48 protein-coding genes and 1 pseudogene (2 of these 49 only partly in view) are annotated in these 57671 nt (G+C 47.4%); 32 read left to right on the top strand and 17 right to left on the bottom strand.

Going from position 1 to position 57671, the window contains the following annotated elements; all coding sequences use genetic code 11:
- Window positions 1–420, bottom strand: the 5' portion of a protein-coding gene (locus BOQ04_RS05660) for a VTT domain-containing protein (RefSeq protein WP_076023861.1). Its footprint begins 231 nt before the window's first position; 420 of the gene's 651 nt are visible here — the first part of the coding sequence; it begins with the start codon at window positions 418–420; its stop codon lies beyond the left edge, outside the window.
- A gap of 84 nt (window positions 421–504) precedes the next feature.
- On the opposite strand from BOQ04_RS05660, the gene miaA reads away from it, so the two are divergent.
- Entirely contained in the window at window positions 505–1518 is a 1014-nt protein-coding gene (miaA, locus tag BOQ04_RS05655; protein ID WP_076023774.1) for a tRNA (adenosine(37)-N6)-dimethylallyltransferase MiaA, read from the top strand.
- Here the strand turns inward: miaA and purM are convergent.
- Window positions 1511–2563 carry a phosphoribosylformylglycinamidine cyclo-ligase gene (gene purM, locus BOQ04_RS05650; RefSeq protein WP_076023773.1) on the bottom strand — a complete coding sequence of 351 codons (1053 nt, stop codon included), beginning with the start codon at window positions 2561–2563 and terminating at the stop codon, window positions 1511–1513. The two genes, miaA and purM, sit on opposite strands and share 8 nt — an antisense overlap.
- Window positions 2564–2635: 72 nt before the next feature.
- Here purM and BOQ04_RS05645 point away from each other — a divergent pair, with 72 nt between their 5' ends.
- From BOQ04_RS05645 to panB, 6 genes and pseudogenes are all read left to right on the top strand, one after another.
- Complete coding sequence (locus BOQ04_RS05645) at window positions 2636–3625, top strand: AI-2E family transporter (protein ID WP_076023772.1); 990 nt, start codon at window positions 2636–2638, stop codon at window positions 3623–3625.
- Window positions 3626–3637: 12 nt separating this feature from the next.
- Window positions 3638–4396, top strand: a complete 759-nt coding sequence (gene hda, locus BOQ04_RS05640; protein ID WP_083657522.1) for a DnaA regulatory inactivator Hda — start codon at window positions 3638–3640, stop codon at window positions 4394–4396.
- A 4-nt stretch (window positions 4397–4400) separates the two neighbouring features.
- Entirely contained in the window at window positions 4401–5081 is a 681-nt protein-coding gene (locus BOQ04_RS05635) for a histidinol-phosphatase (protein WP_076023771.1), read from the top strand.
- Window positions 5078–6479 (top strand): annotated as a pseudogene (gene pcnB, locus BOQ04_RS05630) (polynucleotide adenylyltransferase PcnB). The gene BOQ04_RS05635 and the pseudogene pcnB overlap by 4 nt, the downstream one beginning before the upstream one ends.
- 53 nt (window positions 6480–6532) lie before the next feature.
- Complete coding sequence (gene folK / locus BOQ04_RS05625; protein ID WP_076023770.1) at window positions 6533–7060, top strand: 2-amino-4-hydroxy-6-hydroxymethyldihydropteridine diphosphokinase; 528 nt, start codon at window positions 6533–6535, stop codon at window positions 7058–7060.
- A gap of 18 nt (window positions 7061–7078) precedes the next feature.
- On the top strand, window positions 7079–7894 hold the full coding sequence (panB, locus tag BOQ04_RS05620) for a 3-methyl-2-oxobutanoate hydroxymethyltransferase (protein WP_076023769.1): 816 nt from the start codon (window positions 7079–7081) through the stop codon (window positions 7892–7894).
- A 16-nt stretch (window positions 7895–7910) separates the two neighbouring features.
- Here panB and dnaJ read toward each other — a convergent pair whose 3' ends face one another.
- From dnaJ to hrcA, 5 genes are all read right to left on the bottom strand, one after another.
- Entirely contained in the window at window positions 7911–9035 is a 1125-nt protein-coding gene (gene dnaJ, locus BOQ04_RS05615; RefSeq protein WP_076023768.1) for a molecular chaperone DnaJ, read from the bottom strand.
- Window positions 9036–9125: 90 nt separating this feature from the next.
- Complete coding sequence (gene dnaK, locus BOQ04_RS05610; RefSeq protein WP_076023767.1) at window positions 9126–11054, bottom strand: molecular chaperone DnaK; 1929 nt, start codon at window positions 11052–11054, stop codon at window positions 9126–9128.
- Between the two features lie 177 nt (window positions 11055–11231).
- A complete protein-coding gene (grpE, locus tag BOQ04_RS05605) occupies window positions 11232–11786 on the bottom strand; it encodes a nucleotide exchange factor GrpE (protein WP_076023766.1) in 555 nt (184 codons plus the stop codon).
- Window positions 11787–11876: 90 nt separating this feature from the next.
- The gene (gene hemH / locus BOQ04_RS05600) at window positions 11877–12971 is read right to left on the bottom strand and encodes a ferrochelatase (RefSeq protein ID WP_076023765.1); all 1095 of its coding nucleotides are present in this window, start codon (window positions 12969–12971) and stop codon (window positions 11877–11879) included.
- 34 nt (window positions 12972–13005) lie between these two features.
- Window positions 13006–14016, bottom strand: coding sequence for a heat-inducible transcriptional repressor HrcA (gene hrcA, locus BOQ04_RS05595; RefSeq protein WP_076023764.1), 1011 nt, complete (start codon window positions 14014–14016; stop codon window positions 13006–13008).
- Between the two features lie 37 nt (window positions 14017–14053).
- Here hrcA and BOQ04_RS05590 point away from each other — a divergent pair, with 37 nt between their 5' ends.
- Both BOQ04_RS05590 and recN read left to right on the top strand, forming a co-directional pair.
- Window positions 14054–14959, top strand: a complete 906-nt coding sequence (locus BOQ04_RS05590) for an NAD kinase (protein WP_076023859.1) — start codon at window positions 14054–14056, stop codon at window positions 14957–14959.
- Window positions 14960–14985: 26 nt separating this feature from the next.
- Window positions 14986–16656, top strand: coding sequence for a DNA repair protein RecN (gene recN, locus BOQ04_RS05585; protein WP_076023763.1), 1671 nt, complete (start codon window positions 14986–14988; stop codon window positions 16654–16656).
- A gap of 12 nt (window positions 16657–16668) precedes the next feature.
- Here recN and glnE read toward each other — a convergent pair whose 3' ends face one another.
- Both glnE and BOQ04_RS10920 read right to left on the bottom strand, forming a co-directional pair.
- Complete coding sequence (gene glnE, locus BOQ04_RS05580) at window positions 16669–18624, bottom strand: bifunctional [glutamate--ammonia ligase]-adenylyl-L-tyrosine phosphorylase/[glutamate--ammonia-ligase] adenylyltransferase (RefSeq protein ID WP_233126658.1); 1956 nt, start codon at window positions 18622–18624, stop codon at window positions 16669–16671.
- Window positions 18557–19480, bottom strand: a complete 924-nt coding sequence (locus BOQ04_RS10920; RefSeq protein ID WP_233126656.1) for a GlnE family protein — start codon at window positions 19478–19480, stop codon at window positions 18557–18559. Before BOQ04_RS10920 ends, glnE begins: the two co-directional genes overlap by 68 nt.
- Window positions 19481–19557: 77 nt before the next feature.
- Here BOQ04_RS10920 and BOQ04_RS05575 point away from each other — a divergent pair, with 77 nt between their 5' ends.
- The 4 genes from BOQ04_RS05575 to BOQ04_RS05560 are packed head-to-tail and all read left to right on the top strand — an operon-like array spanning window position 19558 to window position 27227.
- Window positions 19558–23736 carry a YhdP family protein gene (locus BOQ04_RS05575; RefSeq protein ID WP_076023762.1) on the top strand — a complete coding sequence of 1393 codons (4179 nt, stop codon included), beginning with the start codon at window positions 19558–19560 and terminating at the stop codon, window positions 23734–23736.
- Entirely contained in the window at window positions 23737–24570 is an 834-nt protein-coding gene (locus BOQ04_RS05570; protein WP_076023761.1) for a carbon-nitrogen hydrolase family protein, read from the top strand.
- Between the two features lie 26 nt (window positions 24571–24596).
- A complete protein-coding gene (gene tldD / locus BOQ04_RS05565) occupies window positions 24597–26087 on the top strand; it encodes a metalloprotease TldD (RefSeq protein ID WP_083657521.1) in 1491 nt (496 codons plus the stop codon).
- Between the two features lie 18 nt (window positions 26088–26105).
- The gene (locus BOQ04_RS05560) at window positions 26106–27227 is read left to right on the top strand and encodes a 3-deoxy-7-phosphoheptulonate synthase (protein WP_076023760.1); all 1122 of its coding nucleotides are present in this window, start codon (window positions 26106–26108) and stop codon (window positions 27225–27227) included.
- A gap of 52 nt (window positions 27228–27279) precedes the next feature.
- Here BOQ04_RS05560 and BOQ04_RS05555 read toward each other — a convergent pair whose 3' ends face one another.
- A complete protein-coding gene (locus BOQ04_RS05555) occupies window positions 27280–27849 on the bottom strand; it encodes a cob(I)yrinic acid a,c-diamide adenosyltransferase (RefSeq protein ID WP_076023759.1) in 570 nt (189 codons plus the stop codon).
- Window positions 27850–27890: 41 nt separating this feature from the next.
- On the opposite strand from BOQ04_RS05555, the gene BOQ04_RS05550 reads away from it, so the two are divergent.
- The 5 genes from BOQ04_RS05550 to proC are packed head-to-tail and all read left to right on the top strand — an operon-like array spanning window position 27891 to window position 33409.
- Window positions 27891–29381, top strand: coding sequence for an FAD-linked oxidase C-terminal domain-containing protein (locus BOQ04_RS05550; protein ID WP_076023857.1), 1491 nt, complete (start codon window positions 27891–27893; stop codon window positions 29379–29381).
- Window positions 29381–30541: a glycolate oxidase subunit GlcE gene (glcE, locus tag BOQ04_RS05545; RefSeq protein ID WP_233126654.1), complete on the top strand. Its 1161-nt coding sequence runs from the start codon at window positions 29381–29383 to the stop codon at window positions 30539–30541. The genes BOQ04_RS05550 and glcE overlap by 1 nt, the downstream gene beginning before the upstream one ends.
- An 8-nt stretch (window positions 30542–30549) precedes the next feature.
- The gene (glcF, locus tag BOQ04_RS05540) at window positions 30550–31830 is read left to right on the top strand and encodes a glycolate oxidase subunit GlcF (protein ID WP_076023758.1); all 1281 of its coding nucleotides are present in this window, start codon (window positions 30550–30552) and stop codon (window positions 31828–31830) included.
- Complete coding sequence (locus BOQ04_RS05535) at window positions 31827–32552, top strand: YggS family pyridoxal phosphate-dependent enzyme (RefSeq protein WP_076023757.1); 726 nt, start codon at window positions 31827–31829, stop codon at window positions 32550–32552. The genes glcF and BOQ04_RS05535 overlap by 4 nt, the downstream gene beginning before the upstream one ends.
- Window positions 32549–33409 carry a pyrroline-5-carboxylate reductase gene (gene proC / locus BOQ04_RS05530; RefSeq protein ID WP_076023756.1) on the top strand — a complete coding sequence of 287 codons (861 nt, stop codon included), beginning with the start codon at window positions 32549–32551 and terminating at the stop codon, window positions 33407–33409. Before BOQ04_RS05535 ends, proC begins: the two co-directional genes overlap by 4 nt.
- Here the strand turns inward: proC and ubiA are convergent.
- Window positions 33395–34252 (bottom strand): 4-hydroxybenzoate octaprenyltransferase, encoded by an 858-nt coding sequence (gene ubiA, locus BOQ04_RS05525; protein ID WP_076023755.1) that lies wholly within the window; start codon window positions 34250–34252, stop codon window positions 33395–33397. The two genes, proC and ubiA, sit on opposite strands and share 15 nt — an antisense overlap.
- Window positions 34253–34262: 10 nt before the next feature.
- Entirely contained in the window at window positions 34263–36338 is a 2076-nt protein-coding gene (gene recG, locus BOQ04_RS05520) for an ATP-dependent DNA helicase RecG (RefSeq protein WP_076023754.1), read from the bottom strand.
- A gap of 30 nt (window positions 36339–36368) precedes the next feature.
- Between recG and queA the strand changes: the two genes are divergently transcribed.
- The 5 genes from queA to secF all read left to right on the top strand — a co-directional run bounded on the left by queA (window position 36369) and on the right by secF (window position 41879).
- Window positions 36369–37415: a tRNA preQ1(34) S-adenosylmethionine ribosyltransferase-isomerase QueA gene (gene queA / locus BOQ04_RS05515; protein ID WP_076023753.1), complete on the top strand. Its 1047-nt coding sequence runs from the start codon at window positions 36369–36371 to the stop codon at window positions 37413–37415.
- Entirely contained in the window at window positions 37412–38569 is a 1158-nt protein-coding gene (gene tgt / locus BOQ04_RS05510; RefSeq protein ID WP_076023752.1) for a tRNA guanosine(34) transglycosylase Tgt, read from the top strand. Before queA ends, tgt begins: the two co-directional genes overlap by 4 nt.
- Before the next feature lie 120 nt (window positions 38570–38689).
- Window positions 38690–39016: a preprotein translocase subunit YajC gene (yajC, locus tag BOQ04_RS05505; protein ID WP_076023751.1), complete on the top strand. Its 327-nt coding sequence runs from the start codon at window positions 38690–38692 to the stop codon at window positions 39014–39016.
- Window positions 39017–39041: 25 nt separating this feature from the next.
- On the top strand, window positions 39042–40901 hold the full coding sequence (gene secD, locus BOQ04_RS05500) for a protein translocase subunit SecD (protein ID WP_076023750.1): 1860 nt from the start codon (window positions 39042–39044) through the stop codon (window positions 40899–40901).
- A 3-nt stretch (window positions 40902–40904) separates the two neighbouring features.
- Window positions 40905–41879 (top strand): protein translocase subunit SecF, encoded by a 975-nt coding sequence (gene secF / locus BOQ04_RS05495; protein WP_076023749.1) that lies wholly within the window; start codon window positions 40905–40907, stop codon window positions 41877–41879.
- 11 nt (window positions 41880–41890) lie between these two features.
- Here secF and BOQ04_RS05490 read toward each other — a convergent pair whose 3' ends face one another.
- Window positions 41891–43225, bottom strand: coding sequence for a 3-deoxy-D-manno-octulosonic acid transferase (locus tag BOQ04_RS05490; RefSeq protein WP_076023855.1), 1335 nt, complete (start codon window positions 43223–43225; stop codon window positions 41891–41893).
- 38 nt (window positions 43226–43263) lie between these two features.
- Window positions 43264–44643 carry an adenylosuccinate lyase gene (gene purB / locus BOQ04_RS05485; protein ID WP_076023748.1) on the bottom strand — a complete coding sequence of 460 codons (1380 nt, stop codon included), beginning with the start codon at window positions 44641–44643 and terminating at the stop codon, window positions 43264–43266.
- A 93-nt stretch (window positions 44644–44736) separates the two neighbouring features.
- Between purB and BOQ04_RS05480 the strand changes: the two genes are divergently transcribed.
- Window positions 44737–45351, top strand: a complete 615-nt coding sequence (locus tag BOQ04_RS05480) for a glutathione S-transferase (protein ID WP_076023747.1) — start codon at window positions 44737–44739, stop codon at window positions 45349–45351.
- A gap of 19 nt (window positions 45352–45370) precedes the next feature.
- On the opposite strand, the gene mnmA is transcribed toward BOQ04_RS05480, so the two are convergent.
- Window positions 45371–46486: a tRNA 2-thiouridine(34) synthase MnmA gene (gene mnmA / locus BOQ04_RS05475; protein WP_076023854.1), complete on the bottom strand. Its 1116-nt coding sequence runs from the start codon at window positions 46484–46486 to the stop codon at window positions 45371–45373.
- Between the two features lie 175 nt (window positions 46487–46661).
- Between mnmA and BOQ04_RS05470 the strand changes: the two genes are divergently transcribed.
- The 4 genes from BOQ04_RS05470 (at window position 46662) to BOQ04_RS05455 (ending at window position 50460) form a co-directional block, all read left to right on the top strand.
- On the top strand, window positions 46662–47792 hold the full coding sequence (locus BOQ04_RS05470) for a Re/Si-specific NAD(P)(+) transhydrogenase subunit alpha (RefSeq protein ID WP_076023746.1): 1131 nt from the start codon (window positions 46662–46664) through the stop codon (window positions 47790–47792).
- 28 nt (window positions 47793–47820) lie between these two features.
- Window positions 47821–48159: a proton-translocating transhydrogenase family protein gene (locus BOQ04_RS05465; RefSeq protein ID WP_076023745.1), complete on the top strand. Its 339-nt coding sequence runs from the start codon at window positions 47821–47823 to the stop codon at window positions 48157–48159.
- A 33-nt stretch (window positions 48160–48192) separates the two neighbouring features.
- Window positions 48193–49560, top strand: a complete 1368-nt coding sequence (locus BOQ04_RS05460) for an NAD(P)(+) transhydrogenase (Re/Si-specific) subunit beta (RefSeq protein ID WP_076023744.1) — start codon at window positions 48193–48195, stop codon at window positions 49558–49560.
- A gap of 108 nt (window positions 49561–49668) precedes the next feature.
- A complete protein-coding gene (locus BOQ04_RS05455; RefSeq protein ID WP_076023743.1) occupies window positions 49669–50460 on the top strand; it encodes a hypothetical protein in 792 nt (263 codons plus the stop codon).
- A 77-nt stretch (window positions 50461–50537) separates the two neighbouring features.
- Here the strand turns inward: BOQ04_RS05455 and groL are convergent, their stop codons facing one another.
- On the bottom strand, window positions 50538–52190 hold the full coding sequence (groL, locus tag BOQ04_RS05450; protein WP_076023742.1) for a chaperonin GroEL: 1653 nt from the start codon (window positions 52188–52190) through the stop codon (window positions 50538–50540).
- A 28-nt stretch (window positions 52191–52218) separates the two neighbouring features.
- Entirely contained in the window at window positions 52219–52509 is a 291-nt protein-coding gene (locus tag BOQ04_RS05445) for a co-chaperone GroES (protein WP_076023741.1), read from the bottom strand.
- A 317-nt stretch (window positions 52510–52826) separates the two neighbouring features.
- On the opposite strand from BOQ04_RS05445, the gene BOQ04_RS05440 reads away from it, so the two are divergent.
- The 4 genes in view from BOQ04_RS05440 to dacB are tightly spaced (at most 29 nt apart) and all read left to right on the top strand, a layout consistent with a single transcriptional unit that may run on beyond the window.
- Window positions 52827–53654 carry a diguanylate phosphodiesterase gene (locus BOQ04_RS05440; protein ID WP_076023740.1) on the top strand — a complete coding sequence of 276 codons (828 nt, stop codon included), beginning with the start codon at window positions 52827–52829 and terminating at the stop codon, window positions 53652–53654.
- Complete coding sequence (locus tag BOQ04_RS05435; RefSeq protein WP_076023739.1) at window positions 53654–54277, top strand: response regulator transcription factor; 624 nt, start codon at window positions 53654–53656, stop codon at window positions 54275–54277. Before BOQ04_RS05440 ends, BOQ04_RS05435 begins: the two co-directional genes overlap by 1 nt.
- A gap of 2 nt (window positions 54278–54279) precedes the next feature.
- Window positions 54280–56451: a response regulator gene (locus BOQ04_RS05430; protein ID WP_083657519.1), complete on the top strand. Its 2172-nt coding sequence runs from the start codon at window positions 54280–54282 to the stop codon at window positions 56449–56451.
- Window positions 56452–56480: 29 nt separating this feature from the next.
- Window positions 56481–57671, top strand: partial view of a D-alanyl-D-alanine carboxypeptidase/D-alanyl-D-alanine endopeptidase gene (dacB, locus tag BOQ04_RS05425; RefSeq protein WP_198929285.1) — the 5' portion only. It continues 351 nt past the right edge of the window; 1191 of the gene's 1542 nt are visible here — the first part of the coding sequence; it begins with the start codon at window positions 56481–56483; its stop codon lies beyond the right edge, outside the window.

The following is a 57671-nucleotide window of genomic DNA, read 5'->3' as shown; positions in this document are numbered from 1 at the left end:
TGCAAAGGTGCGAATAATAGGCAGAAAACGCGCCAAGATAATTGTTTTGCCGCCGTGCTTCTCATAAAACGAATGGGTTTTACGCAGGGCATTTTGATCAATCCAAGCAGATTGACTACTGAACACGCGATGACCTATCCAGCGTCCAATGAAATAATTTACTGTGTTACCGGCAACCGCTGCGAGCAATAAACCAAGACAGAGGACGCCAATATCAAAATGCCCAGTGGCACAGTAAGCGCCAGCAATGAACAACAGTGAGTCACCGGGCAAAAAGGGGGCTACCACCAGGCCAGTTTCAGCAAAGACAATGGCAAATAAGAGGCCATAAGCCCAGAAGCCGTATTGCGCAATGATCACATCCAAATGCTTATCGATATGCAGCAATAAATCACTTATTTGTAAAAGGGTATCAACCAACACGCACTCCGCTTATGAATTTGAAGAGCATATTAACAGGCTCTTGGCTTGGGATAATTGGTTTTAAGTTCCTATAATGGGGGTATGCAAACTGAACCCAACATTCAGCCTGAGCATGCTTCTAATCCCCTTAAAACATTATGTATTGTGGGTCCTACGGGCGCAGGCAAAACCCATCTCGCGATGTCACTGGCGCAATACGCCAGTTCAATTGGCCAAACAATTGAATTAATCAGTATGGACTCGGCCCTTGTCTATCGAGGTCTTGATATTGGAAGTGCTAAACCCACCAAAGCTGAGCAAGCCTTGGTGATGCACCATTTAATTGACATCATTGAACCAAACGAGGTTTACTCGGCAGCACGTTTTGCTACAGATGCCAAGAGGCTCTGTACTGAGATTCGTATGCGCGGGCATATCCCCGTGGTAGTTGGCGGGACGATGCTCTATTGGCGAGCATGGGCTCATGGGCTCTCTGCATTACCGCCAGCCAATTCAGAGATACGTGCATATTTAGATGAACGTGGCAAGCAAATCGGCTGGCCTGCGATGCATGCAGATCTAGCTGCCATCGACCCGCTTACTGCAGCCAGACTCAAACCAAACGACTCCCAACGAGTTCAGCGTGCGCTTGAGGTGTATGAGCTAACAGGTAAAACTATGTCATCTTTATTGGCGGATTCACCAAGTGAAGACGGCAGAGCAGGTTCAGATATCCCAGAATGGATTACGCTAGTTTCCTTAGAGCCAAGCGATCGCACCCGCTTACATCAAAATCTAGAAAAGCGCTTTGACGAGATGCTGAGCAGTGGCTTGCTTGAGGAAGTGAAAAAACTGCACGCTCATCCCAAGCTTCATCCTGACTTGCCAGCGATTCGCTCTGTAGGCTATCGCCAAGTATGGTCTTACCTAGATCAGGAAATTGGCTGGGAAGAAATGCGCTACAAAGCCTTGGCCGCCACTCGTCAACTTGGTAAGCGGCAACTCACCTGGCTGCGTGCCATGAGCGGCAGAAATACATTTGATCCCTTCAACCCAACGGAGTTAGAGGAAGCAGTATTATTCTGCCAACAAAGTATTAGGGATCAGATTAAATAACAATGGTTTGAGGGGCATCCTGAGGACGCTCAACCACATCGCCTACGGTCCAAGCCTTGAGGCCCTGCGCATTTAATGAGGCAATGGCCTGCTCTGCCTGCTCAGGCGAGACAATCACCACCATGCCAATACCGCAATTAAATACACGAACCATCTCTGCATCAGCAACCCCACCCTTCATCTGCAACCAACGGAAGAGTTCTGGCATCTGCCAGCTATCACGGTGCAATACCGCTTGGACATTCTGAGGAAGTACCCGAGGAACGTTGTCCACCAAGCCGCCACCGGTGATGTGGGCCATACCCTTCACATCAATTTCTGCAATCAATTTAAGCAAGGGCTTCACATAAATTTCTGTAGGTGCCATCACCACGTCACCCAAAGGACGACCGCCTAGATCATCACTTGGCTTTGCGCCAGCCCGCTCAATAATTTTGCGCACCAATGAATAACCATTTGAGTGTGCGCCGCTAGAGGCGATCGCCAACACCACATCACCCGGAACAATGCTTGCACCGGTAATGATTTTGGATTTTTCTACTGCGCCGACAGCAAAACCAGCTAAATCGTATTCACCTGGGGGGTACATGCCGGGCATTTCAGCAGTTTCACCACCAATCAAAGCGCAGCCAGATAATTCACAGCCATGGGCAATCCCAGCCACCACCGTCGCCGCGGTATCTACTGTTAATTTACCGCAGGCAAAGTAATCCAAGAAAAAGAGTGGTTCAGCACCTTGTACCAAAATATCGTTCACGCTCATGGCCACTAAATCTTGGCCAATGGTTTCATGGCGATTCCACTCAAAAGCCAATCTCAGCTTAGTGCCAACGCCATCGGTTCCGGATACCAATACAGGCTCTTTATAGCGCTTAGGAACCTCAAATAAGGCCCCAAAGCCGCCAATACCCGCCAGAACGCCCTCGCGCATGGTTTTCTTGGCTAGGGGCTTAATGCGATCAACCAGATCATCACCCGCGTCGATATCGACGCCAGCGTCGCGGTAGGAAAGGCCTTTAGAGGATGATGCGTTTGATGATGTCATGGCAAATTTAGAGAATTAGTAAAAACGGTACTTGATCGGTAGAATCATTGAATTCTAGAGGATTCATACAAGATGGCTGAAATTTTTACCCCTTTTCTTGCTGCATTTATCCTGGCTTATGCTTTGAGGCCAGTTTGCCTATGGCTTGAGAGGCGCCACTTGCCCCGAGCTCTTGCTGCCATATTCTCGATGATTATTGGCTTGGGAGTCATTTTTTTGGTTCTTGGCCTATTTATTGGGCTACTGAAGACAGAAATTCCCCTGATTAAAGAACAATTACCGGGTTGGATCCAAAATACCCAAACTTGGCTCGGCCCAAAACTCAGTCAATTTCATATTGATGTGGACTGGGGTAACTTAAAAACTACCCTTACCGAGAGAATTACCGAGCACATTAGCGAGAATGCTGACACACTGATGGGGACCACCCTTGAGACGGTTTTAGTATCTGGCAGCTCTGTAATTGCTGGTTTTGCTAACGCCATCCTCATTTTGTTTGTCATGTTTTATCTGCTTATTAACTGGACTCATTTTTTCGGACTCCTCAAAACATTAGTGCCCACTAGAGCCCAAGATACGGTTCATCATTTAGCCAAGCATACCGATGGGTTGCTCTCCCAATACCTCAGGGGGGAGATTATTGTGATCACCGTCATGTCAGTGTTTTATAGCATTGGCCTAAGCATCGTGGGCATCAAAGGCGCTGTAGCAATTGGCGTCTTTACCGCGCTAATGGTTGTCATTCCTTATGTAGGCATCACACTCGGGGTTACGCTTGCCTTAATTTCAGCACTTCTGCAATTTGGCCCTAGCACCCAAGTGTTGGGCACAATCATTGTGTTTAGTTTGGGTCAATTCTTAGAGGGATTCTTCTTAACTCCACGTTTAGTTGGTGAGCGCATTGGCCTTCATCCTGTGGCAGTACTTTTTGCCCTTCTCTTGTTTGGTAAATTATTTGGTTTCTTTGGCGTCTTATTGGCCTTACCAATTAGCGCAGTCAGCCTGGTACTCATCAAGTATTTTTGGGCGCGATATACCCAAAGCACCTGGTATCAAAAATAATTTTTAGCTGTAATGCTCAATACTTTGCTGCCACGTCAGTTTGCCCTTGATCTCACTAGCCCGCCACAGGCCAGTCTGGACCACTTCCTACCGGGACAAGATGGCGCCCTTTTGTCCACCTTGCGTGAAATTGTGGCCAATTGGGAAAAGAGAAAGTCCCTCACAGCGCAATCAAACGCCTTGAATCAAAGGTGGATCTATTGGTGGGGCCCAGAAGGCTCGGGTCGAACTCACCTACTGAGCGCGCTTGGGTATGCCGCTGAAAAAATGGGCTTAAGGCATTTTTCGCTTGGGCCACATGAGCCCATCTCTTGGATACGCCTTGAAGAAGAGCTACCAAGCTTTGTACTGAGTGACACGCCCTCGGTAATTAGTGTGGATGATGTTGATCGCCTAGATGAGCGTTGCGTTGGCGCCTTATTCCGCATTCTCAATGAAGTACAAGCGAGCAAAGCTATTCACATCTTTATGGCCGGTAATGCAGCCCCCAGCTCCCTTAAACTCCGAGAAGATCTGCGTACGCGTCTGGGATGGGGCTTGATTTTCCAAACCACCTTGCTCAATGATGATGAGAAAATACTTGCTTTACAACAGGCGGCCCTAGAAAGGGGTTTAGTCTTATCGCCCGATGTACTGCCCTGGCTTTTAAACCGCTTTTATCGAGATATGCCTAATTTAATGGCTTTAATCGACGCCTTAGATGCGTACTCACTAGAAACAAAACGTGCTGTAACCTTGCCACTTGTTCGCGAGCTTTTGCAGCCAAAATAAATTAATGACCCAATTAGCACTTTTCGACTTAGATCACACCCTTCTGCCTTGCGATAGCGATTATGAGTGGGGGCAATTTTTGGCCCGCATTGGTGTGGTTGATAGCAAATACTACGCCCAACAAAATGAGCGCTTCTATCAAGACTACAAAGAAGGCAAGCTCGATATACAAGAATTTCTGCGTTTCGCCTTAAAGCCTTTGGCTGAGCATTCTCGCGAACAACTCAAACAATGGCATGATGCATTTATGCAAGAAGTGATCAACGGTCAATTGCGCCAACAAGCGCTTGACCTCGTCAAAAAACATCAAGATGCCGGCGATCTTTGCTGCGTGATCACTGCAACCAATAGTTTTGTGACGCGCCCGATTGTGCAGGCATTTGGCATTGAGCATCTCATTGCAACTGAACCGGCCACTCTTGACAATAATCCATTGGCTAATTTCACAGGCGAAGTAAGAGGCGAACCAAGCTTTCGTGAAGGAAAAATTATTCGCCTGAATGACTGGCTAGAAAAACAAAATCTCAATCTAGATCACTTGCCTTGTAGTTATTTTTATTCAGACTCGATGAATGATTTGCCTCTCTTAGAAAAAGTGAGTCATCCAGTCGCCACCAATCCAGATGACCGCTTGCGCCAAGAAGCTACCAAGCGTAACTGGCCCATCCTTGAATTGTTTGCATGATCACTAAATTTATCAAACGCATTTTGCGCCGCGACCCCATGGAACGACCTACTGCGGTCAATCGCAGCGGTGCCCCTAAGCGCATTCCAAAAAAATCACATCGCATTGATCCGCACTTACTTTCTAAAAATGCGGTTAAGGTCACACATACACTGCAACAAGCAGGCTATGAGGCATTTATCGTAGGTGGAGCGGTTCGAGATCTCGCGCTGGGTATCAGCCCAAAAGATTTTGACGTAGCCACCAATGCAACCCCTGAGCAAGTTCAAAAATTATTCCGCAAAGCCCGTCTGATTGGGCGCCGCTTTCAAATTGTGCACGTCACCTTTTTTGGCAAAGGTCACCCTGAAATTATTGAAGTTTCGACATTCAGAGCTTTACTCGAAAATGCCGGCGATCATGTCGCTGAAAGTGGTCGCATACTGAGCGATAACGTCTGGGGCTCACAAGGTGAAGATGCTAACCGTCGCGATTTCAGCATCAATGCCATGTATTACGATCCGCAAACAGAGACCATACTGGATTATCACGGCGGTATGGCTGACATGCAGAAGAAAACCCTGCGGATGATCGGTGATCCAGCTAAACGCTACCGCGAAGATCCTATCCGTATGTTGCGGGCTATTCGTTTTGCCGCCAAAACTGGTTTTACCTTGGATCCACAAACCGGCGCTCCGATAGCTAAATTAGGAAAGCTCTTACATGACGTTCCCGCTGCCCGTCTCTTTGATGAAATTCTGAAACTACTGATGTCTGGTTATGCCTGGGCAGCAATACAAGGCCTTCGCAATGCAGGACTTCATCATGGCCTACTCCCACTGCTCGATACCATTCTCGATCAAACCACTGATTCCAAAGAAGCCAATGAATTTGTGCGTCTTGCTCTCAGCAATACCGATCATCGCATTCAATCCGGAAAAACGGTGTCGGCAGGTTTTTTATTTGCCACATTGCTATGGCCTGATTTATTAAAAAACTGGAAAAAGAATATTGCCAATGGTGTTTCGGTCATTCCTGCGCTACATGATGCAATGGACGAGACGATTGCCACCCAAAGTAGCGGCATGACTATCCAGCGGCGCTTTGAAAGCGATATGCGCGAAATCTGGTCAATGCAGCCCCGCTTTGAGAAACGGGTTGGGCGCTACCCATATCGTCTGATTGAATCCCCTCGCTTCAGAGCGGCATACGATTTTCTGCTACTGCGCTGTGCATCCGGTGAAAAAAAATGCCAGTCTTGGCCAGTGGTGGACTGACTTTATTGCAGCTGACCCTGCTGGCCAAGAGGCCTTGATGGCAGCCGTGAAAAATGAATCGGTCAATACTGCGCCTGCTGCTAAAAGACGGCGCCGGAGAAAACCCAAGGTCAACGCACCGAGCGAAACAACACCGAGCTAAGCAAACTTATCAGAACTTGAGTAAAGTAGACTCATCTTCAATATGGAACTTGTATGGCAAGAGCATTTATCGGATTTGGTGGCAATATTGGCGACACTCGCCAGTTAATTACCGATGCTATCGTCTGCCTAGCGCAACGTTGCGAACTCCAAATTCTCAACAAAAGCTGCTTCTATCAAAGTGCTCCCGTGGAAGCGGTGGGTGGGGACTACATTAATGCAGTCATTGAAATTGAAACCCAGCTCAGTCCATATGGCTTGCTGCACATTTGCCAGGCAATAGAACAAGAGTTTGGTCGCGAGCGCCCCTATGCCAATGCGCCACGCACCTTAGATCTTGATATCCTTTCGTTTGAAGGGGTCTCCCAAACTGATACTGAGCTCACCTTGCCACACCCTCGCATCATCGAGCGTTCATTTGTATTGCTACCCCTGCTTGAAATCGCACCTGATTTCTTCTTACCCAATTGGGGTGAACTCAAAGCCTACTTACCCAAAGTGGCCCATCAGAGCATCGAAAAACTAAGCTGCAGAAACTGTGGCTGCACAGAAAAAGACGCATACCAGCAAGCCGCTCATTAAGTTTAGTAAACTTTGCTCATGAGCTACCTACAGGGCGACAAGCCAATCACAATTACCAAGCTACTCTCTATGCACACTGAGGGTGAGAAGATCGCCATGCTCACTGCATACGATTCCACCATGTCTGCCCTCTTAAATCGCTGTGGTGTTGAAACCATTTTGATTGGTGATTCACTGGGCAATGTAGTGCAGGGCCATAGTAGCACCACACCTGTCACCGTAGAACAAGTGGCATACCACACCGAGTGTGTAGCGCGTGCTAATTCTCATGCCTTCATTATTGCTGATTTACCATTTGCCAGTTATGGCGATCCAGTACAAGCGCTGGACTCAGCTGCACAATTAATGCGTGCTGGTGCGGATATGGTCAAGCTCGAGGGTGGAGATTGGCAAATTGAAATTATTCAATACTTGGTTGAGCGCAGTGTGCCAGTATGCGCGCATCTTGGACTATTGCCACAATCAGTTCATGTTCTTGGTGGATATAAAGTACAGGGCAAGTCTAAAGATGCGGCAACCCTGATGCGTGAACAGGCACTTGCGTGCCAAGAGGCAGGCGCGCAAATGCTTGTGCTCGAAGCAATTCCCTCATCACTCGGTAAACAAATTACAAAATCCCTTGCAATTCCAACCATTGGAATTGGCGCTGGACCAGATTGCTCTGGTCAGGTTTTAGTATTGCAAGATATGTTGGGCATTAGCCCCGGTAAGCCACCCAAGTTTGTTAAAAACTTCGTAGATGGCCACGCCTCAATTGAAGCTGCCATCAAAGCCTATGTTCGGGAAGTAAAAACTGGGAAATTCCCCGGACCAGAGCACGGCTTTGCTGGCTAAGCTCACACATTCTTCTTTAGCTAAAAAAACTCTTTACGCCATCAAACCAACCCTTTTGATGCGGGTTATGTTTGTCACCGCCCGATTTAAGGCTGTCATCAAATTTCTTCAATAACTTCTTCTGTTCATCGGTTAACTTTACCGGCGTTTCCACAATCACATGCACAAATAAGTCGCCCACCAGGGTGGAGCGCAAACCTTTAATGCCCTTGTTGCGCAAACGGAATGTCTTGCCCGTCTGAGTTCCCTCAGGAATCGGAAACTCAACACGACCAGAGAGGGTTGGCACCTCAATCTGACCACCAATGGTAGCTGTTGCAAAAGAGATTGGCATTTGCACATGGAGATCGCTGCCATCGCGTTCAAACACCTTATGAGGTTTGACTCGGACTTCTACATAGAGATCGCCAGATGGACCGCCATTCAAACCGGGCTCACCGTTGCCAACGGACCGCACACGCATTCCATCATCAATACCTGCGGGAATCTTGATCTCTAGAGTCTTCTGCTCTTTATGCTGCCCACTACCATGACATGTTTTGCATGGCTTAGGAATGTACTCGCCTGTGCCGCGGCACTTGGGACAAGTTTGTTGCATTGAAAAGAAGCCTTGCTGTACACGGACCTGGCCGTGACCATCGCAAGTTGAGCATTTTTCTGGCTTACTTCCAGGCTCAGCACCAGTGCCATGACATGGTTTGCATGCACTCCAACTAGGCACCCGAATTTGAGAGGTATAGCCTTCAGCTGCCTGCTCAAGTGTGATCTCCATGTTGTAGCGTAAATCAGCGCCCTTGTAGACCTGAGGGCCAGAGTGACGACCGCCACCTTGACCAAAGATATCCCCAAAAATATCCCCGAATGCATCAGCAAAGCCACCACCACCGAAACCGCCGCCACCCATCGATTGATCAACACCAGCGTGGCCATATTGATCATATGCAGCACGCTTGTTAGGGTCAGTGAGCGTCTCATACGCCTCTTTGACTTCCTTAAATTGGGCTTCGGCAGTTTTGCTATCCGGGTTACGATCCGGATGGTATTTCATCGCCAACTTACGGTAAGCTTTTTTTAACTCTTCGTCGCTAGCACCTCTGGCTACGCCCAGGACTTCGTAAAAATCGCGTTTGCTTTTTGACACAACATTCCTCTCAACTACTTCAATGACACAAGTCGGCACGGGGCCGACTTGTTATTTATTTACTACTCACTGATGAATAATGACTCTGAATTATTTCTTGTCATCCACTTCTTTAAAGTCAGCATCAACCACGTCAGCATCTGCTGCAGGGGCTTCATTCGGCGCTGCACCTGGAGCTGCGCCACCAGCTTTAGCCTGTTCAGCAGCCATCGCTTTTTCGCCCAGCTTCTGGCTGACTTTACCCAAAGCTTCCGTCTTCGCCTCAATAGCAGCTTTATCACTACCTTTGATGGCTTCGTCTAACTCCTTCAAAGCAGCCTCAATCGCTTCTTTTTCGGAAGCTTCTAAGCTAGCACCATGCTCTTCCAATGCCTTCTTGGTTGAGTGAGCCAAGGCATCTGCAGTATTGCGCGCGGTTACCAACTCAAGCGCCTTCTTATCTTCCTCAGCATTAGCTTCTGCATCCTTCACCATGCGCTGAATTTCTTCTTCGGTCAAACCAGAATTTGCCTTAATGGTGATCTTGTTCTCTTTGCCAGTGGTTTTGTCTTTTGCAGTGACATGCAAAATACCGTTGGCATCAATGTCAAAGGTCACTTCAATTTGTGGCATACCGCGTTGCGCAGGGGCAATCCCTTCGAGATTGAATTCACCTAACAACTTGTTTGCCGCAGCCATTTCACGCTCACCTTGGAAGCACTTAATGGTCACTGCAGGCTGATTATCTTCAGCGGTAGAGTAAACCTGTGAATGCTTAGTAGGGATCGTGGTGTTCTTTGGAATCATCTTAGTCATCACGCCGCCCAAAGTCTCAATACCCAATGACAATGGGGTAACGTCTAAGAGCAATACGTCTTTACGATCTCCAGACAATACGGAACCTTGAATAGCCGCACCAACTGCCACTGCCTCATCTGGGTTCACATCTTTGCGTGGCTCTTTGCCAAAGATTTCTTTTACTTTGTCTTGTACTGCAGGCATACGGGTTTGACCGCCGACCAAAATCACGTCGTCGATTTCAGATGCGCTAACGCCAGCATCCTTAATCGCCATTAAGCATGGGCCTGCTGTACGCTTGATTAACTCCTCTACCAAGGACTCTAATTTGGCACGAGTCAATTTCAAGTTCAAATGCTTTGGACCGCTTGCATCCGCAGTGACGTAAGGTAGATTGATTTCTGTTTGCTGCGCTGAGGACAATTCGATTTTGGCTTTTTCAGCAGCATCTTTCAAACGCTGCAATGCCAATACATCTTTACTCAGATCAACGCCTTGTTCTTTCTTAAACTCATCAATGATCCAATCAATAATACGTTGGTCAAAGTCTTCACCGCCCAAGAAGGTGTCACCGTTCGTGGAAAGTACTTCGAATTGTTTCTCACCATCAACGTTTGCAATCTCAATGATGGATACGTCAAATGTACCGCCACCCAAGTCATACACCGCAATCTTGCGATCTGCTTTGTCTTGCTTATCCAGTCCGAATGCCAAAGCGGCTGCTGTTGGTTCATTAATGATGCGCTTTACCTCTAAACCTGCAATACGGCCAGCATCTTTGGTTGCTTGACGCTGACTATCATTAAAATAAGCAGGTACGGTGATCACCGCCTCGGTCACTTCTTCACCCAGGTAATCTTCGGCAGTCTTTTTCATCTTGCGCAAAATTTCAGCGGAAACTTGCTGAGGCGCCATTTTTTTATCACGTGCTTGAACCCAAGCATCGCCGTTATCTGCAGCAATGATTGAATATGGCATCAGGCCAATGTCTTTTTGCACTTCTGGATCAGTGAATTTGCGACCCATTAAACGCTTTACTGCATAAATGGTGTTCTTCGGATTGGTTACTGACTGACGTTTTGCAGGTGCGCCAACCAATACTTCGCCGTCTTCAACATAAGCAATGATTGATGGTGTTGTGCGAGCGCCTTCTGCGTTCTCAACCACCTTTGGTGCGTTGTTTTCAACGACTGAAACACACGAATTAGTGGTTCCTAAGTCGATTCCGATAATCTTTCCCATAATTGCTCCAAAAAATTAAGTTGTTATGTAATCTCTGATGTGCTGCTGCGAATAAATCGATATTCAATAAGTGGGGTCTAAAAAGACTATTTCAAGGGTTAAAAAAGGAAAAAGGCAGAAATCTGCCTTTTTTTCTCTCTTTTTTAGGATTTTTGAGCAAAATCCCCAGAAAACCCCTTATTTTGGGGCGCTCACCATCACTAATGCGGGTCTGAGCACCCGATCAGCGATCGAATAGCCTCGCTGCAAGACTGAAACCACCGTGTTTGGCTCTTGCTCTGAAGGCACCGCTGAAATAGCTTGATGATGATGAGGATCAAACTTATCACCTACAGCTGGATTAATTTCGGTCATGCGACCTTTTTCAAAAGCAGACAGTAGCTGCTTGAGTGTAATTTCGAGACCCTCTTTAAAGGCTTTGGCATCGACTGCTTCGGCGCTCAGTGCGGCATACAAGCTATCGGTTACCGGAACTAAATGCTCAGCAAAACTTTCAATTGCAAATTTATGGGCCTTGGCAATGTCTTCAACAGCACGGCGGCGAATATTTTCTCCTTCAGCTTTGGCGCGCAGGAAGTTATCCTGCATCTCACCCAACTTTTGATTTAATTCCTCAATCAGTTGTGCACTGGATTCAACCATTAACTCAGGCTCTGCGCCATCGGCCACCTGCGGCTCAACTTCCAGATTCTCTTTACTTGGTTCGGTTGGATTCTGATTTTCTTGTGTCATGGCTAGGAATTCACTTTTCTTTAAAAACGGCTACGAATAATGCTTATTGGGGATATTGGGTCAATATACTGGTTTTCAAGTACCCGAAATTCAAGTCAATGCCTTTTTAGCCAACTCAGCACGTTCATTGCGCTCATTCAACACTGCCTCGGGCTCTGAGCTCAGGGGCCAACCCTGCAAATGATCGTGGGCGATATTAGCCAAAGCCTCGATCCATTTGGGGTTGCTATTTAAGCAGGGAATATAGCGATAGTCCTTGCCACCGTGCTCCAAAAAGATTTCACGTGCTTCCATGGCAATCTCCTCTAGCGTTTCTATGCAATCGGCTGGAAAGCCTGGACAGAAGATATCAAGGCGCTGGCATCCCTCTTTAGCTAACTTCTCAATAGTAGGAGCTGTGTACGGCTTTAACCACTCTTGCTTACCAAAACGGGATTGAAAGGTAACTAGATATTGCCCGCGCTCCAAGCCCAAAGACTCGCCCAATAATCGGCCTGTTTTGAGGCATTCACAATGATAGGGGTCGCCTTTCATTAAGTTGCGTTTAGGCAGTCCATGAAAGGACATTACAAAACGATCACCTCTTGCAAAATCAGGGCGCCCATCTTTATCCCAAGCCTCTAAGACCTGGTCACGCAAGGCAGCAATATAAGCAGGATTGTCGTGGTAGTGCTTTATCAGACGCAATTCAGGCTGATCGCGCCAAGTTCCTAGTACACGAAACACTTCGTCAAAACTAGAAGCAGTAGTAGTGGCTGAATACTGTGGATACAAAGGCAAAAGTAATAAGCGCTCCATACCCTGCGCCTTGAGCTCATCCAAAACCTTTTTAGTGGATGGTTCGCCATAACGCATTGCCAAATCCACTAAAACTGAGTGGCCCTGATTGGTAAATAGTTCTCCGAGCTCTTTAGCTTGTAATCGGGAGTAATGCATCAGCGGCGAACCCAATTTAGGCAGCCAAATAGAGGCGTACTTCTTAGCTGAAGCACCACTTCGAATCGGCAAAATAATGCCATTCAGAATGCACCACCAAATTACTTTTGGAATTTCTACTACGCGTGGGTCAGAGAGAAACTCCTTTAAGTATGCTCTGACTGCCTTGGACGTTGGGGCTGAAGGCGTACCAAGATTAAGCAATACAACAGCTGTCTTGGAGGGGCGCAAATGGGGATTTTGATTCAAGATAGATCCGTCTTCTATAAAAAATAATTTTCGCTCAGCTACTCAAGGCACCTGATAGTAATTTTGAAGTAATGTCCACAATCGGAATGACACGGTCATAAGCCATACGGGTTGGTCCAATCACACCTAGGGTCCCAACGATTTGACCATCCACACTATACGGCGCACTGATGACAGCTAAGTCTTCATAGGGCAATAAGTCACTCTCTCCACCAATAAAGATCTGAATCCCATCAGCATGGCTGGAGACATCGAGCAACTGCATAAGAACTGATTTTTGCTCAAGCATGTCGAACATCTTGCGCAGCTTATCTAAATTGGAACTGAGATCACCCACATTCAATAAACGACGCTCGCCAGAAAGCACCATGTCACTCTCTCCCATGCCGTAATCGGATACGCCGCTTTGCAACGCCAGCGCCATCAAACCTGAGATATCAGCACGCAGGGTATCCAGATCAGATTTCAGGTGCATACGAACCTGGTCAAAACTCTTCCCAGCAAACTGGGCATTAATGTAATTACCCGCTTCAACTAACTGGCTGGGTGTGTAATCCTGAGTGGTCGGCAAAATACGGTTTTGCACATCGCCCTCTGGGGTCACCACAATGAGCAGAATTTTCCCTTCCCCTAAGCGCAAGAACTCAATGTGCTTGAAGACCTGAGCGCGCTTTGGGGTCATGACTACCCCAGCAAAATGAGTCAGATTGGACAAGATTTGCGCCGCTGAATTTAAAACCCGCGAAGGAGAATCAGGCAAAAGGCCTCTTTCCACCTCTCTAGCCGCTATTTCCTCTAGGGGGCGGACGGTAACCATGGTGTCGACAAATAGGCGGTAGCCCCTAGGCGTAGGAATGCGTCCAGCCGAGGTATGGGGGCTGGTAACAAGGCCCATTTCTTCTAAATCAGCCATGACATTACGGACCGTAGCTGCAGATAGATCCAAGCCGGAGAAGCGAGATAGGGTTCGCGAGCCAATGGGCTGACCCTCTTCGATATAACGCTCGATGAGGGTTTTAAGTAAAGCGCGGGAACGATCATCCATGGTGGAAGGGATTTTATGCCTATGGTTTAATCGTTATATGTTAAGCCCATCCCAAAAATCTGCCAAAAACGAATTTAACCGGGTGGCGCTGGTCGGTAAATTTCAAGCTGATGGTATCGAGGGGCACCTCATTGACCTAGCCCAGATGCTCAGCGACTTGGGCTGCGAGGTCTTTATTGAAACAGCAACGGCCACTCACCTGAACTTAAGCTCCCACCCAAGCAAGAGTCCCGCTGAATTTGCGGGAAGTATCGACTTGGTAGTGGTTTTGGGGGGTGACGGCACCATGCTCGGCATTGGGCGTCAGTTAGCCGGCAGCAAAGTGCCCTTGGTTGGCATCAATATGGGCCGTCTTGGGTACATGACAGACATTCCCATTCAGGATCTAAAAGAGGTTCTTCCAAAAATCATTGGCGGAGAATATGAGGCGGACTCCAGAACCCTTTTAGACGCCATTGTTTTGCGGGGGGCGCAGATCATCAACCGCGCCTTGGCCTTAAACGATGTGGTGGTCAACCGCTCCGGCACTTCTGGCATGGTCGAACTTGCGGTTCGCGTCAATGGGTCATTTATGTATAACCAGCGTTCTGACGGTCTCATTGTCTCGACGCCCACCGGCTCTACCGCATACGCACTTTCCGCGGGCGGACCGATTCTGCACCCTCGAGTGGCAGGCATTCTGTTGGCGCCAATTGCGCCGCACTCCCTCTCCAATCGCCCCATTGTCTTGCCCGAAGACGCCGTTACCAGTATTGAAGTGGTCGACGGGCGTGAAGTGATTGTGAATTTCGACATGCAATCTCAAACAGAATTGCAATCGGGCGACAAAATTGAAGTGCGTCAGTCTGAGAAATCAATCACCCTCTTGCACCCTCGAGGACATAGCGATTACAAAACCTTGCGTGAAAAATTACACTGGAACGAGTATCCATCGACTTTCTAATGTCGAGTTCTTCGGTACGCTAATACATGCTTCAAATCCTAACCCTTCGCGACTTTGTCATTGTTGACCAGCTCGAGCTGGATTTCACCTCCGGATTCAGCGTCCTCACCGGAGAAACCGGTGCTGGCAAGTCCATTCTTTTGGATGCCCTCGGCCTTGTTCTAGGCGAGCGTGCAGATAGCAGTCAAGTGCGGGAAGGCTGCCAACGCGCTGAAATCAGCGCACTTTTCCAGATTGAGGCGGGGCAAATAGATCACTTCAAAAAATGGTTAGATGAACAAGGCTTTCCGTTGGAAGAAGAAGGTCACAGTCTTTTGCTCAAAAGAACGGTTGAAAGCAATGGCCGTAGTCGAGCATTTATCAATGGCAGCGTGGCAACGCTCAGCCAACTTCGTGAAGCGGGCGATCAGCTAGTTGATATTCATGGTCAACACGCGCATCAACTCCTTCTGAAGGGAGGGGCGCAACGTGAACTTCTCGATCGCCATGCAAACTTAATGCCACTAGCACTAGAAGTTGCTGCTGCCTTTAAACAACTTGCCGACTCGCGCCGCAAATTAGTACAAGCCGAAAATGCTGGACAAGATATTGAGCGTGAACGTGAACGACTTGAATGGCAACTAGAGGAACTCACTGAACTATCTCCACAAGTAGGTGAATGGGAGCATGTCCAAAGCGAACATAGTCGCCTTGCGAATGGCGCCAAAATTCTTACTGGTTGCCAAGAGGCCATTGAAGCCTTAAGCGAAGCCGAGAACTCTGCTGAATCGACCCTCTCCAAAGCAAGTGCGAGTATTGCCACTTTAGCGGAGCATGACCCGCTCCTCAAAGAGATGAGTGAAGTACTGGAGTCAGCCTTAATTCAAGTAGGTGAAGCAGTGCACGGCTTAAATCGTTATCTACAAAAAGCAGACCTGGATCCAGAGCGCCTTAGCCAAATTGAAGAGCGCATGCAGGCACTGCATTCTGCTGCTCGCAAGTACCGAGTAGAGGCCATTGCGCTCCCAGCACTTTTACTAGAAACAGATGAGCGTTTAGAAGCCTTAACCGCCTCACAAAATATTGAAGCCTTGCGCGACAAGGTCATGCAAGAAGAAGTAACTTATCAAAAACAGGCCAAACTCCTCACTCAAAAACGCAGCAAAGCCGCTAGCGAGCTTGGGGCAATGGTCACTACTGCTATGCAAAGCCTATCGATGGTAGGCGGTCAACTAGAGATCGCCTTAAATCCTTTAAGCGAAGGTGGCGCCAATGGTTTAGAGCAAATTGAATTCTTGGTTGCTGGTCATGCAGGCAGTACACCCAGGCCCTTGGCTAAAGTGGCTTCAGGAGGAGAACTTGCTCGTATCAGCCTGGCGATTAGTGTTATCACGAGTGAGGCATCCTTCACACCCACCCTTATTTTTGATGAAGTTGATGCCGGCATTGGTGGCGCAGTTGCTGAAACAGTCGGAAAGTTACTCAGGCAGCTTGGTCAATCGCACCAAATATTGTGCGTAACCCATCTACCTCAAGTTGCTGCCCAAGGAAATCACCATCTCAAAGTCAGCAAGTCACAAGCTGGCAACACCACACTCTCACAGGTAAGCCCTCTTAGCAGAACCGAGCGTGTTGAAGAAATTGCCAGAATGTTGGGGGGCGCAACGATTACTGACACCACACGCCGTCATGCCCGCGAATTACTTGAGCAAAGTTAACGCTTGCTTGCCTTAATCGATAGGGACTTTGAAAACGTTTCTCCAGAGCTGTAAGACCGAAGTTCTCGCTTGAATGAGGTTGGGCTCTGACTCCAAAGTCACGCGAATCTTTTCTGCCCCATCTAAACGCAAGCGGTGTTGACGCGCTCTGAGCAAGCGGTAGGCATCACCCACCTTGATAGCTAAATCCTCATCTATTAATCCAATGTTCCCAGCAATTCTGAGAAGTGCAATGTTGCCGAGATTTCCGACCAACTGCTCATGACGATGTGCGAAGGCCAACACCAAAAACTGGACAATAAATTCAATATCAACCATGCCACCAGCATCGTGCTTTAAATCAAATTGCACTGTAGGGTTTGGATGCCCCGCATGGACTTTCATGCGCATGTCCACAATTTCTGCGCGGAGTATTTCCTGGTTGCGTTGTTGTCTTAAGACTTCAGAGCGCACTTTTTCAAAATATGCACCCACTACCGGACTACCTGCAGAACAGCGTGCGCGAGTCAAAGCCTGGTGCTCCCATACCCAAGCGGAATTATCGCCCTCGCGTAGCTGATATTTTCTGAAAGCATCGGCATTGGTAACTAAAAATCCTGCCGAACCATTTGGGCGAAGCCGAGTATCAATTTCAAAAAGAGTGCCGGCAGCAGTATATGCAGTCAAGCAATGAATCATGCGCTTAGCCAAAAAAGCATAAATTTCTTGATCGGCATAACCAGCACCTTCTGATTGATACAAAAAGACTAGGTCCAAATCAGATGCATACCCTAATTCCTTGCCGCCTAACTTGCCATAAGAAATGATGGCAAATGGGGGCAATGACGAACTCAGGCCAAATTTTTGGGCAACGCTTGGCCACACGTGCTCAAAGGTCGCCTGCAAGATTAAATCGGCGAGTGCCGATAGATGATCGCTCACCTGCTCCACTGAAAGCCCCCGCTCTATACCAATGCCTAGATCAGCCAACAAGGTAATAAAGGTTTCGGTATGATGCGTGACCCGCAAAATATCGAGCGATTGCTCAGAACCCTCACCGTTGCTCTGAGCATCATCCAGGCGCATGTCGAGGTTTTCCTTAACTTCATACCAATACCGCTTAGGCTCATCAATCAGCAACTGCTCAGCACGAGAATGAAGCAAATAATCCAATAAATAAGGATGACCACTCAGGTAGGCGGCTCCCCATTGGGATGATTTCAGCAAAGCCAATACATTGAGCAAGGCTTTGGGGTATTCAGCCAAAATCGCCAGGTAAGCATTTCTTCTGGAAATCGATTCAAGCAAATCAAAAAGGCGCAAGATAGTGATATCAGCCGCCTGCGAATTGACTTCATTTGACTGCAAATATTCAGTTGCCTTATTAAGCAGATTAAAAATAATTAAGCGACTTTTTTCCGGTAAATGTTTTTGCCTAGCGCTATCAAGCCAAAGCTCCCAGCGCTTGAAACCCTCCGGAAATAACACGGGGTCTGGACTCCAATGCGCCACTAATGGCGCGAGCTCTAAACGCGCTTTATCCTCAAGCACAAAAGCCTCTTCAAATAGCGCAGCAACAGCTGTCTGATGCTGTTCTAGTGCCTGCAAAAATGTTGAGTCGCCTTCAGTAGCGTTTGGCCCAGACATGGCATTAGCCAATCGCATCCTAGCAGCAGCATCTTCTGGTAAGTAATGCGTCTGTTGATCCTCCCATACCTGAATGCGATGCTCTAAGCGCCGCAAAAATACATAGGCCGCCTTTAAGGCCAGCACCGCATCCCGAGGCAATAAACCACGCTCTGCAATCAGATCGAGCACCTCTAAGGTAGGTCGCACACGAAAGCGAGGATCTGTGCCCCCACGCATGAGCTGAAACATTTGCGCCAGAAACTCGATTTCACGAATACCACCGCGCCCCAACTTAATGTCTTGTGAACGGCCATGGTGATGTGAGGATTTTTTTTTCCGCCTCAATCTGTATTTGGGCATGCAAGTCGCGAATCGAAGCAATCACGCCATAGTCCAAATGGCGCCTATACACAAACGGTCGAATGAGTTGATCTAATTGTTTTTCACAATAAGCAAAATCAGCCGAATTGGGTGCAGGGGCAATTAACCGTCCCTTTATCCAAGCATAGCGCTCCCACTCCCTACCCTGCACCATTAGGTACTCTTCCAGCATGGGCAAGCTACAAACCAAGGGCCCGGAATCGCCATTGGGACGTAAGCGCATGTCAACTCTGAACACAAATCCATCTTCAGTATGCTCGGCCAGCAACTTGATTAAGCGCTTACCCATGCGCGTAAACCACTCTTGATGAGATAGGCTGTGAGGGCCATTTTGGGTCTGGCCATCACACTCGTACAAAAATATTAAATCGATATCAGACGATAGGTTCAGCTCATAACCCCCAAGCTTGCCCATACCAACTACCATGAGAGGTATTTCCGAGTGACGAACTACGCTCCAAGGAAGCCCAAACCGACTTTTCTGCTCAGCGCGAATAAAATCAATACATAGCGCAATTACCGCTTGAGCGAACTGACTCATGCCACGCATTACTTCATCGAGGCTAGCTAAGCCATTGAGATCTCGAAAAGCCAGCCAAAGCATTAATTTCTGACGTGCAAGACGTAAATGAGACATCAACAGAGCTTCGTCACACCCATTAGAGGCAGCTAAAACAGCGCACTCTCCTAGGAGGGCTTGAATACCAACTGGATCGACTTTTTGCCCTGCATGCAACTCTAGCCAATTAACCCATTCCGGCCTTGCATTGAGCCAGCGAGCAGCATAGCTGGAGTGCGTCGTCAAAAATTGGATTTGCTTGGAAAAATGACTCATTTCACCATCTTAATCCGGCGCAAGAATCTGACTCAATAGCTTGGCGAACCGGCGCTGGCTGACGGATAATAGAGCACATGCTTAGAAATTTGATCCAGCGTCGCCTGCAGAGCGTGCTTCAAAAACGCCCCGTGGGTACTGGTGGGGCATGGCGCAAGCGCGCAGCCATTCTTTGCGGGGCAATCATTGCAACCCTGGTCCTCGGGCATCTAGGTGTTCGCTTCTTGCTATGGCCTCAAATTGAGAAATCTAAACCTGCCATCGAAAAATTGATGAGCGCCCGTTTGGATGCAAATATCACCATGGATGATCTCCAGGTCTCCTGGACAGGAATTCGGCCTCGCTTTGAGATCTCTGGATTGCGCTTCAATGCACCAGATAAAAAAGCACCCCCACTGCTAGAAATTCAAAAAATTAGTGGTGGCCTAAGTTGGAATTCACTCTATCACCTCGCCCCCTATTTTGAGGATCTACATTTCCAAGGCGCACAAATTTATGCGCAGAGAAATACCCAAGGAGCAGTATCCATTGCCGGCATCCCTATTAATGGGAACGATGATGATTTTTCCGCAGGAAACTGGCTCTTGGATCAATCAGAGATTGAGATTGGCGATGCGCAAATTTTTTGGCAGGACCATCAAAATAAAAAATTAAACACCTCCGTCAATATTTTTCAATTTCATCTGACAAATGGGATCCGGCTCCACAAAGCAGATCTAAGCATGAGTGCGCCATGGTCTAACAGCCCCATTCAGTTGCAAGCAGACTTTGTTCACCGCCTCAGAGGACAGCCAGGCAACTGGAGAGATTGGGTTGGTCATTTTTCTTGGGACTTTATTGATCTCAATCTCAATCAATTAGCGACCGATTTCACCCTACCCCTCAATACACTGAAAGGTACGATCAGCTCTAAAGGCGAGCTTAACTTAGATGGGGGAGTTGCTGATGGGGCTCAATTTAATCTCAAGGCAAATCAATTCAGAGTGCAACTCAATAAAAATGAAGAGCCTATTGAGTTTGGCCATCTTGAGGCCGATCTGAGCCAGGCAAATACTCGGGGGCTTTTATCAATTAGCTCCAAAAACCTTGCTTGGCGTGATATCAATAGCCCGAGCAACGCCCCGCTAACCACTTTAAGCCCTATGACTTTCCGCTGGCGTCCGCCTGGCCCAGATGGGGAAATTAAAGAGTTTGGTTTCTCATCACCCAAAATTCATGTGGCTGATGCAGCCTCATTTGCCCTGAATCTTCCCCTCTCCAAAAAAGTACACGAATGGGTTAAGGCCTCACAAGCCGAAGGTGAGTTACAGGATCTAGAACTCAATTGGTCAGAGAAAAAATCTGCGCTTGCAGTCTTGCCCATTCCCGGATCTTGGATCAATCCAGACAAACTGGATTTTATGATCAAGGCCAAATTAATTGATTTGAGTTTTGCCGCAATTAACAAATCAATGCCAGCGGTATCGCATTTATCAGGCCTCTTATATAGCGATGAAAAAGGCGGGAAATTTACACTTGACTCAAAAAATATTGAGATAGAAATCAACGATTTTTTAGTAGATCCAAAAATTAAACTGGATACTGCCAATGGGGTGCTTACTTGGACGAAACAACGCGGCCAATGGTCGATTGAAGCAAAACAACTCGCCCTTAAAAATCCGGATATCACCACCACACTGAATCTCAGCTATTTGCTTGGCGCACCAAAGCAAGCGGACCAAATGGTTTTGGATATGAATTTCGTCAAAGCGAATATGGTGACGGCTTATCGCTACCTGCCAATCGGAATGAGCAAAGATGCTAGGCAGTATCTTGAAAAATGTTTCGGCTCTGGCACTATTGAAAATGGAACCTTGCATGTAAAGGGCGATCCAGATCAGATCCCATTTTCAAAACCAAATTCGGGAGAATTCTCTCTGTATCTCCCTATTTTAGGAGCAAGCTTCAAACCTGCCCCCCTATTACCAAGCAATCAAGGTGTTTGGCAGTCGCTGAGCAATGTCAATGGTCAGCTGAGCCAAGAAAACTCAGTTGTAAATGTCGATATCACTTCAGCAAACTATAAAAATATCGCCCTGCATAATTTTCATGCACAAATTCCAAATGTCAGCGCAAATCACTTAATACTCAATATTCAAGGCGCAGCCCAAGGCGATGCACTTGAGATGCTCGATTATCTTTTTGCCTCACCCATTGGCAAACAACAGCCCGAGCTTCAAAAAAACTTGTCAGCTAGTGGTCCAATTATTCTCGACCTAGGAATAGAGTTTCCGCTATCCGGATCGGGTGATCCCCGGATTGATACCAAGCTCACACTTTCAGGTAATCGCGTGCAATGGAGCAATCTTCCACCACTTGAAAATCTTACAGGAAAGGTAAGGTTAACCGAAGTCCATCCCGAATTTGACGATGTCACGGCAAGTTTCTTGGGCGGCTCAATCAAGATTTCTAATGCGCCTGCTACAGCAAATACTTCGAGCTTTAAGATTGCCGGCGACATTAGCGCCAAATACCTCAAAGACTACTTTGCAAAAAACTTCAAATCTGACTACGCGCCAGCATTCAATGCGATGGGTGGCTCAGCTATCTATGAAGGGCTTTTAAATTTCAATCAAGCCGGCAGTGAAACCAACCTTCAATTCGATTTACGGAACTGGGCAAGCGCGGCACCAGTCCCCGCAAAAAAATTAGCGGGCGTGCCAATGCTAGGGCAATTAAATGTCAAGACCTACACCAGCTCAAAAAACAAAAACTTGAGCATCAACAAAGTAGATTGGTCAGGAAAACTGGGCGAAAACTATTTTGTTCAGGGCGCATTAGGTACTGACAAGGAATTACGCCAATCTATTGGTATTGGCGCGACTGCAAGCTTGCCACCCCAAGGATTCAATCTCAATTTAGTGGCTAATGAACTGGATCTAGATGCTTGGCGACAATTTATGAACGCCGGTACCAACCATCAAAATAACTTAGCAGGGGCTCCCTCATTGGGCGATGCAAATAATGCACGCATCAACGCCCAAGTCAAAAATCTCACACTCTTTAATCGCCTTTGGACGAATTTCAGCTTAGATGGCACAAACAAGAGTGATGGGTGGAGATTCCGCCTGAACTCTGCCGATCTCTCAGGGCGACTGAACTGGCACGAACCAACAGAACAAAACCCGAGCGGCCTAATCTCTGGACACCTAGCCCGACTCAAAGTCCCAGACCAAAACCTAGAGGTCGAGATGGGCAATAAAGGGAATCCTGGTGAGAAAAAAAGTTTTGCGAAAGCTACTTCTGCATCAACAGCTTTCAAGCCGAATGCCATACCGAGCCTCAATATTTCGATTGATGATTTTTCTTTAGCTAAAACGTTGCTTGGCAGCGTCAAAATAAAGACGCACACTAACAGGAATGGCTTAGACATCGAATCTATTCAGGTCTCCAATCCTCAAGATAACTCTACCCTCTCAGGACAATGGAGCATCAATCCAAAAGATAGTGGAGAGCAAACTGCGATCAATGTCGATATGGAAATTAAAAATGCCGGTGAAATAGTTGCTCACTGGACAAATGCCAAATCGATTGAAGGTGGAAATGGCAAGATCACTGGCAAGCTGCAATGGAATGGCTCACCCTATGCACCCAGCTATGAGAGCCTATCGGGCAATGTAGATCTTTATTTAGAAAAAGGTCGTCTGCTTGAAGTGAACACTGATGCCGCCAAATTATTGAACGTACTAAGCCTGCAAAGTTTATTTCGCTTTGCTACGCTTGATTTACAGGGGGGCTTAGGTAGCATTGTCACCAAAGGTACGCCATTTAATTCAATTGTTAGTAATTTTGCAATTACCAACGGGATTGCCAACGCCAGTCAATTTACGATGGAGTTAGATCAAGCGCGTGTAGCGATGGTAGGCCAAATCAATATCCCTAATGAAACGCAAGATTTAAGGGTTACAGTATTCCCAACACTCGATGCCACTGCTGGATCCATTGTGGCGGCCTTCGTTGTTAATCCCATCGTTGGCCTTAGCGCCCTAGTAGGTCAATATCTCATCACCAATCAAATCAATCGCAGCATGCAATCTGATTACCTCATACAAGGTTCCTGGGGCAATCCGGAGGTCATTCCCCTTGATCAAAAAGGGCAACCCCTGGATCCAAAGACTCTAGAAACGATTCGACAAAAAGCATTACTTAAAGAGCAAACTAAACCGAATGCACCTAACGCGCCGACTGATAAACCACCAGTTGGCCCTGCCCTATAAATGAATAAAGCTCCAGATAACGCTATTCTCAAAATTGCATCCGTGCAAATGATTTCCACTCCGAACTTAGAGGAGAATTTGAATGCTGCCGGCAAGCTAGTTCATCTCGCTGCGCAAGATGGCGCTCAAGTAGTTGTTCTGCCGGAATACTTTTGCTTATTGGGCTTAAAAGATACTGATAAGCTTGCAGTGAGAGAAGTGTTTGGAAAGGGTCCAATTCAAGAGCGGCTGGCAGCCATTGCGCAAGCCAATTCGATTTATTTGGTGGCCGGTACCATTCCACTGGAAGCTAGAGAGGCAAATAAGGTTTTAAATTCCACCCTCATTTTTGATCTCAGTGGTCGATGTATTAGTCGTTACGACAAGATCCATTTGTTTGGATTCCAGACGCTCACTGAACGCTATCAGGAATCCGAAACAATCGAGGCAGGTAATCAACCCGGACTCGTCTCGCTCGATATCAACGGAGTCCACTGGCGCTTTGGTTTAAGCGTTTGCTATGACCTCCGCTTCCCTGAGCTTTACAGATCAATGGGCGAAGTGGATTGTCACTTGATACCCGCAGCATTTACCTACACCACCGGCAAAGAGCATTGGGAAGTGCTACTACGCGCCCGCGCAATTGAAAACCAATGCTATGTTTTAGCCTCAGCACAAGGTGGAACCCATCGCAATGGGCGTCGCACTTGGGGTCATAGCATGTTGATTGACCCTTGGGGTGCGATCCTAGGCGACCTACCTGAGGGTGAGGGCTTTATATCAGGCCTTCTGAGCAAAGAAAAATTAAACGAGGTACGCTCTAAGCTACCAGCATTAAAACATCGTAAGCTTTAAAAATTAAAAGATCTGCTTAAATTAATATGAATGCACCTGAAGCACTGTTTCCCGCCAATTGGAGCCAAGCCCAAAAACAGGCGGATCTTCTCAAATTAGCCAAATCCATTTTGCTCGAGCCAACCGGCTTAACCGAGCGTGAATTAAGCAATACTTTTGGCGATATGTTTACGCATCGCCTCGATGATGCTGATCTGTATTTCCAGCACACCCGCAGTGAAAGCTGGAGCCTGGAAGAGGGCATTGTTAAATCAGGTAGCTTTAGCATCGATCAGGGCGTAGGTGTGCGCGCAATTTATGGCGATAAAACTGCATTTGCTTACTCGGATGAGATAAATGCCGAGGCGCTCGCTAAAGCTGCCAAAGCAACACGAGTCATTGGGCCGGCAGGTGGTAAGCAAGGCTTCGCACGCAAAATATTTCATCCTATTTCGAACAAGCTCTACTCTGGTATTAACCCACTGGACTCAATGCAACCCAAAGAAAAAATTGCCTTACTGGAGAGCATTGAGAAGCGAGCAAAAGCGAGAGATCCACGGATTATTCAAGTAATGGCAAGTCTTGCGGGTGAGTTTGATGTAGTTCTAGTGGTTCGCGCAGATGGTCTGCTTGCTGCAGATGTACGCCCACTAGTACGAGTCTCCGTTCATGTCATCGCAGAGCAGAATGGTCGCCGAGAATCTGGCTCCTCCGGTGGCGGCGCACGCCATGACTATGGCTATTTTGATACCAAGCTCATTAATCAATACGTTGATGAAGCGGTTGATGGCGCCCTGATTAATCTTGAATCTCGCCCCGCCCCAGCCGGGCCAATGACTGTTGTCATGGGCCCAGGTTGGCCTGGCGTTTTATTGCATGAAGCGGTTGGCCATGGACTTGAGGGTGACTTTAATCGCAAGGGTTCCTCTGCATTTGCTGGTCGCATTGGGGAACGAGTGGCAGCGAAAGGCGTGACGGTAGTAGATGATGGAACGCTTACAGGGCGTCGTGGCTCACTGAATATAGATGATGAAGGCACTCCAACTCAATGCACTACATTGATTGAAGATGGGATTCTGAAGGGCTACATACAAGATAGCTTAAATGCCCGCCTGATGAAAATGCCCCTTACCGGCAACGGTAGACGTGAAAGTTTTGCATCCATTCCCATGCCTAGAATGACCAATACCTATTTGTTGGCTGGCAAAGATGATCCGCAAGAGATTGTGGCAAGTATTAAGCGCGGACTCTATGCAGTCAATTTTGGCGGTGGTCAGGTTGACATTACCAGCGGTAAATTTGTATTTTCCGCATCCGAAGCTTATTGGGTCGAGAACGGCAAGATTCAATATCCCGTCAAAGGGGCAACCATTATTGGCAGCGGTCCTGAGTCCTTAAAACAGGTTTCTATGATTGGAAATGACCTCAAATTAGACGGTGGCGTGGGGGTTTGCGGCAAAGAAGGTCAGAGCGTGCCAGTAGGTGTTGGACAGCCCACCTTACGAATTGACAGTCTTACCGTGGGTGGAACCGCCTGATACCCTTAAAATAGATATATGAGCCAACAAAACACCAATCCAGCGAACTGGTATGCAGCCGTTGACAAAACGTCTGACACCGATGACCAACGTATTGAGAACATTACCGTTCTTCCTCCACCAGAGCATTTGATTCGTTTCTTTCCGATCTCAGGAACCGCCACCGAATCCCTCATCAGTAAAACGCGTACGAAGATTCGCAACATTATTCATGGCAAAGATGATCGCCTTTTAGTGATCATTGGGCCCTGCTCGATTCATGACCCACGTGCTGCACTTGAATATTGCCAACGTCTTCTGATTGAACGTGAGCGTTTCTCGGGTGAACTAGAAATTGTCATGCGCGTGTATTTTGAAAAGCCACGCACTACGGTGGGCTGGAAGGGATTAATTAATGATCCTTACCTCGACGAAAGCTATCGCATTGAAGAAGGTCTACGGATTGCGCGCCAAGTGCTCATGGAAATCAATCGTCTAGGTATGCCAGCTGGTAGTGAATTCTTAGATGTGATTTCTCCACAATATATTGCTGACCTGATCTCATGGGGTGCTATTGGTGCTCGCACAACCGAGAGTCAAGTACATCGTGAACTCGCTTCTGGACTTTCTGCGCCGATCGGCTTCAAAAATGGTACCGATGGCAACATCAAAATTGCAACCGATGCCATTCAAGCGGCAAGTCGCCCACACCACTTTTTGTCAGTTCACAAAAATGGTCAGGTATCGATTGTGGAGACCAAAGGTAACAAAGACTGTCATGTCATTTTGCGCGGTGGTAAAGAGCCAAACTATGAGGCGAAATATGTTCAAGCAGCCTGTGCAGAGCTTGAAGCAGCCAAGCTTCCAGCCAGTTTGATGGTTGACCTCTCACATGCAAATTCGAGCAAAAAACATGAGCGTCAAATTGTGGTAGCGGATGATATTGCACAGCAGATCGAGTCTGGATCGCATCAAATTTTTGGCGTAATGATTGAAAGCCACCTCAAGGATGGGGCGCAAAAATTCAGTCCGGGCAAGGATGACCCAAACAAACTGGAGTACGGCAAGAGTATTACTGATGCCTGCATTAACTGGGATGATTCAGTGAAGGTATTAGAGCGTCTTGCTAGCGCAGTGAAAAAGCGTCGCAGCAAAAAATAAGAACTGCTGCGCTGAAATAAAAAGGGCTAAAGTAATTTAGCCCTTTTGCTTTTTATTTTTTCTTTTCTTTGGAGTGGTTCCAAAGAATGTCAGAACCACCGGAGGCTTGATTAAGCACTCTAGCCAAAACAAATAGTAAATCAGATAAGCGATTGAGATACTGGCGTGGCGCCTCATGAATATCCACATCCCAACCTAAACGAACTACTGAGCGCTCAGCCCTTCTGCATACCGTTCGACATACATGCGCCTGGGCAGCAGCGCGAGTGCCTCCAGGAAGAATAAATTCGGTTAAGGGCAATAAGTTGGCGTTGTATTGCTCCAGCCAAACATCCAATTGCTCGACCTGTTCAGGCTTGAGCAAGGTGTAATTCGGGATACAAAGCTCGCCGCCCAAATCAAATAAATCATGCTGAACCTTTAATAAAAGGCTTGAAAGGGCATCTGCAACACTTTTAGGCAGCTCCTCGGTCAATAAAACACCGATTTCAGAGTTCAGCTCATCCACATCCCCCATAGCGCAAATGCGTAAATGATCCTTTTCTACGCGACTACCGTCGCCTAGACCGGTCATACCGGCATCCCCAGTCCTGGTGGCTATTTTTGAAAGTCGATTTCCCATGAACTGATTATAGGTAAATGGCTAAAATGATCCATATGAATATGGTGACCCCTCCCCCTGATCTAGCCGCTATCACAGCCCTTCAATCTAAATTGGTAGCGGCATTGCGCCCCATCCTCCCTGAGCATGCCTTGCTTTGGGAGCCCGAAGATACGATTCCCTATGAATGCGATGGTTTAGCAGCCTATCGGCGCATGCCTTTGGCAGTAGCCCTACCGGAGACCGAAGAGCAAGTTTCAGAAATTTTGAAGATTTGCTTTGCCATGCAAATTCCGGTGGTGCCCCGCGGATCTGGGACAGGTCTTTCAGGTGGCGCTATGCCGATTGCCCAAGGATTAGTACTTTCCCTGGCGAAGCTGAAAAAAATCCTCAGCATTGACCCATTTACACGCACTGCCGTTGTACAGCCAGGTGTGCGTAACTTAGCGATTTCAGAAGCGGTTGCCCATCTTGGTCTGTACTACGCCCCTGATCCATCCTCCCAAATTGCCTGCTCTATTGGCGGAAATGTAAATGAGAATTCAGGTGGGGTGCATTGCCTTAAATACGGTCTTACATTGCACAATGTCCTTAAGGTAAGGGCAGTTTTGATGAACGGTGAAGTAGTTGAATTTGGTAGCTTAGCGCCCGATGCGCCTGGCTTAGATCTTTTAGCGGTCCTCATCGGTAGCGAGGGTATGTTGGCCGTTGTTACCGAAGTCACTGTCAAACTAGTAGCCAAACCCAAATTAGCACGCGTCATCATGGCCAGTTTTGATGATATTGAAAAGGGCGGCAATGCAGTTGCTGCCATCATTGCTGCCGGCATTATTCCTGCTGGTCTGGAAATGATGGATAAAGCCACTACTCGCGCTGTAGAAGAGTTTGTGCACGCCGGCTATGACTTAGAAGCTGAAGCGATTTTGCTGTGCGAGTCCGATGGCACACCAGAAGAGGTTGCTGAAGAAATTGCGCGCATGACAGCAGTACTAGAACAATCTGGTGCCAGTGGGATTCAAGTTTCAAACAGCGAATCTGAACGCCTGAAATTTTGGAGTGGTCGTAAAAATGCTTTCCCGGCTGCGGGCCGCATTGCTGCTGACTACTATTGCATGGATGGCACCATTCCACGCAGGCATATCGCTACCCTCCTCAAGCGTATTCAAGTGATGGAAAAGAAATATGGGCTGGGCTGCCTGAATGTATTCCATGCAGGTGACGGCAATATGCACCCTCTCATTTTGTTTAATGGCGCCGATCAAGATGAATGGCATCGTGCAGAAGACTTTGGTACAGAAATTTTAGAGGCCTGCGTTGAGCTTGGTGGAACAATCACTGGTGAGCACGGTGTAGGAATCGAGAAAATAAATTCGATGTGCGTGCAATTTGGAGAAGGAGAGCGAGAGGCTTTCTGGGGCGTGAAGAGTGCTTTTGACCCACAAAAACTGCTCAACCCAGACAAAGCCATTCCTACATTGAGTCGCTGCGCAGAATATGGTCGTATGCGTATTAGTGGCGGCAAATTACCTCACCCAGAATTGGAGCGCTTTTAATGAGCAACTCCGCTATAAACCATACTATGCAGATTGATTTATTTAAAGAGCAAATTCTCCAAGCGGCAAAAACCAACACACACCTCTCTATAGAGGGTGGCGGTACTAAATCTTGGTATGGCAACAAAAATAACTTTACTAAGCTGAGCACCCGCGCATATGCGGGGATCTTAGAGTACCAACCAGAAGAGCTGGTCATTACAGCTTGTGCAGGTACGCCGCTGAAAGAAATTGAAGCAGCTCTGGCAGCCAAAAATCAAATACTCCCTTTTGAACCCCCTCATTTTGGTGATACCGCAACCTTTGGTGGAGCAATTGGCGCTGGTCTTGCTGGGCCTGCCCGCATCAGTGCCGGCAACTTAAGGGACTTTGTTTTAGGCGCCCGCATCATGGATGGCAAAGGGCAAGACCTCTCGTTTGGCGGCAAGGTGATGAAAAACGTTGCGGGCTATGATATTTCTCGTTTGCTACCAGGCTCCCTGGGTACGCTATCGCTTTTGTTGGAAGCTTCAGTCAAAGTATTACCGCGCCCCGAGGCAATGGCTACCCTGCGCTGTCATACCACTCAAGCAAATGCCCTCAAGGTTTTGAATGAGTGGGCAGGGCAACCCCTCTCCTTAACTGCCAGCGCCTGGATTGGGGAATCGAGCGTTGACTCAGTAGGTGAGCTCACCTTCCGTTTGTCAGGCGCAGTCGCAGCAGTTGAAGCTGCCAGGAATTTAATGAGTGCACTAGTAAATGCAAAAACGCTTGAGCCTCATGAGGCAGAAGTATTTTGGGTAAACCTACGTGAACAAAAAATGTCTTTCTTTGAAACGCTTCAAGAAAATGAGAGCCTATATCGACTTGCATTACCTGCTGCCTGCGGCCCCCTTAACATCGGCCAGATGCACAAAGATATTGTCATTGAATGGCATGGTCAACAACGTTGGCTCAAAGGTCCAAGCGACGCAGCCACCTTCAAAGCACTCAAAGAAATCGCCACTGCACACGGAGGGCATGCAACGTGTTTCCGCCTGGGTACTTCAGTCGACCCGTCCTTACAGCGCTTCACTCTATTGAGTGAGCAAGCCCACTCTAAGGGACTTGAACTCGTTCAATCTCGTCTCAGAGCCGCCTTTGATCCTGCTGGCGTTTTTGCCACCAATCGCCTTTCATAAGTTTTTATATGCAAACTCAACTCGCTCCACAATTTGCCAATACGCCAGAAGGTATAGAGGCAGCACGCATTCTTGGTAAATGCGTCCACTGCGGCTTCTGCACAGCAACCTGCCCCACATACCAACTGCTTGGTGATGAGCTCGATGGCCCGCGCGGCCGCATTTATCTCATCAAGCAAATGGCTGAGGGCCAGGCGCCCACGGAAAAGACCCGTCTTCACTTAGACCGCTGCTTAACTTGCCGCAACTGTGAAAGCACCTGCCCAAGTGGTGTGCAATATGGCAACTTAGTTGATATTGGGCGCAAATGGGCTGAAGAAAATACCCCAGCCCGACCAATCGGTTCACGCATTACGCGCTGGGCACTAAAAAATGGCTTAACCAATCCCACTCTCTTTAATACAGCAATGACTTTGGGTCGCTTTGTGCGTCCGCTTATGCCAAACAGCATCCAGCGCAAGATCCCATTGGTTAAAAATGCGGTACTAGCAAAATCAACCGATCCTTATGCGCGCCCTCACACCGAGCATGTGCGCAAAATGCTATTACTCGAGGGTTGCGTTCAGCCAGGCATGCTGCCGAATATTAATTCAGCTACAGCACGTGTGATGGATGCCCTGAAGATACAACTCATCAGCGCATCCAATGCCACCTGTTGCGGTGCCTTGAAATACCACTTAAATGATCAAGCCGGTGGCTTAGCTAATGCCAAGCAAAATATTGATGCCTGGTGGCCTTTAATAGAAAGCGGTGTTGAAGCAATTGTGGTCACCGCCTCGGGTTGCGGAGTAATGACCAAAGATTATGGCCACCTCCTTGCCAATGATGCTGCGTATGCCCATAAAGCAAAAAGAATCTCGGAACTCAGTAAAGATATTTCAGAAATTCTGCCAGCCCTGCAGAATGAATTGATTGCCTTAATTGGCACTGAACCCAAGACAGGAGTGGTATATCACCCCCCTTGCACCTTGCAGCATGGCCAACAAATTCGCGGAAAAGTCGAAGGGGTGCTAAGTAGTATCGGTATAGGCGTAAAACTATGCACTGACAGCCATCTGTGCTGCGGCTCCGCTGGCACCTACTCCATTACCCAGCCTGAACTATCAGAGCAATTGCGCCAACAAAAATTGACTCATTTACATGCCGCTTGTGAAGAATCTGGTGCCGATGTCATTGTCTCTGGAAACATTGGCTGTATCACCCACTTACAACAAGATGGCAAGCCAGTACTCCATTGGATTGAAATCATTGATCAATTGATTTCGCAAAAGCAAACCATTAAACAATGAGTCAAATTGTTAGCAACCTCATACTCATCAAGCAAAGGATCGAGTTAGCGGCGCTAGCTGCGCATCGTGAGCCTGAGGATATTCAATTACTGGCAGTAAGCAAAACCTTTCCAGCCCGTGCGATTGAAGAGGCGATGCACGCAGGACAAACGGCTTTTGGTGAAAACTATGTGCAAGAGGCCGTGGAAAAGATGGGGCAATTGGCTAAATTGCGCCCTTGGTTGCAATGGCATTTCATCGGCCCACTACAGAGCAATAAAACTAAAGAAGTAGCACAGCATTTTGATTGGGTACATAGTGTCGATCGCCTGAAAATCGCCGAGCGACTATCGGTTCAACGCGGCGAATATCCCGAGCTAGATGCTCTTCAGATTTGCATCCAAGTAAATGTGAGCGCTGAGGACAGCAAGAGCGGCCTCAGTCTTTCTGAAACAGAATCCCTATGTGATGCCGTAGCGCAATTACCCAATCTCACCTTGCGAGGCCTGATGGCTATCCCAGCGCCAAGCCAGGATCCGCAAGAACAAAGAAACTCCTTTAAGCAAGTGCATGATTGCTTTAAGCAAATCAAAGATAAGCACCTCAACGTTAGTGGCTATCAATTCTTTGACACCCTCTCTATGGGGATGTCAGATGATATGGAGGCAGCTATTACAGAGGGCAGTACCATCGTCAGAATAGGTAGCGCTATATTTGGTAAGCGCGCTAAGATAAGCCCATGAACACACTAAAAAAGAATTTAAATACCCACATCACCTTCATTGGTGGCGGCAATATGGGTCGAGCATTGATCAGCGGCTTACTTGCCAGTGGCTTTGAGGCTAATCAATTGAGCGTAGTGGAGGCCAATGCAAGTACGGCCTTAGGGTTGCATCAGGATTATGGCGTTCAAGTGATTGGCGCGTTAGATCAAATTGCTTTTGATTTTTCTAAGAACAATGTCGTTGTGATGGCGATCAAGCCACAGGATTTCAACGTGGTTGCCAAAGGCTTAAGTGCCAAACTCAAGCATGCCTCTGCTCCCGGCCCACTGATTCTCAGTATTGCAGCCGGAATTCGGATTAAAGACATGAGCCGTTGGTTGGATCACGAGCGTTGCGTACGAGCAATGCCCAATACACCTGCGCTGATCGGCAAAGGTATTACCGGCTTATTTGCAGATGCTGCAGTTAATCAAGCTGATCGTGATGTAGCGCAAACTATTTGCAATGCAGTAGGTCAAGCAGTGTGGGTTGCAGAAGAAAAGCTCATGGATGCCGTAACAGCAGTTTCTGGTAGTGGGCCAGCGTATGTATTTGCTTTCTTGGAAGCGATGCAATCTAGTGGAGAAAAGCTGGGTTTAGATGCGGCAACGGCACGTAAACTAGCCTATGCCACTTTGGAAGGCGCTACCCAGTTGGCGCATAACTCGGATGAGCATGCTGGGGTATTGCGCGAGCGCGTCACCTCCAAAGGCGGCACTACTGCTGCTGCACTAGAGGTCATGAAAGACCATGGCTGGCATGACATTTTAGAAAAAGCGATTAATGCAGCTAGTCAGCGCGGCAAAGCAATGGGTGATGAGTTAGGGAAAAGCTAAACCTAGCGCTATTCCTAGAAATAGAAATCCGCCTAACCAGTTGTTATGACGAAATGCTTTAAAGCACTCTTCTCTGCGCCGCGTAGCAGCGAGTTTTAAATGGTAGGTGGCGCACAGTAATGCGCCAATCCATCCCAGCCAAAAAATCGGACCCAGATGTGCTATCTGCGCTACCCAAATCTGGCTCAATAGCAAAATTGCATAACTTACTGCAATTGCCAGCACATCAAATTTTCCAAAAGTAATTGCCGAGGTCCGTAAGCCCAAAAGAAGATCATCATCCCGATCTACCATGGCGTAAGCCGTGTCATACGCAATCGCCCAAAAGACATTGCCGATCAACAAAATCCATGCCTCCACAGGTACAGCATCCTGCACCGCGGCATAGGCCATCGGAATACCAAAGCCAAACGCGATACCAAGAATAGCTTGAGGAATTGCAAAGAAGCGCTTGGTAAAGGGATAGAGCACGGCAACCAACAAAGCAAGAACAGACAGTTCTTTTGTGAGCGCATTGAGGGGCCAGATTAATAGGAAGGCAAGGATTGCTAGAAGGGCTGCTATTGCCACCGCTTCTTTGCCAGAGATCTTGCCGCTGGTGATAGGTCGGTCTTTCGTACGTTGCACATATCGATCAAAATCACGATCAGCATAGTCGTTGATCGCACAACCACTACTGCGCATCAGAAAGGTTCCCACTACAAATATCAGCAAGATGTGTAATGGAGGCGCGCCACCACTCGCCAACCACAGTGCCCATAAGGTTGGCCACAATAGCAACAGGGTGCCGATGGGTTTATCCAAGCGAATCAGGTAAGCGTAAGCAATTAAACGAGCGCGCATATTCTCATTATCAAGCCTTTAGAAACTCGGCGCGAGATCCTAGCCAGCGCTCTAAATGGCGCTCTACTAAATCCAGATGATCCGCCAAGAGGCGATCGGCCGCTTGCTGCGCCAGCTCAATGAGCCAAGCATCACGTTGTAGATCTACAAAGCGCAACATGGCATCGCCCGATTGCTTGGCCCCTAGTAATTCGCCAGGTCCACGCAAAGATAAATCACGCTCTGCAATGACAAATCCATCTGAGGTTTCACGTAAGGTCTGCAAACGTTCTTTAGCAGCCAAAGAGAGTGGTTCGGCATACATCAAAATACATACTGAATCAGCCGACCCACGCCCTACTCGCCCCCTTAATTGATGGATCTGCGCGTAGCCAAAGCGCTCTGCATGCTCAATGACCATCAGAGCGGCATTAGGTACATCTACTCCCACCTCAATCACCGTCGTGGCTACTAACAATTGGATCTCATTTGCTTTGAATGCGGCCATCACTGCCGCTTTTTCTTCACTCTTTAAGCGACCATGAACTAAGCCTACTTTAAAGTTTGGCAGAGCGTGGGTTAGCTGCTCAAAGCTCTCCATTGCCGTTTGCAATTGCAGAGCTTCAGATTCTTCAATCAAGGGGCAAACCCAATAGGCTTGCAGACCTTTACCGAGCCAAGAGTGCAAGCCACTAATCACCTCATCACGACGAGAAGCTTTAACCACTTTGGTAGCAATCGGTTTGCGGCCAGGGGGCAATTCATCAATTACCGATACATCGAGGTCGGCATAGTAAGTCATTGCCAAAGTACGCGGTATTGGGGTAGCCGTCATCATCAGCTGGTGACAATAAAATAACTCCGAGCCGACCCGTTGCGTAATTTCTAAACGTTGCTTGACGCCAAAACGATGTTGCTCATCAATCACTGCCAATCCCAATTTGGCAAAACTAACGCTTTCTTGAATCAAAGCATGCGTACCAATAATTAGTTGCGCTTGTCCGCTTTCAATCGCCGCTTGTGTAAGCTTTTTTTCCTTCGCCTTGAGACTACCTGATAACCATGCCACATTCACACCCAAAGGCTCAAACCACTCCTTCATTTTGAGGTAGTGCTGTTCTGCCAGAATCTCGGTAGGCGCCATGATGGCGGCTTGGTAACTATGATCCATGGCGCGCGCAGCTGCAAGGGCTGCAATAACCGTCTTACCGCTACCCACATCCCCTTGGAGCAAGCGATTCATTGGGAAGGTCTGGGATACATCATCACTGATTTCAGACCACACCCGCTGCTGTGCACCAGTTAATTTAAACGGCAAGACTTTGATCAAGCCAGCCTCAATACCCACGCCATTATTGGCTGCAGTCAAGACTTGAAATGAAGGAGCACGCCTTTCTCGACGAATACGATGTGCGCGCTTGAGTGAAATTTGCTGGGCGAGCAATTCTTCAAATTGCACCCGGCGCCAAGCGGGATGAGTACGCTCTAATAGAGCTTGCGTATCAGCATCTGCTGGCGGCTCATGCAAATAAGCAATAGCGCTTTGCAATGGTGGCCAATCTTGGGTTGGTAAAAGTGCTGCCATGAGTGGTTTTGGCAAAAACTCAGCCAAATGCTCTTGAATACCGGGATCACGCAAGGCCTGTTTGACTGCTTTGCGAATCACTGTTTGCGAAATTCCAGCGCTGGCTGGATAAACGGGTGTCAGACTCGTTGGCAAAGCGGCATCAGGAACCACCGAGCGCACCGTTGGGTGCACCATCTCAGCACCCTGAAAGCCCTCACGCACCTCGCCACGCACACGAATATGGGCGCCAACTGCCATTTGTTTTTGCTGACTGGGGTAAAAGTTGAGAAAACGCAGCTGCAAGCTGGCAGTCTCGTCCTCAATCGTGACCAAAAGCTGCCGCCGAGGTCGAAATAAGACCTGATTACGGATCACCACCCCCTGAGTCTGCACCGAAATCGACCTTCCCCGAGTCAAAGCCTCTTTTACGGTGTAGAGCTCGGTTTCATCCTCATAGCGGGCTGGCAAGTGCAAAGCGAGCGCCAAAGGGGTATCTAGACCCATTTTTTGGAGTGTAGTTGGTAGTCGCTTCGTCGTCATCGTTAAAATCCAATACCTGATGGTAATGCTATGCAACTCTCCGACTTCAATTACACCCTCCCCCCACATCTAATCGCCCAGCATCCCCTGGAAAAGCGCACGGATAGCCGCCTCCTTGAGGTCAAGGCTCATGGGGACTCGAGTGCCCAATTCATAGACAGAACCTTTCGGGAAATAGTGGACCTGATTAGGCCAGGGGATTTATTGGTGATGAATGACACCAAAGTCATTCCGGCCCGCTTGCATGGCAAAAAAGAAACTGGCGGCATTGTCGAGCTCTTAATTGAACGCATTAGCGGCGACAAGCAGGCCTGGGTTCAAGTGCGAGCCTCCAAGGTTCCCAAGACTGGCTCGATTGTGCATATTCATAATCAGGCCGGCGAAACCTTTCCTGTAGAAATGATTGGGTATGACGGTCGCTTTTATGAAGTCCGCTTTCCGGAAAATGTCCTCGGCTTGCTAGAGCGCTTTGGCGAATTACCCCTGCCCCCTTATATCGAGCATCAACCCACCCAAGAAGATGCACAGCGTTACCAAACGGTAGTAGCTAAAAATCCTGGGGCCGTTGCAGCGCCTACTGCTGGCTTACACTTTGATCAGGCTATATTGCAGCAGCTCAGCGACGCTGGAGTGAATCAGGCAGGCGTTACCCTGCACGTTGGGGCTGGCACTTTTACCCCCGTACGCGAAGAAGATCTCAGCAAGCATCAGATGCACTATGAGTGGTACTCCGTGCCACAAGCAACGATTGATGCCATCGCACAAACCAAACACCAGGGTGGACGCGTCATCGCGGTTGGCACCACCAGTCTTCGCGCCCTAGAGAGTCACGCTACTACCGGCCAAGCTAGCGGTGAGACCAATCTCTTTATTACCCCCGGTTATGAATTTAAAGCGGTGGATTGCCTGTTAACTAATTTCCATCTGCCAAAATCAACCTTATTAATGTTGGTCAGCGCCTTTGCCGGCATGGACAATATCCGCAATGCATATCAACATGCCATTGATCAGAGTTATCGCTTTTTCAGTTATGGGGATGCGATGCTCCTTACCCGAGTGCCAAATACCAATTTATGAGCAAACCCGTGAACTTTTCGATCCTGGCGCGTGATTCACAAAGCCCAGCCCGCTTAGGTCAATTAGATCTCCCGCATGGCAGTGTCCAAACACCAATTTTTATGCCCGTAGGTACTTACGGGACAGTAAAGGCGATGACCCCCCGCGATCTCGAGGAAGCCAAAGCGCAAATTATTCTAGGCAATACATTTCATCTCTGGCTCAGACCGGGACTAGATGTGATTAAAAAACATGGGGGCTTGCATCGCTTCATGGGTTGGAATAAACCCATCCTGACTGACTCTGGTGGCTTTCAGGTATTTAGCTTGGGGGCACTGCGCAAAATCTCTGAAGAAGGCGTCACCTTTGCCTCGCCCATTAATGGCGATAAATTATTTATGTCTCCTGAGGTTTCGATGGAAATTCAGGCAGTGCTCAATAGCGATATCGCCATGCAATTCGATGAGTGCACACCATACGAAGTAAAAGGCCAGGCCACCACTGAAAAGACAGCACGCCAATCATTGGAAATGTCTTTGCGTTGGGGCGATCGCTCTCTCAAACGTTTTCGTGAGCTCAATACTGGGAACGGACTCTTTGGCATTGTCCAAGGCGGCATGTTTGAAAATCTCCGAGAGTTTTCTTCAGATGCCGTCAGTCAACAGGGTTTTGATGGCATCGCCATAGGCGGTCTATCCGTTGGCGAACCTAAACCAGAATTTGAGCGCATCCTCAATTTCACTGCGCCGAAGTTGCCAGAGCATATGCCGCATTACCTCATGGGTGTGGGCACTCCTGAAGACCTCATCTTGGGAGTGAGTCTGGGGATCGATATGTTTGATTGCGTAATGCCCACCCGCAACGCCCGCAATGGCTGGTTATTTACCCGTTTTGGCGATCTTAAACTCCGCAATGCAGGCTACAAAGAGGATGACCGCCCGCTAGATCCTACGTGCGCCTGTTACACCTGCCAACATTTCACTCGCTCCTATCTGAACCATCTGCAAAAGGCCAATGAGATCTTGGGTTCACAGCTCAATACGATCCACAACCTATCCTATTACCTGCAATTGATGACTGAAGTCCGCGAGGCCCTCAGTTTGGGTCGTTTTAGCGCTTACCGCGAAGAATTTCACCGTAATCGCCAACGGGGCGTAGAGCCAGGGCAGGATTAAGCCAATTTACCCCTGAAATCCGCCCCAAAGCCCCATACAGTTTAGAATTGCGGGTTTACGGCTTTCCTTTTAAGCCCTAAAACAAACGCAGTTTCTTATTGGTAATTAACGGAGGTTTTTATGTGGATTAGTAACGCTTTTGCCCAAGCTTCAGCTGCGGGCGCAGATTCAAATAACTTGATGAGCTTCCTGCCCCTCATTTTGATGTTTGCAGTTCTTTACTTCATCATGATTCGCCCACAAATGCGTCGCCAAAAAGAAACTAAAGCGATGTTAGAGGCTTTAACGGTTGGTGACGAAGTAGTTACCGTTGGCGGCATCGTTGGCAAAGTAAGCGCACTGAAAGATCAATTTGTCACAGTTGAAATTGCTGCTGGTACAGAAGTGCAAATGCAAAAAGCTGCGATCACCACAGTATTGCCTAAGGGCACCCTGAAGTCTGCTTAATACATCTGCTTAGAAATAACTCAATATGAACCGCTACCCTCTTTGGAAATATGTAGTTATTCTGGTTGCATTACTGATCGGAACGCTGTATTCCTTACCGAATTTCTATGGCGAGGCTCCAGCGGTTCAAGTCTCATCGGCCAAACCAACGATCAAAGTGGATTTGGCGACTCAGGCTCGGGTTGAGAAGATTCTGGCTGATCAAAGTATGAGCAGCACCGGTATCTTTTTTGAAAATACCGGTCATGTAGGTTCTATTAAGATTCGCTTTAACAATACCGATACACAATTACGTGCACGCGATCTGTTGCAGCAGAAATTGAATGTCGATCAAAACGACCCCAATTACACAGTTGCACTGAACCTGCTCTCCAATACCCCTGGCTGGCTAAGCTCAATCAATGCCCTGCCTATGCCCTTGGGCCTGGACTTGCGCGGTGGAGTCTACTTTTTATTGCAAGTGGACATGAAGGGTGCATTACAAAAGAAAATTACCTCATTGGCTGGTGATATTCGCAGTCAGTTACGCGACAAATCCATTCGTCACCAAGGGATTGATCGCAATGTAGACTCGATCACCATTCAGTTTGGTAGCACTGAAGATGCTGAGGCAGCGCGCTTTTTACTAACCAGCAGCCAACCACAATTAATTTGGACAATCACACCTGCAGGTGGCTCATACAAGCTGCAGGGTGAGTTCAAGCCAACCGCCTTAAAAGAAATTCAAGATAACGCAGTAAAGCAAAACATCATCACTCTAAATAAGCGTGTCAATGAACTTGCCGTAAAAGAACCCGTGATCCAGCAGCAAGGTGCAGAGCGCATCGTAGTGCAATTGCCGGGTGTTCAAGATACTGCGCGCGCCAAGGACATTATTGGTCGTACCGCTACATTGGAATCACGACTTGCCGACCCACTCATGTCAACCATCAATGTTGGTGAAATACCTCCCCCAGGTATGGATACTTTCCGCTTTGGTGAAAATCGTTTAGGCGTATTCAAAAAGTCAGTGATTTTTAGTGGTGAAAGTATTACCGATGCCAGTGCTGGCTTTGATCAAAATCAACGCCCTGCTGTCAATATCACCTTAGATGCCTCTAGCGGTCGCACGATGCAAGAAGTGACCCGTGAAAACATGGGTAAGCCAATGGGCATGATTTTGTTTGAAAAAGGCAAAGGTGAAGTGCTGACGATTGCCACCATTCAAGGCGAATTTGGCTCTAAGTTCCAAATCACGGGCCAGCCTACTACTGAGAGTGCTAATGACTTAGCCCTCCTATTGCGCGCAGGCTCTTTAGCAGCTCCAATGGAAATTATTGAAGAGCGTACGATTGGGCCAAGCCTAGGCGCTGAGAATATTGAAAAAGGCTTTAAGTCATTACTCATCGGCTTTACAGCCATTGCCATCTTCATGATCATGTATTACCTCTTGTTTGGCACATTCTCGGTAGTCGCTTTAGCTGTGAACTTACTGCTGTTGATTTCGGTACTCTCTATGCTGCAAGCTACTTTGACACTGCCGGGTATTGCGGCGATGGCCTTAGCACTTGGAATGGCGATTGACTCGAATGTCTTAATTAACGAGCGTATTCGGGAAGAGCTCCGTAATGGCGCTGCGCCTCAGACTGCCATTGCTGTTGGTTTTGATAAGGCCTGGGCAACCATCTTGGATTCAAACGTCACCACATTGATCGCTGGTCTAGCCTTATTGGCTTTTGGTTCTGGCCCGATTAAAGGCTTTGCGGTCGTGCATTGCTTAGGCATTCTCACTTCGATGTTCTCAGCCGTCTTCTTCTCACGTGGTCTTGTCAATCTTTGGTATGGCAGACACAAGAAGATTCACAAACTCGCTATCGGCCAAGTTTGGCGCCCACAGGAGAAATAAGTCATGGAATTTTTTAGAATCAAAAAAGATATTCCATTTATGCGCCATGCATTGGTGCTCAATGCGATTTCTTTCATTACTTTCTTAGCTGCCATCTTCTTCCTCTGGCATAACGGCCTACATCTCTCGATTGAATTTACCGGCGGTACTGTGATGGAGGTGAGCTATCCACAGGCGGCACCTTTAGATGCGATTCGTGGCAATGTCGAGAAGCTAGGTTATGCCGATACGCAGATTCAGAACTTTGGCAGCTCACGTGATGTGATGATTCGCCTGCCTTTGCAAAAAGATGCCCAAGGCAAACTCATTTCATCGGCTGATCAAAGCGCTGCAGTCATGAAGGCGCTCGATCCCTCAACATCTGGTGCCAAATTACAGCGCGTTGAATTTGTAGGACCTCAAGTCGGTCAAGAATTAGCGATGGATGGACTCAAAGCCCTCATCTTTGTGATTATTGGTATTGTCTTGTACCTCTCCTTCCGTTTTGAGTGGAAGTTTGCGCTGGCCGGCATCATTGCGAACTTGCATGACGTGGTCATCATTTTGGGTTTCTTTGCTTTCTTCCAGTGGGAATTTTCTCTTTCAGTCTTGGCAGCAGTGTTAGCAGTATTGGGTTACTCAGTGAACGAATCCGTTGTGATCTTTGACCGTATTCGCGAGAACTTCCGCAAATACCGCAAGATGAATACCCGTGAAATTATTGATAATGCGATTACCAGTACAATCAGCCGTACCATGATCACCCACGGCAGTACCGAGATGATGGTGTTGGCAATGTTGGTATTTGGTGGCCCAACATTGTTTTACTTTGCACTGGCACTGACCATTGGTATTTTGTTTGGTATTTATTCCTCCGTCTTCGTGGCTGCAGCACTAGCGATGTGGCTAGGCGTTACTAGAGAAGATCTTGTGAAGGGTGAACGTAAGCCTGAAGATAAGAACCGTGACGAGGATCCTAACTTCGGAGCCCGAGTTTAAGGGCTTCGCTATTAAATTGTTTTAGCATCTAGGGCGGCCAATATTCTTTGGGTCGCACCTTGATGTTCAGTGGCATATTTTTTCGCAGCAAGCGCCATCTGCGATAACTCAGCCGAATTTGATAACAGCGCCTGCAACTCTTTTGTCAGGGCAGTTGGCTCACCCAACATCAATTCACCGCTAAGCCTTTTTGCTGCACCTGCTGCAATTGCATCGAGTGCAGCCTGCTGAAAGTTATAGGTATGCTCACCTAATAAAACGGGGCAACCTACCGCACAAGCTTCAATCAAGTTTTGGCCGCCAAAGGGTAAAAGACTACCGCCCATAACAACCAAATCTGCCGCACTGTAATACAGGGGCATCTCGCCCATTGAGTCGCCAAGGATCACTTCAACAGCTGTAGTGTCACTTGGTATACCAGACCATTCACTGCGTGCGCGGAACGTGAATTTTGCAGAGCGAATGTGCTCGGCAACTTCGGGGAAGCGCTCTGGATGTCGCGGCACCAAACAAAGCAGCGGGGGCACGCTAAATGCATTGCTTCGCAGTAAATCTTTCCATGCCTTGAGAATAATAGCCTCTTCACCATCACGCGTACTGGCTGCGCAAACCATCAAACGATTGCCAGCATGGATCGATTTTTTCCAGATGGCACCTTGCTCTAACAAAGTAGAGTCCAGCGGTACATCAAACTTGAGGTTACCGACAATCTGCACATCTTTTACGCCCAAGCTGCGGTAACGATCAGCATCAAATTGGGTCTGAGCCAAAATACCTCGGAATGCTTGAAATAATGATCGACCCGCCTTGCCAAAGCGATTGACGCGGCGCGCACTGCGCTCTGATAAACGCGCGTTCACTAAAAACAATGGCAAGTCAATCTGCGCACAACGAAATACCACAGTGGGCCAAGCTTCGGTTTCCATAAAAAGGCCAAAACGCGGTTTAAACGTTTTGAGGAAATGCTCAACAGACCAACAGAGGTCATACGGTAAATAGACTTGCGTCACGCGCCCTGCGGCAATCTCTTTTGCAAATAATTGCTTACCAGTACGGCGCCCATTTAAGGTCATGTGGGTCAGAAGAATGGATTCGCCACGCGCTAAGTAAGCGTCAATCAATGGTTGCGCTGCCCGCGTCTCACCTACCGATACCGCATGAATCCAAATCGCACCCTGAGTAATGGGCTTGTCATAGCCAAAACCAAGACGCTCAGGTGTGTGGTGTAAATAGGCAAAGGAGTGACGAGCGCGCCAAGCAAGACGCACAAATGCCAATGGCAACAAAAGATGCCAAAGCAATTGGTATGCAGCGAACCAGACAGTTGGGCAAGCACCGTATTCCAAATCAGAAGTTGATGCACCACCCTGGTTTGGCGTCAAACTCACTTTTTGAGGCGTTCGGTTAACTCAACCGCCTTGCCCAAATAAGAAGAAGGTGTCATCTCTAAGAGGCGCGCTTTCGCATCTTCAGGAATAGCCAGGCCACGCACGAATGTTTGCAAATCAGCTTGATTAATGCCTTTGCCACGTGTGAGTTCTTTGAGTTGCTCATACGGGTTCTCAATGCCATAACGACGCATTACTGTTTGCACTGGCTCTGCTAACACTTCCCAGCAGGCATCTAAGTCAGCTGCGATGGCAGCGTGATTGACCTCTAATTTTCCAAGGCCCCGTAAGGCGCTATCGTAGGCCAACACGCTATGCCCAAAAGCGGGGCCGAGATTGCGCAATACGGTTGAATCGGTAAGGTCTCTTTGCCAACGTGAGATAGGCAACTTCTCAGCCAAGTGGCGCAACAAAGCATTTGCTACACCCAGGTTGCCTTCTGAGTTTTCAAAGTCAATTGGATTGACTTTATGCGGCATTGTCGAAGAGCCAATTTCGCCCGCTTTAGTGCGCTGTTTAAAGTAGCCAACGGAGATGTATGCCCAGAAGTCGCGGTCCATATCCAACAGGATGGTATTGGCACGAGCAATTGCATCAAACAACTCAGCCATACCATCGTGTGGCTCAATTTGAATGGTGTAAGGGTTAAACGTTAAACCCAAGCGTTGCTCCACTACGTTCTTGGAAAAATTTTCCCAATCAAAATCAGGGTAAGCAGAAATGTGGGCGTTGTAATTACCAACAGCGCCATTCATTTTTCCGAGCAAAGGTACTGCAGCAATCGCAGTAATCGCACGCTCTAAACGCTTGGCAATATTGGCAATCTCTTTACCTAAAGTACTTGGGGAGGCAGGCTGACCATGGGTACGAGAGAGGAGTGGCACCTTCGCATTCTCAATGGCCAAATCGGTGAGGACTGAAAGGATTTTTCTCAATTGCGGCAGCAATACTTCATCACGCGCACCGCGCAACATCAAACCATGTGAAGTGTTATTAATATCTTCAGAAGTACAAGCAAAGTGAATAAATTCGCTCGCCTTAAGCAAATCGGGACGACCCGCTACTTTTTCTTTGAGGAAATACTCCACCGCTTTCACATCATGATTGGTAACCGCTTCGATATCTTTAATACGCTGTGCATCGGCATCGGAAAAGTTCTGCGGCAAAGATAACAAGAACTCAGCATCAGCTGGGCTGATAGTTGGTACATCTGGCAAGCCTGCTGCTGCCAAAGCGAGCAACCAATGAATTTCGACAAAAACCCGTTGACGCATAAATGCTGCTTCTGATAACCAGGGGCGCAGGGCATCTACTTTTCCTGCATAGCGGCCATCTAAAGGGGAAAGTGCATTAAGGGTTGAAAGGGGCTGACTCACGGATGGTGCCTTTACATTGAATATCAATAAAGCTCAATTTTAATGCGTTCTCACTGAGAACCCCGCGACTTAAGATCGCTATACTGAGCACCTATGAAACTAATCGGATCCCTTACCAGCCCCTATGTACGCAAAGTACGCATTGTTTTCTCTGAAAAAAAGGTTGAAGTAGACCTTGTTTTGGATAATGTGTGGGCTGCCAATACGCAAATTAACGCCACAAACCCCCTGGGCAAAGTGCCCTGCTTGGTTTTAGACGATGGCGAGGTCATTTATGACTCCAGAGTCATTGCTGAGTACGCAGACACTTTGAGCCCTGTGAGCAAGCTGATTCCTGATAACGGCCGTGAACGCGCATCCGTTAAAACCTGGGAGGCTTTAGCTGACGGCATTATGGACGCAGGCATTTTGGCTCGTTTAGAGGCCACTTTGCGGCCACCAGAACAACAGAGTCAAATGTGGATGGATCGCCAAATGGGCAAAGTGCAAGCCGCTTTGAACCAAATGGCCGCTCAATTGGGTGAAAATCCATGGTGTCATGGCAATCAAATGACCTTGGCCGATATTGCGGTGGGTTGCGCCTTGGGATATCTGCTGTTCCGCTTCCCTCATATTGCATGGCAGTCTCAACACCCCAATTTGGATCAGCTCTATCAAAAATTGATGCAGCGCTCATCTTTTATCGATAGCATCCCACCTGCCGCTTAAAGATTAAGCAAAATCATGCTTAGGCGGAGATAATCCCACCGCCTAAGCAAACATCGCCGCTATAAAGTACTGCTGATTGACCTGGAGTAACAGCCCATTGAGCTTCTGGGAAATCCAACCGAAAACTCAATGGTCCATCAGCACCCTCAGATAAGGTGCATGCCGCATCCGCCTGACGATAACGTGTCTTAGCAGAGTAGGGTCCTGAGACTGGCGGAGCTCCCGCAATCCAACTGGCATCCATTGCCGCTAGCGCATGGCTTTGCAACCAAGGATGCTCATGACCTTGCGCCACATAGAGGGTGTTATTAACAACATCTTTGCGAGCCACATACCAGGCATCACCATTGCCATCTTGGCTACCGCCTAGACCGATACCCTTTCTTTGCCCTAGGGTAAAGAATGCCAAGCCCATGTGCTCACCGACGGTTTTGCCTTCGGCGGTCTTGATGGGACCTGGGGTACGCGGCAAATAGCGGTTGAGGAATTCTCGGAAAGGTCGCTCGCCAATAAAACAAATGCCAGTGGAGTCCTTTTTACGCGCATTATGTAAGCCGATTTGCTCAGCAATGGCCCGTACCTCGGTTTTTGGGATCTCCCCCAAAGGAAACAACACATTAGCCAATTGCTTTTGGGTTAGTCGATGCAGAAAATAACTTTGATCTTTGGTGACATCCACCGCCTTCAAAAGCTGCACACCCTGTTCTGAATGGCGCACACGGGCGTAATGGCCGGTAGCAATCGCATCGGCACCCAAGCTCATTGCATGGTCTAAAAAGGCCTTGAATTTGATTTCAGCATTGCACAAAACATCCGGGTTTGGGGTGCGTCCTGCGGCATATTCGCGCAAGAAATCAGCAAAAACACGCTCTTTGTACTCTTCGGCGAAGTTCACAGCCTCCACATCAATACCAATGACATCAGCTACGGAGACCACATCGAGCCAATCTTGGCGTGCCGAGCAGTACGCATCGTTATCATCATCTTCCCAATTTTTCATAAAAAGGCCAATTACTTCATAGCCTTGCTGCTTGAGCATCCAAGCAGCCACTGACGAATCAACCCCTCCAGACATCCCAATGACGACTTTGGATGGTTTGGTAGCAGGGATTGGTGAAGAATTGAGCGGGATCATCAAAAAATGCGAAAATTCAATATAAGCTGAAAACCCCATTGTAGAAGTCTTAGCCCGATCTCACCGAGATTTTGGCAAAGACCAAGCTATTGGAGAGCAGGGTAAGTGGATGGGCAATATTTTGCCTATTTAACTAAAATAGATTCTTTAAAAAATTTGTACTTGGAGACATGCCATGCGCATAGGAGTGCCACTTGAAATTAGGTCCGGAGAGACGCGAGTCGCCGCAACACCGGAAACCGTTAAAAAACTCATTGGCCAAGGCCATCAGGTAGTCATCCAAAAAGATGCTGGTGTTAGAGCAAGTCAGCCAGACTCTGCTTATGAGGCCGTTGGCGCCACCATTGGTTCAGCAGCAGATGTATTGGGCGCTGAAATCGTCTTGAAAGTACGTGCACCTGAAAATACTGAGCTGGCACAAATTCAATCTGGCAGCGTGCTGATTGGCATGCTCGATCCATTTGATAATCAAAATATTGAAGCGATGGCTGCTCAAGGCATCACCGCCTTCTCGCTGGAGGCCACTCCAAGAACGACTCGTGCGCAAAGCATGGATGTACTCTCATCACAAGCGAACATTGCTGGCTATAAAGCCGTGATGATTGCTGCTAATGAGTATCAGCGCTTTATGCCAATGCTGATGACTGCAGCTGGTACGGTTAAAGCGGCGCGCGTACTGATTCTCGGTGCAGGTGTTGCTGGTTTGCAAGCGATTGCAACCGCTAAGCGCTTAGGCGCTGTGATTGAAGCATCCGATGTACGCCCTGCTGCTAAAGAGCAAATTGAATCTTTGGGCGCTAAGTTTGTTGATGTCCCTTATGAAACCGATGAAGAGCGCGAAATCGCTCAAGGCGTGGGTGGTTATGCCCGTCCAATGCCAGAAGCATGGATGAAACGTCAAGCTGCACTGGTTGCTGAAAAAGCCCAACAGGCCGATATCGTGATTACCACTGCTTTAATTCCGGGTCGTAAACCGCCAGTCTTGTTGCATAGCGAAACTGTGATGCAAATGAAACCAGGTTCCGTGGTGATCGACTTGGCTGCGGGCCGTGGCGACAATGGCTCAGGCAATTGCCCACTCACTCAAGCTGACAAAATTGTAGAAAACAATGGCGTCAAGATTGTTGGTTACACCAATCTAGCGAGTATGGTGGCTGCGGATGCTTCTGCACTGTATGCACGTAACTTGCTCGATTTCATGAAGCTGATTGTCGACAAAGAAGCCAAGCTTGCCATTCCAAGTGATGACGATATCGTAACTGCTTGCTTGATGTGTCGTGATGGTCAGGCTGTTCGCAAAAACTAATACAGAATATTCAAACTAAGGAAATACTATGGATCTCGCTGCTTTTCAAAGCATCCTCACAGTCCAAAACATCACTGTTTTTGTGTTGGCTATTTTTGTTGGCTACCACGTGGTTTGGAACGTTACGCCAGCATTGCATACGCCCTTAATGGCGGTAACCAACGCCATCTCTGGAATCATCATTGTTGGTGCGCTATTGCAAACTGAAGTCATTGGAGGCGATGACATTACTTTGACCAGCGTCATTGGTGCAATTGCCGTATTTTTGGCATCTATCAACATTTTTGGTGGCTTTATGGTCACCCGCCGCATGCTTGAAATGTTCAAGAAAAAAGCCCCGAAGGCTGACGCGGCCGGAACCAAATAAAACTAGAAAAAGACCAATCGAGAGACCAAACTCATGTCAAACCTTACCGCTATTTCGTATCTCATTTCTTCGGTGTTGTTCATTCTCGCGCTGCGCGGCTTGTCTTCACCAACCACTTCACGCCAAGGCAATACCTTCGGCATGATTGGCATGTTGCTCGCTGTGATCACCACTTTCTTTGTGGCTGATTTCAAACCAGCGTTTTCCTTAATTGCTGGAGCGGTTGTGGCTGGCGCCATCATTGGTACCTTAGCTGCAAAACGTGTACAGATGACCAAGATGCCAGAGCTCGTTGCGCTCATGCACTCCTTCGTTGGTTTGTCTGCTGTGTTGATCGCAGTGGCAGCGGTATTTAATCCTGCTCACGACCATACAGGCGCACAGAAAATTGAATTGTTCATCGGTGCATTTATTGGCGCAATTACCTTTACAGCTTCTGTTATTGCTTTCGGCAAACTCTCCGGCAAAGTGAGTGGCAAACCAGTCAGCTTTGGTGGACAGCATTTGCTCAACCTCATCATGGCAATTGCCATGATTGGTGCCGGCGTCACGTATTACATCACTGGTAGCCATGCCGCATTCCTAGCAATGTGTGCTGTTGCCTTGGTATTGGGTGTGACATTGATCATCCCGATTGGTGGCGCCGATATGCCAGTGGTTGTATCGATGCTCAATAGTTATTCAGGATGGGCTGCAGCTGGTATTGGCTTCACATTAAATAACCCTGTATTGATTATTGCTGGTGCTTGCGTAGGTTCTTCAGGCGCAATTCTGTCTTACATCATGTGTAAGGCGATGAACCGCTCTATCCTCGCCGTATTGCTAGGCGGCTTTGGTGCTGAAGCAGCTGCAGGTGGTGGCGATGATGGTGGCCCTAAGAACTACAAAACTGGCTCTCCAGAAGATGCTGCTTTCCTGATGGAAAATGCAGATACAGTCATCATCGTGCCTGGTTATGGTTTGGCTGTTGCCCGTGCTCAGCACGCTCTTAAAGAATTGACTGAAAAGCTCACTCACCATGGTGTGACTGTGAAGTATGCAATTCATCCGGTTGCAGGCCGTATGCCTGGACATATGAACGTATTGTTGGCAGAAGCTGAAGTGCCTTATGACCAAGTGTTTGAGATGGAAGACATTAACAGTGACTTTGGTCAAGCTGACGTAGTGTTAGTGCTTGGTGCAAACGACGTGGTGAACCCAGCCGCTCGTACGCCTGGCAGCCCTATTTTTGGTATGCCGATTTTAGAAGCATTCAAAGCCAAAACAATTATTGTGAACAAGCGCTCCATGGCTGCTGGTTATGCTGGTCTTGATAACGAACTCTTCTACATGGATAAAACCATGATGGTCTTCGGTGATGCGAAGAAGGTGGTTGAAGAGATGGTTAAAGCAGTGGAGTAACAACAATACTAATATCAAGTCATAAAAGACCGCCTTCGGGCGGTTTTTTATTGCAGTTGCTCTTAAATGTACTTATTCTTAGGGCAACAACAAATAAGAGGGCACTTCATGTACTACACGCTTGGCAATCACATTGACTTGCTCCCCTATGCGCCTTATTTCTTTTTAGCTTCAATTATTGTTTTTTTGCTAGCGGGCTGGCTATTTGGTCGCTATCGCCTGAGATCTTCCTCAACCGTCATTGTCAGAGATTCCCTAGCTACCGCTATCTTTGGCCTGACTGCGCTTGTATTGGGATTTAGCTTTAGCGGCGCCAATGAACACTTTGACAATCGCATTCAGTTGCTGCGTAAACAGGCTGCTAGCGTAAGACAAGTTTATGAGTCAACTAAATATTTAAATCCCATGGATAGAGCGGCTACCCAAGCTGCCTTAATCAGATTGGTTGATATTCGGATGGCTGCCTTTCAAAACATCAAGAAAATGGATGACTTAAGTGACAACCTAGATAAGTTGAGTGACCAACTTGCTAAAACAAATGAAGCTGTCACACTTGCCATCAATCGATCCCCCGCCACGACAAAATTATTAGCCGATCAAATATTAAAGCCGCAACTGAGCAATCTGGTGAGTGATATTGGGGATGGCATATTAAATGCGAAACGTCACCCGCCGGCCATTATTGATCATTATTTATTGCTACTTCTTTCTGTTGCGGCTCTATTAACTGGCTATGCGATGGCTGCAAAGAAGGAGGAGGATTGGTTTTTGACCGCTTTATATATGTGCGTGATGGGCTTTACTTTGTACGTCATTTTTTCATTGGAATACCCGAATCTATTTTTTCCAACAGAGCAATTCAATCAAGATTTCATTCGCTTTAAAGACTCATTGCACTAAGAGCGAATAAAAAAACGCCTGGTCTTTTGAACCAGGCGCTCTTGCTTCTACAGCGAACTTGCTGTGGAAAGCGGCAATTACATCATGCCGCCCATACCACCCATACCGCCCATACCACCCATATCAGGCATGCCGCCGCCAGCAGACTCATCCTTTGGCGCTTCGCAGATTGCGCAGTCAGTGGTCAACAACAATGCGGCAACAGAAGCTGCGTTTACTAATGCAGTTTTTGTTACTTTAGTTGGGTCGATCACGCCTTGAGCTACGAGGTCACCGTATTCGCCAGTTGCAGCGTTGTAACCGTTGTTGCCTTTGCTTTCTTGCACGGCATTCACGACAACACCTGCATCTTCACCAGCATTGCTGACGATCGTACGAAGTGGCTCTTGCATTGCGCGCAGCACGATGCTGATACCAGCGTCTTGATCAGAGTTATCGCCTTTCAAGCCCTTGATACCTTGCATTGCACGAATCAAAGCAACGCCACCGCCAGGAACAATACCCTCTTCTACCGCAGCGCGCGTAGCATGCAATGCGTCATCAACGCGGGCTTTCTTTTCTTTCATTTCAACTTCAGTAGCAGCGCCAACACGAATCACTGCAACACCGCCTGCCAACTTAGCAACGCGCTCTTGCAATTTTTCCTTGTCGTAGTCGCTAGTCGCTTCTTCGATCTGAACGCGAATGTTCTTCACGCGCGCTTCGATTGCTTTAGCATCGCCAGCACCGTCAATAATGATGGTGTTCTCTTTGCCAACTTCGATGCGCTTAGCTTGACCTAAGTGCTCAAGAGTAGTTTTTTCGAGTGTGAGGCCGATTTCTTCAGCAATGACAGTACCACCAGTCAAAATCGCGATATCTTCTAACATTGCTTTACGACGATCACCAAAGCCTGGAGCCTTCACAGCACAAGTCTTGATGATGCCGCGAATATTGTTCACAACCAAAGTTGCCAAGGCTTCGCCTTCAACATCTTCTGCAATGATCAACAATGGACGACCAGACTTCGCTACTTGCTCGAGTACTGGGAGCAAATCACGAATGTTAGCAATCTTCTTGTCAAACAAGAGCACGTATGGGCTTTCCATAATGGCAACTTGTTTTTCAGGTTGGTTGATGAAGTATGGTGAGAGGTAGCCACGGTCAAACTGCATACCTTCAACTACTTCGAGCTCGTCTTCTAAAGACTTGCCATCTTCAACAGTAATGACACCCTCTTTACCTACTTTTTCCATTGCTTCAGCAATACGCTGACCAATGCTGTAGTCGCTATTAGCTGAAATAGAGCCAACTTGAGCGATTTCTTTGGTAGTAGTGCAGGGCTTGCTGATTTTGGCGAGTTCTGCAACAGCAGCTGTAACTGCTTTATCGATCCCGCGCTTCAAATCCATTGGATTGTGACCTGCAACTACGTATTTCATACCTTCACGAACGATGGACTGAGCCAATACGGTAGCAGTAGTAGTACCGTCACCAGCGATGTCAGCAGTTTTAGAAGCGACTTCCTTCACCATCTGAGCACCCATGTTCTGGAGCTTATCTTTGAGTTCGATTTCTTTTGCTACGCTCACACCGTCTTTAGTAACGATTGGACCACCGAATGAACGCTCCATGACTACATTGCGACCTTTTGGTCCCAAAGTTGTTTTCACTGCGTTTGCAAGAATATTGACACCCTCAACCATCTTGGTACGGGCATTGTCTCCAAATACAACGTCTTTTGCTGCCATGATTAAATTCCTCTCTTAAATACCGAAATTACTTCTGAACAACAGCCATGATGTCGTCTTCACGCATCACGATGAGCTCTTCGTTGTCTACTTTGACTGTTTGGCCAGCATATTTACCAAACAACACGCGATCGCCTACTTTGACGTCGAGTGCATTTAATTTGCCGCTCTCATCACGCTTACCTGGACCGACTGCCAATACTTCACCTTGGTCTGGTTTTTCAGCGGCAGCATCGGGAATAATGATTCCGGAAGCAGTTTTTGATTCTTGATCTAAACGTTTAATGATTACGCGATCATGTAAAGGACGCAGATTCATTCCTTCTCCTATGTTAGTAAGTGTTAACTAATTAAAAAAACAATAAAAATCAATAACTTGTAATCTCTTCACACGGAAGCTAGGGCTAAACTACCAAGAATCCAGCTTTTTTAGCACTCGCATGTAGGGAGTGCTGATTATATAGGTCTACCTTTGAAAATTTCAAGGGTGCGTACCCATAATTTGATCAAGGTATTTTGCGCTTCCTATACTGGGGACAAGCGAGTAAGTCTTTTCCTACAGACAAATCATCCTTACACCCTTACCGCTCCACTCCGTCCTGCCTAGACTGGATGACTACCCACTGGAGAATGCTGATGAGCCCGAAATCCCGGCTGTACACGCTTGTAAAGGCATGGAAGAACAAACCCTTCCAAGAAGTACGTGATGCCTGTGGCGACCATTGGCTCGGTTTAAGTGATCAAGCCCTTGAGCAACATGATTGCTGGTCACAACGCCAGGCAATTAGCCATGAACCCATTTTTAATGCTGGAGGAACAAAACTCACCGGCTCGCTATTTAGGCCTTTACTCACAGCTACAGATACACAACTACTGAGATTGTTTATGGAAGGTCTCGATACTATTTCTTACTGGTATCGCAGTGGACGCCCTATTCCCGGAATCCTCCCCATCCCCACCCATGCCTTAATCTCCAATCATTACATCGATGCCTTAAGCGATCTGATTCTGAACTCCCGCCTACCGGTCGGTTTAGTTTCTTTGGGAATTCAAACCTTACCAAATGCAGAAAAAGCATTTGCCTTTAAGGAAGGTCTATTGCGCCTGCGGCGTTTAGGCATCTTGCTTCATCTCATGGACTTTATTGGTACGGCGGAACAATTTCTATTTCTAGAGGAAATGCAGCTAGATGGCCTGCATATTGAAATGGGGCAGTTTCGCAATCAAGCCCTGCCGATTGCTGTAATTGAACAAGCCAAAAAATGCTCGGCTCAGATTTATGCAAGCAATCTCACCTTGCGGATTGATTTAGAAAACGCAAGCGCTCTTGGAATTCATCATTGCTATGGGGGACTCATGATGCCTCCGGTAAGCCGCCACCAAACTTTACACATTAACGATAGTCGAATCGCTAAAGCCATTTTTTCGCTGCACCCTCATAAAAACCAAAACGGAGACAAGTAATGAGAAAACGCGTGATGTTGGTAGATGACCATCCAGCAATGTTGATGGCTTTAAAAAGCATGTTGCAAGACCAATTGCTATTTGAGATAGCAGGTCAAGCCCAGAATGGAGAGGAATGTCTCAGATCCATTAAGGAGCTTAATCCGAATATGGTGATTTTGGATATTGATATGCCAAAGACAGATGGCTTTGATGTCATTCGGCGTATTGGCTTAATGTACCCAGACATTCGCATTCTGGTCTTGTCTAGCTTGGATGAAGCGGTCTATGGTGGCAGAGTCAGATCACTGGGAGCGCATGGTTTTGTCAATAAGACTGCTGGAGCGGACGTGATTCTAGCCGCTTGCGTTGCCATTTCGCAAGGCTATAACTTCTTTACGCATGGTAAGAATGGCAATAGCTCCTTGAGTGATAACGATAAGCTTGCCCTCATTTCCGATAGAGAGCTACAGGTAATGAAATATTTAGGCAAGGGCAACACAAATCAACAAATTTCTGACATCCTACACATCAGCAATAAAACAGTTGCCACTTACAAAACAAGGGTATTTGATAAATTAGGTATTAACAATATTGCTGATTTGATATTGTTCTGCCGCATGAATCACATCATCGAAAGTTAATCATGCGCGTGCATCGATTCATTCTTGGAGTGATGGTATTTTTTACATTAGTGAGTAAAACCTCGCTTGCTAATTCACTTAACCAGAAGGAACAAGAATGGATCAATGCTAATCCGATTGTGTACTTTAGCATTCATGAAAATCATGAGCCCGCCAGCTTTAAGCTCATCCTAGATAGGCTAAATCAATTTACTCAACAAGAATTCCATCCCAAGTGGCGCAGCTCAGATGCCCAGGTGTTTACACAGCTTGCCAATGGCGAAGTACATTTTGTTATCGATCCACCTGCCGTCTATCAGGAACTATTGTTGCTGGGCTCTTTAACCAAAGCCTTATTTTGGAGGCATGATGATTTAAACGCCAATACTTTAGCCTACCGCTGGCTGATTGCCCATGAAGCCAAGACACTTCATGATGTGCTAGAGCAATTCTCAAAGGGGCTTGATCCAGCAGAGTTAGATCAACTCTTTGCGATTGCCCCACAAGCATTACCCACACGTTTTAGTCAGTGGCAGACAAGCACCCCATGGATCTTGAACTTTTTTTTACTTGCTGGCGGAATATGGGTTTTATGGCGTCTGCACAACAATCAACTAGTTCATCAAAATCAGACCAAAAAACTCATTCGATCTAAAGAACTAGCGGAAAAGGCAAATGCTGCAAAGTCAGCATTCTTGGCCACTATGAGCCATGAAATTCGAACGCCGATGAATGCCATTTTAGGAATGCAAGAATTGCTACTTAATAATCAAAAGCTTCCAGCTAGCGAGCGCCCTTTGCTCAAAAGCGCTCATGCTTCAGCTGAATCCCTCCTTGGCATGCTCAATCAAGTCTTGGATCTTTCCAAAATTGAGGCTGGCAAGCTTACCCTTAATTTAGAGCCCTATTGTTTAAAAAACTTAATTGATGATATTCATGCTGCATTTACTACCGTGGCGATTAAGCAAAATTTACTCTTAAACACCATCATTGATCCCAGATTGGCTCCTGTATTAATGATGGACCCTTTGCGTTTACGCCAAATCTTGCAAAACCTCATCAGTAATGCCATTAAATTTACAAAAGAGGGAGAGGTGTATTTCTCGATCACTGTGTTGGCAGATGATCATGCTGGTCAACTCATCGAGTTTAGAGTGCTTGATACGGGCATTGGTATGGCAAAAGCAGAGATTGCACAGGCCCTGCAAGCTTTTGAACAAGTACCCTCTAAAGCCGAAGTGAATTTAAATGAACAACAACGTGGCACAGGACTAGGACTCACAATCACCAATCATTTAATCAAGTCGATGAATAGCCAACTCTATTTTGAAAGCGCTCCCGGCTTTGGTAGTAACGTTTATTTTTCAGTTGCCTTTCCGAGAACCTGTACAGCCACTCTAAAGACGAACTCTAGTTCAGATAGTCGCTCAAGAGCACAGATACGACTTTTCAAAGGTCAGCCAGGCCATTCAGGCTTAAGAGCACTTGTTGTGGAAGATCATCCTGCAAGCCGCCAAGTACTCTCACTTCAATTAGAGGCTTTAGGTATTGCAGTGCAGGTTTGTGAAAATGCCCAACTTGCCTTGCAAATGCTAAGGGAGAAGCGTTTTGATATTTTGCTGACGGATCAATCGATGCCGGGTATGCACGGATCTGATTTGGCAAAGCAAGTCCGCGCCCTTGGTCAAAATGAACTCGTGGTTATCGGAGTCACTGCCGATATTTATGCGCTTGAGGCTCGCCATCAATTTTTATCTTCTGGCATGAATGGGGTACTCATTAAACCACTCAGTTTAAGCGCTCTTGAAAATGAGTTGGGGCGATACTTCACTAGCAAGGTAAGCACTACCTTTGCCCAAGTTGGGGAATATTCTTTTGACGCCTTTGTTAGCTTACTAAAAGAGAATCCAAAACATGTGATTTTAGTTTTAGATGAAATTATCAAGGTACATGATGATATTTTGCTTGAACTAGCAGATGACTCAACTGGGGATAAATTAGATGAGATGCAATTTAAGAGCATGGTTCATAAAGTAAAAGGTGGTGGACAGCTTTTGGGTGCCAAGCGATTGATTGAAGGCTGCGAAAAACTGGACCAGCCAGGCAATCTAAAAGAAAGAGTGGCTCACTTCATGCAACTCTTGGAGGCTGAAAATAAAAACATCAGGCAATATCAAGCGCGCTTTAATAGCTAGACTCATGCCAGGGGTTTATCCTATGACTTATGGAAATCTTTAAATCCCATTTTTTTCTAACTGTTCTTTGGCTGGCTTTTAGCTCTCTTGCTTATGGAGCGGGCCCTGAGCTGGTTTCACAAGACACGGCTTTGCAATACATTCCTAAAAATGTTGCAGCCAGCTTAGAAAAGAATCAAATTCCTAAGGATGCCATTAGCATTTCTGTCATGGAGGTAGAGTCCAGTCACCCGGGCAAGCTTGGCTCTAAAACAATGCTGGACTGGCGCGCAAGCCAAGCCATGAATCCAGCCTCCACTATGAAGATTCTGACCACCTTATCAGGCTTAGATCTCTTAGGACCACAGTACCGTTGGCGTACAAATGTATTTACTGATGGGCAAATTAGCCAAGGCACACTGAAAGGTAATCTTTACTTACAGGGTACGGGCGATCCAAAACTAGTTCCCGAAGAACTCGCCCGTATGATGAAAAATCTTCAAGATTTAGGAATCCAAAAAATCGATGGCAATTTAGCATTCGATAGAAGTGCATACGCACAAAGCGTGATGGAAGCAGGCACGATTGATGGTGAATCATTGCGCGCCTATAACGTGACTCCAGATCCCCTACTCTATGCCTTTAGGACGCTCTCATTTCAATTGGGTAAATCATCAACTGCTGACTTTATTGACATCAACTACACACCAGCTTTAGCGCAGCTCAAAATTCAAAACCAATTACGCCTGACTAATAAAGCTTGCGATAACTGGAAAAAAGATATTCATTTTGAGTTAACGCCAGAAGCACCTAACAGCACCCAAGCCATGACTGCTAGATTCTCGGGGGCATTTCCATCGAACTGCAGTAGTGCAATCTATAACGTAGTTGCTATTGATGCTAATACATTTTTAACGCAGGGCTTTGCTGCTGCCTGGGAACTAGCGGGTGGTACTTGGGTGCAGCAACCCAGCGGCAAAAGTGGCACCGTCCCCATTACAGCAAGACCACTCCTGCAATTTGAAGGGAGTGTACTGTCGGACGATGTGCAGGACATCAATAAATATTCCAATAACGTCATGGCCCGTCAGTTGATGTTGACCTTGGCCTTAGAGAAGATGGGCAAACCTGCAACCACTGAGAATGGTGAAATTGTCATACAAAGTTGGCTCAAAAAAGTAGGTCTGTCTTTTCCGGAACTCATCATCGAAAACGGTTCGGGCTTGTCTCGCAATGAAGTC

This window comes from Polynucleobacter sphagniphilus, assembly GCF_001953355.1.
Classification (GTDB): Bacteria; Pseudomonadota; Gammaproteobacteria; order Burkholderiales; family Burkholderiaceae; genus Polynucleobacter; species Polynucleobacter sphagniphilus.
The sequence above is the reverse complement of the archived record's forward strand: the minus strand, read 5'-3'. Positions and strand labels throughout refer to the sequence as shown.

What these genes read in the sequence shown, in the direction of transcription:
- dnaK (WP_076023767.1), bottom strand. Translation starts at nt 11,054, where the DNA reads ATGGGAAAGATTATCGGAATCGACTTAGGAACCACTAATTCGTGTGTT.
- BOQ04_RS05590 (WP_076023859.1), top strand. Translation starts at nt 14,054, where the DNA reads ATGTTAAGCCCATCCCAAAAATCTGCCAAAAACGAATTTAACCGGGTG.
- BOQ04_RS05430 (WP_083657519.1), top strand. Translation starts at nt 54,280, where the DNA reads ATGCGCGTGCATCGATTCATTCTTGGAGTGATGGTATTTTTTACATTA.
- BOQ04_RS05550 (WP_076023857.1), top strand. Translation starts at nt 27,891, where the DNA reads ATGGTGACCCCTCCCCCTGATCTAGCCGCTATCACAGCCCTTCAATCT.
- BOQ04_RS05455 (WP_076023743.1), top strand. Translation starts at nt 49,669, where the DNA reads ATGTACTACACGCTTGGCAATCACATTGACTTGCTCCCCTATGCGCCT.
- BOQ04_RS05535 (WP_076023757.1), top strand. Translation starts at nt 31,827, where the DNA reads ATGAGTCAAATTGTTAGCAACCTCATACTCATCAAGCAAAGGATCGAG.
- mnmA (WP_076023854.1), bottom strand. Translation starts at nt 46,486, where the DNA reads ATGATCCCGCTCAATTCTTCACCAATCCCTGCTACCAAACCATCCAAA.
- BOQ04_RS05645 (WP_076023772.1), top strand. Translation starts at nt 2,636, where the DNA reads ATGGCTGAAATTTTTACCCCTTTTCTTGCTGCATTTATCCTGGCTTAT.
- grpE (WP_076023766.1), bottom strand. Translation starts at nt 11,786, where the DNA reads ATGACACAAGAAAATCAGAATCCAACCGAACCAAGTAAAGAGAATCTG.
- BOQ04_RS10920 (WP_233126656.1), bottom strand. Translation starts at nt 19,480, where the DNA reads ATGAGTCATTTTTCCAAGCAAATCCAATTTTTGACGACGCACTCCAGC.
- purM (WP_076023773.1), bottom strand. Translation starts at nt 2,563, where the DNA reads ATGACATCATCAAACGCATCATCCTCTAAAGGCCTTTCCTACCGCGAC.
- proC (WP_076023756.1), top strand. Translation starts at nt 32,549, where the DNA reads ATGAACACACTAAAAAAGAATTTAAATACCCACATCACCTTCATTGGT.
- BOQ04_RS05470 (WP_076023746.1), top strand. Translation starts at nt 46,662, where the DNA reads ATGCGCATAGGAGTGCCACTTGAAATTAGGTCCGGAGAGACGCGAGTC.
- BOQ04_RS05570 (WP_076023761.1), top strand. Translation starts at nt 23,737, where the DNA reads ATGAATAAAGCTCCAGATAACGCTATTCTCAAAATTGCATCCGTGCAA.
- BOQ04_RS05480 (WP_076023747.1), top strand. Translation starts at nt 44,737, where the DNA reads ATGAAACTAATCGGATCCCTTACCAGCCCCTATGTACGCAAAGTACGC.
- BOQ04_RS05635 (WP_076023771.1), top strand. Translation starts at nt 4,401, where the DNA reads ATGACCCAATTAGCACTTTTCGACTTAGATCACACCCTTCTGCCTTGC.
- recN (WP_076023763.1), top strand. Translation starts at nt 14,986, where the DNA reads ATGCTTCAAATCCTAACCCTTCGCGACTTTGTCATTGTTGACCAGCTC.
- BOQ04_RS05460 (WP_076023744.1), top strand. Translation starts at nt 48,193, where the DNA reads ATGTCAAACCTTACCGCTATTTCGTATCTCATTTCTTCGGTGTTGTTC.
- BOQ04_RS05555 (WP_076023759.1), bottom strand. Translation starts at nt 27,849, where the DNA reads ATGGGAAATCGACTTTCAAAAATAGCCACCAGGACTGGGGATGCCGGT.
- BOQ04_RS05575 (WP_076023762.1), top strand. Translation starts at nt 19,558, where the DNA reads ATGCTTAGAAATTTGATCCAGCGTCGCCTGCAGAGCGTGCTTCAAAAA.
- tgt (WP_076023752.1), top strand. Translation starts at nt 37,412, where the DNA reads ATGAGCAAACCCGTGAACTTTTCGATCCTGGCGCGTGATTCACAAAGC.
- recG (WP_076023754.1), bottom strand. Translation starts at nt 36,338, where the DNA reads ATGACGACGAAGCGACTACCAACTACACTCCAAAAAATGGGTCTAGAT.
- BOQ04_RS05445 (WP_076023741.1), bottom strand. Translation starts at nt 52,509, where the DNA reads ATGAATCTGCGTCCTTTACATGATCGCGTAATCATTAAACGTTTAGAT.
- glnE (WP_233126658.1), bottom strand. Translation starts at nt 18,624, where the DNA reads ATGCCCAAATACAGATTGAGGCGGAAAAAAAAATCCTCACATCACCAT.
- folK (WP_076023770.1), top strand. Translation starts at nt 6,533, where the DNA reads ATGGCAAGAGCATTTATCGGATTTGGTGGCAATATTGGCGACACTCGC.
- tldD (WP_083657521.1), top strand. Translation starts at nt 24,597, where the DNA reads ATGAATGCACCTGAAGCACTGTTTCCCGCCAATTGGAGCCAAGCCCAA.
- glcE (WP_233126654.1), top strand. Translation starts at nt 29,381, where the DNA reads ATGAGCAACTCCGCTATAAACCATACTATGCAGATTGATTTATTTAAA.
- BOQ04_RS05465 (WP_076023745.1), top strand. Translation starts at nt 47,821, where the DNA reads ATGGATCTCGCTGCTTTTCAAAGCATCCTCACAGTCCAAAACATCACT.
- secF (WP_076023749.1), top strand. Translation starts at nt 40,905, where the DNA reads ATGGAATTTTTTAGAATCAAAAAAGATATTCCATTTATGCGCCATGCA.
- ubiA (WP_076023755.1), bottom strand. Translation starts at nt 34,252, where the DNA reads ATGCGCGCTCGTTTAATTGCTTACGCTTACCTGATTCGCTTGGATAAA.
- BOQ04_RS05440 (WP_076023740.1), top strand. Translation starts at nt 52,827, where the DNA reads ATGAGCCCGAAATCCCGGCTGTACACGCTTGTAAAGGCATGGAAGAAC.
- secD (WP_076023750.1), top strand. Translation starts at nt 39,042, where the DNA reads ATGAACCGCTACCCTCTTTGGAAATATGTAGTTATTCTGGTTGCATTA.
- yajC (WP_076023751.1), top strand. Translation starts at nt 38,690, where the DNA reads ATGTGGATTAGTAACGCTTTTGCCCAAGCTTCAGCTGCGGGCGCAGAT.
- glcF (WP_076023758.1), top strand. Translation starts at nt 30,550, where the DNA reads ATGCAAACTCAACTCGCTCCACAATTTGCCAATACGCCAGAAGGTATA.
- hda (WP_083657522.1), top strand. Translation starts at nt 3,638, where the DNA reads ATGCTCAATACTTTGCTGCCACGTCAGTTTGCCCTTGATCTCACTAGC.
- miaA (WP_076023774.1), top strand. Translation starts at nt 505, where the DNA reads ATGCAAACTGAACCCAACATTCAGCCTGAGCATGCTTCTAATCCCCTT.
- panB (WP_076023769.1), top strand. Translation starts at nt 7,079, where the DNA reads ATGAGCTACCTACAGGGCGACAAGCCAATCACAATTACCAAGCTACTC.
- BOQ04_RS05435 (WP_076023739.1), top strand. Translation starts at nt 53,654, where the DNA reads ATGAGAAAACGCGTGATGTTGGTAGATGACCATCCAGCAATGTTGATG.
- hrcA (WP_076023764.1), bottom strand. Translation starts at nt 14,016, where the DNA reads ATGGATGATCGTTCCCGCGCTTTACTTAAAACCCTCATCGAGCGTTAT.
- BOQ04_RS05560 (WP_076023760.1), top strand. Translation starts at nt 26,106, where the DNA reads ATGAGCCAACAAAACACCAATCCAGCGAACTGGTATGCAGCCGTTGAC.
- queA (WP_076023753.1), top strand. Translation starts at nt 36,369, where the DNA reads ATGCAACTCTCCGACTTCAATTACACCCTCCCCCCACATCTAATCGCC.
- groL (WP_076023742.1), bottom strand. Translation starts at nt 52,190, where the DNA reads ATGGCAGCAAAAGACGTTGTATTTGGAGACAATGCCCGTACCAAGATG.